The sequence below is a fragment of the Lentzea sp. NPDC005914 genome, from assembly GCF_040629405.1.
Taxonomy (GTDB): Bacteria; Actinomycetota; Actinomycetes; order Mycobacteriales; family Pseudonocardiaceae; genus Lentzea.
Genome location: NZ_JBEXVQ010000016.1, coordinates 76,594 through 134,264 on the forward strand (window position 1 = coordinate 76,594; position 57,671 = coordinate 134,264).

General features: G+C 68.7%; 50 protein-coding genes (2 of these 50 only partly in view). 34 read left to right on the forward strand and 16 right to left on the reverse strand.

The genetic code is table 11. From position 1 onward, the window contains the following. A protein-coding gene (locus tag ABZ345_RS23195; RefSeq protein ID WP_359852259.1) for a glycosyltransferase crosses the window boundary here: on the reverse strand, positions 1–336 show its start. 900 nt of this gene lie to the left of the window's left edge; the window shows 336 of its 1,236 coding nt (coding positions 1–336); the start codon lies at positions 334–336; the stop codon falls past the left edge of the window. Between the two features lie 101 nt (positions 337–437). Between ABZ345_RS23195 and ABZ345_RS23200 the strand changes: the two genes are divergently transcribed. Continuing rightward, complete coding sequence (locus ABZ345_RS23200; RefSeq protein WP_359852262.1) at positions 438–1,181, forward strand: PIG-L family deacetylase; 744 nt, start codon at positions 438–440, stop codon at positions 1,179–1,181. Positions 1,182–1,398: 217 nt separating this feature from the next. Here ABZ345_RS23200 and ABZ345_RS23205 read toward each other — a convergent pair whose 3' ends face one another. Both ABZ345_RS23205 and ABZ345_RS23210 read right to left on the reverse strand, forming a co-directional pair. Then, positions 1,399–2,007 carry an LPXTG cell wall anchor domain-containing protein gene (locus tag ABZ345_RS23205; protein WP_359852265.1) on the reverse strand — a complete coding sequence of 203 codons (609 nt, stop codon included), beginning with the start codon at positions 2,005–2,007 and terminating at the stop codon, positions 1,399–1,401. 133 nt (positions 2,008–2,140) lie between these two features. Next, entirely contained in the window at positions 2,141–4,999 is a 2,859-nt protein-coding gene (locus ABZ345_RS23210; protein WP_359852268.1) for an AAA domain-containing protein, read from the reverse strand. A 57-nt stretch (positions 5,000–5,056) separates the two neighbouring features. On the opposite strand from ABZ345_RS23210, the gene ABZ345_RS23215 reads away from it, so the two are divergent. Then, complete coding sequence (locus ABZ345_RS23215) at positions 5,057–5,743, forward strand: heparin lyase I family protein (protein ID WP_359852271.1); 687 nt, start codon at positions 5,057–5,059, stop codon at positions 5,741–5,743. A 69-nt stretch (positions 5,744–5,812) separates the two neighbouring features. Here the strand turns inward: ABZ345_RS23215 and ABZ345_RS23220 are convergent, their stop codons facing one another. After that, a complete protein-coding gene (locus ABZ345_RS23220) occupies positions 5,813–6,475 on the reverse strand; it encodes a Ku protein (RefSeq protein ID WP_359852274.1) in 663 nt (220 codons plus the stop codon). 94 nt (positions 6,476–6,569) lie between these two features. After that, positions 6,570–7,955 (reverse strand): SDR family NAD(P)-dependent oxidoreductase, encoded by a 1,386-nt coding sequence (locus ABZ345_RS23225; protein ID WP_359852277.1) that lies wholly within the window; start codon positions 7,953–7,955, stop codon positions 6,570–6,572. A gap of 97 nt (positions 7,956–8,052) precedes the next feature. Here ABZ345_RS23225 and ABZ345_RS23230 point away from each other — a divergent pair, with 97 nt between their 5' ends. The 4 genes from ABZ345_RS23230 to ABZ345_RS23245 are packed head-to-tail and all read left to right on the forward strand — an operon-like array spanning position 8,053 to position 10,673. Next, entirely contained in the window at positions 8,053–8,859 is an 807-nt protein-coding gene (locus ABZ345_RS23230) for a haloacid dehalogenase-like hydrolase (protein ID WP_359852280.1), read from the forward strand. Continuing rightward, positions 8,856–9,014 carry a hypothetical protein gene (locus tag ABZ345_RS23235; protein WP_359852283.1) on the forward strand — a complete coding sequence of 53 codons (159 nt, stop codon included), beginning with the start codon at positions 8,856–8,858 and terminating at the stop codon, positions 9,012–9,014. Before ABZ345_RS23230 ends, ABZ345_RS23235 begins: the two co-directional genes overlap by 4 nt. A 43-nt stretch (positions 9,015–9,057) precedes the next feature. Beyond that, the gene (locus ABZ345_RS23240; protein ID WP_359852285.1) at positions 9,058–10,260 is read left to right on the forward strand and encodes a hypothetical protein; all 1,203 of its coding nucleotides are present in this window, start codon (positions 9,058–9,060) and stop codon (positions 10,258–10,260) included. After that, complete coding sequence (locus tag ABZ345_RS23245) at positions 10,257–10,673, forward strand: SLATT domain-containing protein (protein ID WP_359852288.1); 417 nt, start codon at positions 10,257–10,259, stop codon at positions 10,671–10,673. The genes ABZ345_RS23240 and ABZ345_RS23245 overlap by 4 nt, the downstream gene beginning before the upstream one ends. 279 nt (positions 10,674–10,952) lie before the next feature. Here ABZ345_RS23245 and ABZ345_RS23250 read toward each other — a convergent pair whose 3' ends face one another. Beyond that, positions 10,953–11,636, reverse strand: a complete 684-nt coding sequence (locus tag ABZ345_RS23250) for a DUF2306 domain-containing protein (protein ID WP_359852290.1) — start codon at positions 11,634–11,636, stop codon at positions 10,953–10,955. 90 nt (positions 11,637–11,726) lie between these two features. On the opposite strand from ABZ345_RS23250, the gene ABZ345_RS23255 reads away from it, so the two are divergent. The 20 genes from ABZ345_RS23255 to ABZ345_RS23350 all read left to right on the forward strand — a co-directional run bounded on the left by ABZ345_RS23255 (position 11,727) and on the right by ABZ345_RS23350 (position 39,259). Further along, positions 11,727–11,942 carry an RNA-binding S4 domain-containing protein gene (locus ABZ345_RS23255; protein ID WP_359852293.1) on the forward strand — a complete coding sequence of 72 codons (216 nt, stop codon included), beginning with the start codon at positions 11,727–11,729 and terminating at the stop codon, positions 11,940–11,942. A 377-nt stretch (positions 11,943–12,319) separates the two neighbouring features. Then, positions 12,320–13,813 (forward strand): sugar transferase, encoded by a 1,494-nt coding sequence (locus ABZ345_RS23260; protein ID WP_359852296.1) that lies wholly within the window; start codon positions 12,320–12,322, stop codon positions 13,811–13,813. A gap of 14 nt (positions 13,814–13,827) precedes the next feature. After that, positions 13,828–14,850 carry a Gfo/Idh/MocA family oxidoreductase gene (locus ABZ345_RS23265; RefSeq protein WP_359852299.1) on the forward strand — a complete coding sequence of 341 codons (1,023 nt, stop codon included), beginning with the start codon at positions 13,828–13,830 and terminating at the stop codon, positions 14,848–14,850. Continuing rightward, positions 14,851–15,834 carry an NAD-dependent epimerase/dehydratase family protein gene (locus tag ABZ345_RS23270; RefSeq protein WP_359852302.1) on the forward strand — a complete coding sequence of 328 codons (984 nt, stop codon included), beginning with the start codon at positions 14,851–14,853 and terminating at the stop codon, positions 15,832–15,834. 355 nt (positions 15,835–16,189) lie between these two features. Next, positions 16,190–21,028 (forward strand): DUF4082 domain-containing protein, encoded by a 4,839-nt coding sequence (locus ABZ345_RS23275; RefSeq protein ID WP_359852304.1) that lies wholly within the window; start codon positions 16,190–16,192, stop codon positions 21,026–21,028. Positions 21,029–21,052: 24 nt separating this feature from the next. Further along, the gene (locus ABZ345_RS23280) at positions 21,053–22,246 is read left to right on the forward strand and encodes a glycosyltransferase (RefSeq protein ID WP_359852306.1); all 1,194 of its coding nucleotides are present in this window, start codon (positions 21,053–21,055) and stop codon (positions 22,244–22,246) included. Beyond that, the gene (locus tag ABZ345_RS23285) at positions 22,243–23,361 is read left to right on the forward strand and encodes a DegT/DnrJ/EryC1/StrS family aminotransferase (RefSeq protein WP_359852309.1); all 1,119 of its coding nucleotides are present in this window, start codon (positions 22,243–22,245) and stop codon (positions 23,359–23,361) included. Before ABZ345_RS23280 ends, ABZ345_RS23285 begins: the two co-directional genes overlap by 4 nt. Then, complete coding sequence (locus tag ABZ345_RS23290) at positions 23,358–24,008, forward strand: NeuD/PglB/VioB family sugar acetyltransferase (protein ID WP_359852312.1); 651 nt, start codon at positions 23,358–23,360, stop codon at positions 24,006–24,008. The genes ABZ345_RS23285 and ABZ345_RS23290 overlap by 4 nt, the downstream gene beginning before the upstream one ends. Beyond that, complete coding sequence (locus ABZ345_RS23295) at positions 24,005–25,213, forward strand: glycosyltransferase family 4 protein (RefSeq protein ID WP_359852315.1); 1,209 nt, start codon at positions 24,005–24,007, stop codon at positions 25,211–25,213. The genes ABZ345_RS23290 and ABZ345_RS23295 overlap by 4 nt, the downstream gene beginning before the upstream one ends. Further along, positions 25,210–26,337 (forward strand): DegT/DnrJ/EryC1/StrS family aminotransferase, encoded by a 1,128-nt coding sequence (locus tag ABZ345_RS23300; protein WP_359852318.1) that lies wholly within the window; start codon positions 25,210–25,212, stop codon positions 26,335–26,337. The genes ABZ345_RS23295 and ABZ345_RS23300 overlap by 4 nt, the downstream gene beginning before the upstream one ends. After that, positions 26,330–26,881, forward strand: coding sequence for an acyltransferase (locus tag ABZ345_RS23305; RefSeq protein ID WP_359852321.1), 552 nt, complete (start codon positions 26,330–26,332; stop codon positions 26,879–26,881). Before ABZ345_RS23300 ends, ABZ345_RS23305 begins: the two co-directional genes overlap by 8 nt. Further along, positions 26,878–27,993: an acyltransferase gene (locus tag ABZ345_RS23310; RefSeq protein WP_359852323.1), complete on the forward strand. Its 1,116-nt coding sequence runs from the start codon at positions 26,878–26,880 to the stop codon at positions 27,991–27,993. The genes ABZ345_RS23305 and ABZ345_RS23310 overlap by 4 nt, the downstream gene beginning before the upstream one ends. Beyond that, on the forward strand, positions 27,990–29,456 hold the full coding sequence (locus tag ABZ345_RS23315) for a lipopolysaccharide biosynthesis protein (RefSeq protein ID WP_359852326.1): 1,467 nt from the start codon (positions 27,990–27,992) through the stop codon (positions 29,454–29,456). The genes ABZ345_RS23310 and ABZ345_RS23315 overlap by 4 nt, the downstream gene beginning before the upstream one ends. Positions 29,457–29,803: 347 nt before the next feature. Next, the gene (locus ABZ345_RS23320) at positions 29,804–30,910 is read left to right on the forward strand and encodes a hypothetical protein (protein ID WP_359852328.1); all 1,107 of its coding nucleotides are present in this window, start codon (positions 29,804–29,806) and stop codon (positions 30,908–30,910) included. Positions 30,911–31,097: 187 nt separating this feature from the next. Continuing rightward, positions 31,098–33,143, forward strand: coding sequence for a glycosyltransferase (locus ABZ345_RS23325; RefSeq protein ID WP_359852330.1), 2,046 nt, complete (start codon positions 31,098–31,100; stop codon positions 33,141–33,143). Continuing rightward, entirely contained in the window at positions 33,143–34,996 is a 1,854-nt protein-coding gene (gene asnB / locus ABZ345_RS23330) for an asparagine synthase (glutamine-hydrolyzing) (RefSeq protein WP_359852333.1), read from the forward strand. Before ABZ345_RS23325 ends, asnB begins: the two co-directional genes overlap by 1 nt. Before the next feature lie 65 nt (positions 34,997–35,061). After that, positions 35,062–36,087, forward strand: a complete 1,026-nt coding sequence (locus tag ABZ345_RS23335; protein WP_359852335.1) for a hypothetical protein — start codon at positions 35,062–35,064, stop codon at positions 36,085–36,087. A gap of 3 nt (positions 36,088–36,090) precedes the next feature. After that, complete coding sequence (locus ABZ345_RS23340; RefSeq protein ID WP_359852338.1) at positions 36,091–37,419, forward strand: O-antigen ligase family protein; 1,329 nt, start codon at positions 36,091–36,093, stop codon at positions 37,417–37,419. Continuing rightward, positions 37,416–38,531 (forward strand): glycosyltransferase family 4 protein, encoded by a 1,116-nt coding sequence (locus ABZ345_RS23345; RefSeq protein ID WP_359852341.1) that lies wholly within the window; start codon positions 37,416–37,418, stop codon positions 38,529–38,531. The genes ABZ345_RS23340 and ABZ345_RS23345 overlap by 4 nt, the downstream gene beginning before the upstream one ends. Positions 38,532–38,584: 53 nt before the next feature. After that, the gene (locus ABZ345_RS23350; protein ID WP_359852343.1) at positions 38,585–39,259 is read left to right on the forward strand and encodes a polysaccharide deacetylase family protein; all 675 of its coding nucleotides are present in this window, start codon (positions 38,585–38,587) and stop codon (positions 39,257–39,259) included. Here ABZ345_RS23350 and ABZ345_RS23355 read toward each other — a convergent pair. Both ABZ345_RS23355 and ABZ345_RS23360 read right to left on the reverse strand, forming a co-directional pair. Next, positions 39,249–40,232 carry a hypothetical protein gene (locus ABZ345_RS23355; protein WP_359852346.1) on the reverse strand — a complete coding sequence of 328 codons (984 nt, stop codon included), beginning with the start codon at positions 40,230–40,232 and terminating at the stop codon, positions 39,249–39,251. The genes ABZ345_RS23350 and ABZ345_RS23355 overlap by 11 nt on opposite strands. Next, the gene (locus ABZ345_RS23360; RefSeq protein ID WP_359852348.1) at positions 40,229–41,449 is read right to left on the reverse strand and encodes an MFS transporter; all 1,221 of its coding nucleotides are present in this window, start codon (positions 41,447–41,449) and stop codon (positions 40,229–40,231) included. The genes ABZ345_RS23355 and ABZ345_RS23360 overlap by 4 nt, the downstream gene beginning before the upstream one ends. 193 nt (positions 41,450–41,642) lie before the next feature. Here ABZ345_RS23360 and ABZ345_RS23365 point away from each other — a divergent pair, with 193 nt between their 5' ends. Continuing rightward, positions 41,643–42,971, forward strand: coding sequence for a glycosyltransferase family 4 protein (locus tag ABZ345_RS23365; RefSeq protein ID WP_359852350.1), 1,329 nt, complete (start codon positions 41,643–41,645; stop codon positions 42,969–42,971). Continuing rightward, complete coding sequence (locus ABZ345_RS23370; RefSeq protein ID WP_359852353.1) at positions 42,971–44,266, forward strand: UDP-glucose/GDP-mannose dehydrogenase family protein; 1,296 nt, start codon at positions 42,971–42,973, stop codon at positions 44,264–44,266. Before ABZ345_RS23365 ends, ABZ345_RS23370 begins: the two co-directional genes overlap by 1 nt. 284 nt (positions 44,267–44,550) lie before the next feature. On the opposite strand, the gene ABZ345_RS23375 is transcribed toward ABZ345_RS23370, so the two are convergent. Next, positions 44,551–45,246, reverse strand: a complete 696-nt coding sequence (locus ABZ345_RS23375) for a PIG-L deacetylase family protein (RefSeq protein ID WP_359852356.1) — start codon at positions 45,244–45,246, stop codon at positions 44,551–44,553. Positions 45,247–45,280: 34 nt separating this feature from the next. On the opposite strand from ABZ345_RS23375, the gene ABZ345_RS23380 reads away from it, so the two are divergent. Next, positions 45,281–45,736: an SLATT domain-containing protein gene (locus tag ABZ345_RS23380; RefSeq protein WP_359852359.1), complete on the forward strand. Its 456-nt coding sequence runs from the start codon at positions 45,281–45,283 to the stop codon at positions 45,734–45,736. On the opposite strand, the gene ABZ345_RS23385 is transcribed toward ABZ345_RS23380, so the two are convergent. Both ABZ345_RS23385 and ABZ345_RS23390 read right to left on the reverse strand, forming a co-directional pair. Further along, positions 45,737–46,504, reverse strand: coding sequence for an enoyl-CoA hydratase/isomerase family protein (locus tag ABZ345_RS23385; protein ID WP_359852361.1), 768 nt, complete (start codon positions 46,502–46,504; stop codon positions 45,737–45,739). A 4-nt stretch (positions 46,505–46,508) separates the two neighbouring features. Further along, on the reverse strand, positions 46,509–47,462 hold the full coding sequence (locus tag ABZ345_RS23390) for a magnesium transporter CorA family protein (protein ID WP_359852364.1): 954 nt from the start codon (positions 47,460–47,462) through the stop codon (positions 46,509–46,511). A 69-nt stretch (positions 47,463–47,531) separates the two neighbouring features. Between ABZ345_RS23390 and ABZ345_RS23395 the strand changes: the two genes are divergently transcribed. Further along, the gene (locus ABZ345_RS23395; RefSeq protein ID WP_359852366.1) at positions 47,532–48,857 is read left to right on the forward strand and encodes a serine/threonine-protein kinase; all 1,326 of its coding nucleotides are present in this window, start codon (positions 47,532–47,534) and stop codon (positions 48,855–48,857) included. On the opposite strand, the gene ABZ345_RS23400 is transcribed toward ABZ345_RS23395, so the two are convergent. Both ABZ345_RS23400 and ABZ345_RS23405 read right to left on the reverse strand, forming a co-directional pair. Further along, on the reverse strand, positions 48,842–49,714 hold the full coding sequence (locus ABZ345_RS23400) for a hypothetical protein (RefSeq protein WP_359852368.1): 873 nt from the start codon (positions 49,712–49,714) through the stop codon (positions 48,842–48,844). The genes ABZ345_RS23395 and ABZ345_RS23400 overlap by 16 nt on opposite strands. Beyond that, positions 49,707–50,204, reverse strand: coding sequence for a sigma-70 family RNA polymerase sigma factor (locus ABZ345_RS23405; RefSeq protein ID WP_359852580.1), 498 nt, complete (start codon positions 50,202–50,204; stop codon positions 49,707–49,709). The genes ABZ345_RS23400 and ABZ345_RS23405 overlap by 8 nt, the downstream gene beginning before the upstream one ends. A 79-nt stretch (positions 50,205–50,283) precedes the next feature. Between ABZ345_RS23405 and ABZ345_RS23410 the strand changes: the two genes are divergently transcribed. From ABZ345_RS23410 to ABZ345_RS23420, 3 genes are all read left to right on the forward strand, one after another. Further along, on the forward strand, positions 50,284–50,772 hold the full coding sequence (locus ABZ345_RS23410) for a GNAT family N-acetyltransferase (protein WP_359852371.1): 489 nt from the start codon (positions 50,284–50,286) through the stop codon (positions 50,770–50,772). Positions 50,773–50,808: 36 nt separating this feature from the next. Then, the gene (locus tag ABZ345_RS23415; protein ID WP_359852374.1) at positions 50,809–52,098 is read left to right on the forward strand and encodes a YncE family protein; all 1,290 of its coding nucleotides are present in this window, start codon (positions 50,809–50,811) and stop codon (positions 52,096–52,098) included. A gap of 116 nt (positions 52,099–52,214) precedes the next feature. Further along, positions 52,215–54,749 carry a glycoside hydrolase family 97 catalytic domain-containing protein gene (locus ABZ345_RS23420; protein WP_359852376.1) on the forward strand — a complete coding sequence of 845 codons (2,535 nt, stop codon included), beginning with the start codon at positions 52,215–52,217 and terminating at the stop codon, positions 54,747–54,749. Here the strand turns inward: ABZ345_RS23420 and ABZ345_RS23425 are convergent. Further along, complete coding sequence (locus ABZ345_RS23425) at positions 54,746–54,934, reverse strand: MbtH family NRPS accessory protein (protein ID WP_359852379.1); 189 nt, start codon at positions 54,932–54,934, stop codon at positions 54,746–54,748. The two genes, ABZ345_RS23420 and ABZ345_RS23425, sit on opposite strands and share 4 nt — an antisense overlap. 111 nt (positions 54,935–55,045) lie before the next feature. Between ABZ345_RS23425 and idi the strand changes: the two genes are divergently transcribed. Then, positions 55,046–55,621: an isopentenyl-diphosphate Delta-isomerase gene (idi, locus tag ABZ345_RS23430; protein WP_359852583.1), complete on the forward strand. Its 576-nt coding sequence runs from the start codon at positions 55,046–55,048 to the stop codon at positions 55,619–55,621. On the opposite strand, the gene ABZ345_RS23435 is transcribed toward idi, so the two are convergent. Continuing rightward, positions 55,599–56,906 carry a cytochrome P450 gene (locus ABZ345_RS23435; protein ID WP_359852382.1) on the reverse strand — a complete coding sequence of 436 codons (1,308 nt, stop codon included), beginning with the start codon at positions 56,904–56,906 and terminating at the stop codon, positions 55,599–55,601. The genes idi and ABZ345_RS23435 overlap by 23 nt on opposite strands. A gap of 1 nt (position 56,907) precedes the next feature. After that, positions 56,908–57,671 carry the 3' portion of a hypothetical protein gene (locus ABZ345_RS23440; RefSeq protein WP_359852384.1) on the reverse strand. Its footprint extends 136 nt past the window's final position, so 764 of the gene's 900 nt are visible here — the last part of the coding sequence; its start codon lies beyond the right edge, outside the window; the stop codon is at positions 56,908–56,910.

A 57,671-nucleotide genomic window follows, 5' to 3' on the forward strand; every position in this document is an offset into this window, starting at 1 on the left:
CACGAGATGCGGCCGGAAGTCGGCGGCGACGGGGAGCAGGGCCTGCACCGCGCCGCGGATGTGCGGCCCCGCGGCGAACTCGACGATCATCTCGTCGGCGAACGGGTCGTAGTCCGGTGGGAGCGTGAGCACCTCTCCCTGCAACAGGTCCACGAGCTGGTCGCACACCTCGGGCACCACCGCGGCGGTCCGGACGGGTTCGCCGGTGAACCCGGCCAGCACGGACTCGGGGCCAGCCACCAGCACCTCGTGACCCAGCTCACCGAGCATCGTGACGAGGGGGAGGACCGCCCGTGCGTGGGCAGCGGAGAACGCGACCGTGCCCAGCACGCGCACGACAAACCTCCCCTGCGGCCCTAGGGACTCGTACCCCACGGTAGGGAGCGGCAAGCGCCTGAGGGAATGGCGAAGTTCCACCCGCGGGTAACGTCGCGAGCATGGCAACACTGGTGACGTTCCACGCGCATCCCGACGACGAGTGCATCCTCACGGGCGGCGTGATGCGCAAGGCGTTCGAGGAGGGACACCGCGTCGTGCTCGTCGTCGCGACCCGCGGCGAGGCCGGCGAGATCCCGGACTCCCTGGAGCCGGGCGAGGAGCTCTGGCAACGCCGTGTGTCGGAGACGTACGCGGCGGCCGACCTGCTGGGCGTGGCACGCGTGGAGTTCCTGGGATACCTGGACTCCGGGATGATGGGCGACGAGCTGAACTCGCGCCCCGGCTCGTTCTGGACGGCTGATGTCGAAGAAGCGGCTCAGAAACTCGCTGCCCTGCTGGCGGAAGAGGACGCTTCGGCGTTGACCATCTACGACAGCTATGGCGGATACGGCCACCCGGACCACATCCAGGTGCACCGGGTGGGCGCGCGGGCCGCCGAGATCGCCGGAACGCCCGTGTACCAGGCGAAGGTGAAGGAGACCGACTTCCGCGAGGCGTTCCGGCGCGCCGGCATGGAGGAGCCGCCGGTGATGGAGGACGCCGTGCCGGAGTCGGAGATCACCGCCGGGGTCGACGTCTCGAAGTACCTCGACGTGAAGCGGGCGGCGATGCGCGCGCACGCCTCGCAGATCACCGAGCAGTCGTTCTTCCTGGCGCTGGACGACGAGACCTTCGCCCTGCCGTTCGGCACCGAGTGGTTCGTCCACCACGGCGAGGGTCCCGCGACTCCTTTGGATCTGTAGCAACAAAAACGGGGGCGGCCCGTGAGACCGCCCCCGTTTAGTGCTTCAGCTAGTGGCGCGGCCCGGCCCGTTGGCGAGGTAATTCACGCTCAGCAGGGCGCCTCGCGGCACCGCCCCCACGCCCCCATACGTCCAGTATGAGGACGCGGGGGCGGCACCACGATGCACCCGTCTGACCGCGAATTCCCACGGCAACGTTCCGTGCCACACCACTAGTTCACGCGCTGCGGCGGCGGCGCAGGAACAGCAGGGTGCCGGCACCGGCGCCGACGAGACCCAGACCCGAGAGCAGCAGCCAGCCCGGGGACGCACCGGTCGCCGCGAGCGGCGGTTCCGGCGTGCTACCACCAGGGGCCGGCGGCGTCACGGAGGACGAGGGCGTCTCCGTGGTCGTCTCCACCGGCGGCTGCGGCTGCTGAGGAACCGGCGGCTGAGGCTGCTCCGGCTTCGGCGGCGTCTTGTCGCACACCACGGTGGTGTACGTGAAGTGCTTGTCGTAGTTCTTGTTCTTCGACTTGTCGGTGTCGTACGCCTTCACATCGACGGTGAAGGTGTGAGCGACCTTGCCGTCCAAGCCCTTCTTGTCCACGGTCCACGACGTGCCGAACTTCTCGGTGGGAACCAGGACCTGGTCACCGTCCATGATCACGACGGTGTTCTTCTTCTCGGGCGCGAACTGGGTGAGGTTCACGTGGAGGATGGCGTCCTTGCCGTCGCACTGCGCAAACCCGTCAGCGGTGTGCGCGCTTGCGGGGGTGGCCATCACCAGGGTGGCCAGTGCAGCGGTGCCAGTCACCACGAACGCGCCGAGAACTCTACTTGCCAACGGATCTTCTCCTGCTCTGGTTGGTGCGTGGCGGATCGAGCACATTCACTTTCTTGATCACCCGACTGGGTGAACCGCGCCACGTTAGCAACACAGAGCGCTCGAAAGGTCACCGTATGACAACGGTGAGATGTCACCACGGAAAGATCCTCATGTTTTCTGTTAGGGCGATCACTCCGGCCACCAGCCGCATCTGTTCGACGCCTCGGACGTCCGCATCCAGCAGGCGTGGCGAGCAGATCATCACGGCGAGCGTCTGGGCACGCGAGAGTGCCACGTTCAATCTGTTACGTGACAAAAGAAAGTCCAGGCCACGCGGCAGGTCCACGGTGGACGACGACGTCATGGACATGATGACCGCGGGTGCCTCCTGGCCCTGGAAGCGGTCCACTGTGCCCACCCGCGTTTCGTCGAAACCCGCATCTGCCAGGCGTCTCCGGATGATCCGGACCTGCAGGTTGTAGGGCGCGACGACCAGAACGTCCGCCGCGGTCAGCTCGCGCGTGCTGCCGTTGTCCGTCCAAGTACGACCGACGATCCGCCGCACGGTGTCGACCACGGCGTCGGCTTCCTCGGTCGACGACGTGATGTTGTGCCGGTGGTCGACCTCGCGCAGGTAGATGCCGGGCTCGATGCCCTCAATGGATCGGTTATGGGCAGTTTCGTGCGAATGGAGCAGTCCGGCGTAGGAAAGCTCGGACACCGGCTTGCAGACCGCCGGGTGCATGCGGCGCGTCTCGGCCAGGAAGTAGCCCAGATGGTCGGGGATGACGTCCGCGTCGCCGAGCAGGTGCCCGAGGGCGGACGCGTCCGATCCCGGCGGGTGCACGCCCTGCACGACCTGCGGCAGCTGCTGCGGATCTCCCAGCAGCACCAGGTTCTTCGCGGCGGTGGCCACTGCCACGGCATCGGCGAGGGCGAACTGGCCGGCCTCGTCGATGATCATCACGTCGAACGGCCGGGCCTTGATCACGGCGTTCGAGAACGTCCACGCGGTGCCGCCGACGAGGTGTCCTTCGGGGTGTTCCTCGCGCCACCGTGCCAGCGCGCCGTTGTCCTTCGGCTGGTCCCACGGCAGGCCTTCTTCGGGCTTTCCCTTGGGGCGCTTGGCCATCGGGATGCCGGGGTCAGCCGAGTGCAGCACGTTCTCCACGGCCTTGTGCGACGTGGACGTCACCGCGACCGTCTTGCCCTGGTCGATCAGGTGCTTGACGAGCTTGGTCGCGAGGTACGTCTTGCCGGCGCCGGGCGGTCCCTGCACGGCGAGCGTGCCGCCGTCGAGCTGGTCGACGGCCTTGATGACCGCCTGCACGACGTCCGGGTGCTGCGGCAACGGCCCCGGCGGCGTGCGCAGCAGCAGGTCGATGCCGGGGTTGCGGGGGAGCAGCGGCAGCAGGTGCACGGCCTGGTCCGCGAGTTCCGCGACCGCCTCGTCCTTCGGTGACGCGGGAACCGGACTGCCCGGCAGGACCGCGATCGGCAGTTCGGCGTGCTCCTGCGAGGTGCTTTCGGTGACGACGAGCTCGTACGGGTTGTCGTCCGACACCACGGCGTTGCGCGTGACGTTGCCGGGGTAGAGGAGCCTGACCTGCTCGTCCTTGCCGAACGGGTGCGGCCGCTCCGGGTCGATCCGCGCGTGCACCTGCCGTTTGAGGGTGCGGATCCGCCCGCTCGGCGGCACCCAGTCCTCGGCCTTGAGCGTGATCGGCACCGCGCAGTTGGAGTCGGTCTCCAGATCCGAGATGGGCGCGCTGGCCTGCCGGAAGAAGTCACCCCACGCGGGACTTGCCTCGCGCCGGTGGTAACCGACGGTGGCCGCGAACAACGTGTGGCCCTCCGCGATCAACGGCTCGGTCAGCGCCGCCATCCTGCGCGCCCGCTCCGCCGCCTTCTCCAGCGCGGCCTCGTCGCGTTCCTCGCGCACCGCGGTCTCGACGCCGTTCTCCCGCTTGATCTTCTCCAGCAGGTCTCGCACGCCTCGCGTCGGGACTTCGTCCTGCAGCAACGGTTTCAGGGCCTGCAGCGTGTACTCCCGCGTGGAGATCCGCAGCACTCGGCGGGTCAGCGCGCCCAGATCGACGCAGCGCCGCACCAGCTCGTCCACTTCGGACTCCCTGGTCGCGGTCCGTGCCGCTCGGACCGGCAGGTCGTGCGGCGTGAAGTGGTAGACCGCGCCCGTCGGCGTGCGGTCGACGAACTCCGCGAACGTGCCCTCCCAGCCGGGTGTGCGGAACGTGTCGCCGTCGACCTCGAGGAAGACGTCGTCCTCCTGCGGCTCGGGCAGGTGCTGCAACGCTTCCGGCGCGACGACCTCGTAACTGGTGACGCCGGTGCGTTCCTGCTGCACCTGCAACCGGGCCTGCGCGGTCAACGCGGTGAAGCTCGCGGGGGAGAGGGTGGCGGGCCGCTGCTCGGTGGCCGCGAGCGCGTCGATGGTCTCAATGCCGGCCGAAACCAGCTTCCGGCGCTGGTCGGACCGCAGTCCGGCGACGAGCGACAGGTCACGGGCCTCTTCGCGGCCCGAAGCGCAGTGGCGGGCGAAGCGGCAGCCGTTGCACGCTGCCCTGACGTCGCCCCACGATCGCTTCGGAGCAGGCCCGGGCTTTGCGAGCCGGGTCTTGAGCCTGGTCAGCAGCGGGGTGAAGTCGGCGACGCGGAACGTCGTGCGCTTGCCGTCGATGACGAGGTGCGCGCGCTCGGCCTCGATCGCCTCAGCGGCGGCGGTGAGGCTGAGGACGGCCTCTGGCGTGGCTTCCTCGGCGCAGGGCTCGTAGCCGTTCGAAGTGAGGACCAAGGTCGGCACCGTGCAGTGGAAGACGCCGTCGAAGAAGAGAGCGTTCTCGATCAGTTCGGCGCCAGAGCGCATCTCGGTGGCCGTGCGGGCGGCCTGCGCCTCGAGTTCGGTGGTGCCGCCGTCTCTTTCGTCGCGCGCCAGGTAGCTGCGGTGCTCGCACTCGAGCAGGTCGACGAGGTCCAACGGGCTGGCGAGCATGGACAGTGATGCTAATGTCCGAGCCAGCCGCCGCATGGCACCCGTGGAAGGCGTTTCATGCTCCCCCTGCTCATGGCGGCTTTGCTCGTGGCTCCCCCTCCCGGCGTGGACTTCCAGAACGAAGGCACGCTGAACGGCTGGGACTACCACTACACGCAGAAGGACGGCGTCATCCGTGACGTCACGAACGTGAAGTACAAGGGGTCTACGGCCATCGAGGCCAAGCAGACCTACATCGGCGAGACCGGCGGCTACCACTCGGAGACGATCGACCGCGGCGCCCAGTCGGTCGGCCAGGACCGCTACTACGGCCAGGCGATCATGCTTCCGGCGAACTGGCAGTACCACAACCAGAACGTGACGTTCCAGCAGTGGTCACCGGAGGATCCCGAGGGTCCGTGGCTGCTGATGTTCGTGCAGAACGACGAGATCCGCTACGGCGGCTCCGGCGGCATCTCCGGGACGGCGGGCAAGATCAAGCGCGGAGAGTGGACCCGGATCGTCACGCGGTTCAAGCTGGCGAAGGACACCGGCAAGTTCGAGGTGTGGATCAACGGCACCCGCGTCGTGTCGCGCACGCAGACAGTGCTGCCCAAGACGTCCAAGACCATGCGGTGGTCGTCTGGCATCTACTGCACGGCGTGGCGCGACGGAAAGCCCGCCGGTCAGTCCACGCTGTCGATCTACCACGACCACCACCGCGTCGCGACGAGCTACGCGTTGGCCGAGCCCGCGAACTGGTAGTCCTGGTGGCACGGGCGGACGACCCGCGTTATCCCCGATACGCGGGTCGGCCGCCCGCACCGCCAGGAGCTATGCGTTCGCTTCCACCAGCTGCAGCAAGGCTTCGTGGTGCGCGTTCGGGTAGTCGTGCGGCCGGAACGGGCGGGTCTGCGCCCGCACCAGCGCTGCCGCCGCGGCCAACTCGCCCGTGCGGACCTCGGTGTCGCGGTGCAGGAACGCGAAGTGCGGCTCGCGGACCTCGTCGGGCCACAGCAGGGTGTGCAGCACCAGCACGCCGTGCTGTGGCCGGATCGCGGCGAGCGTTTCCTTGCCGCGCAGGCCGAACTTCACGATCGCGGCGGTCTTGGTGCGCTCCAGAGTCTCCCTCAGGAGCACGTACGAGCGGACCGCGAGGTCGTCCGGTTCGACGTAGTAGCTGCGGTGCAACGCGATCGGGTCGAGATCGCTGACCGGCGCGAACTGCTGGACGTCGATGACGCCCTCTTCCGGCGCCGGCAGCTCGCGCGGGTCGATCTGCACGATGCGGCCGTCGTCGAGCTCGTAGCCGCGGCCTATGTCGTCCGGGGTGAGCCGGAGCGAGCACTCGCCGCACACCTGCTGGTGCCGGACGCGGCCGCTGTCCTCGCGGTGCACGAGGTGCACCCTGCCGCGGTGTTCCGTCGACGCGGACACCAGCCGCACCGTCATCGTCGTCATGCCGAACCGAAGTGCTCCCCGCCACACAGTTCTCATGACAAATGGGTACTCGAACACGTGGTCGAATAGACCTACCCGGTGACGAAAGGGCTCGTTCGGGTGCGTCCGACGGGTACCTCGGACGCGTGTGTCACCAAGCCGCAGGCGCGTAGTCCTTCAAAAAGCACCCGTAGAGGTCCTCGCCGGCCTCACCGCGCACGATCGGGTCGTACACCCGCGCGGCCCCGTCGACCAGGTCCAACGGCGCGTGGAACCCCTCGTCAGCGAGGCGCATCTTCAACGGGTGCGGCCGCTCGTCGGTGATCCAGCCGGTGTCGACGGCGGTCATCAGGATGCCGTCGGCCTGCAGCATCTCCTCGGCGCTGGTGCGCGTCAACATGTTCAACGCGGCCTTCGCCATGTTCGTGTGCGGGTGCCCGGAACCCTTGTACGCGCGGGAGAACTGACCCTCCATCGCGGACACGTTGACCACGTACTTGCGGCGGTACTGGGACTTCGCCATCGACGGGCGCAGCCGCGAGATGAGCAGGAACGGCGCCGTCGAGTTGCACAGCTGCACTTCGAGCAGTTCCACCGGGTCGACCTCGTCGACGTTCTGGATCCACGAGTTGACCGCCGCGGTGTCCGGCACCAGGCCGCCCGCGTCGATGTCCTTCGAGCCCGCCATCAACGCCAGCGTCGTCACCGAGTGCGCCTCGGGCACCGCGGTGCCGGGCAACGCCAGCTGGCCGTGGCCGCCGAACGAGATCAGCTCGGGCCGGGTCGCGTCCCCGGTCAGCGCCTCGTGCTCGGCGGCGGCGAGGGGCGTGTAGGCGCCGGGGGAGCGGCGCACGGTCTGCGCGGCGTTGTTGATGAGGATGTCGAGCGGGCCCCGCAGCGCCACCTCGTCCGCGAGCGCCAGCACCTGGGCCGGGTCGCGCAGGTCGATGCCCACGATCTTGAGCCGGTCGATCCACTCCGCCGAGTCGGGCATCTGCGCGAACCTGCGCGCCGCGTCCTTGGGGAACCGCGTGGTGATCGTGGTGTGCGCGCCGTCACGCAGCAGCCGCAGCGCGATGTACATGCCGATCTTGGCGCGCCCACCGGTCAGCAGCGCGTTGCGGCCGGTCAGGTCCGTGCGAGCGTCCCGCTTGCCGTGGTTGAACGCGGCACAGGACGGGCAGAGGTTGTGGTAGAAGGCGTCGACCTCGACGAACCGCTTGCGGCACGTGTAGCAGGACCGCGCGCGCAGCAACGTCCCGGCGGTCGCCCCGGTCGCGTTCGACACCAGGGGCAGGCCCTGCGTCTCGTCGTCGATGCGGTCCGGCGACCCGGTGGCGGTCAGCGCGGTGACGGCCCGGTCGTTGGCCGTGATGGCGGCCTTGCGCTCGGACTTGCGGAACTTCTTCGCGGCTTTGAAGATCTTCGCGGTGGCCCGGCGGACGCGCACCGCGTCGTCGTGCTCGGCGGGCAGGTCCTCGACCTGGGCAAGCACGCGCAGGCAGACTTCCAGCTCCGCGGGGTCGATCGAGGTCATGAGCAGGGATTTTACGGTGTGAGCCCGCACGGTCCGGCGGCCGGGCCTCCAGGTGCGGGCACGACGCCACCGCGAGCCTGCCAGGCTGGTGGCGCAGATGGGCCCCAGAGCGGCAGCAGACGAGCGGGAGCAGAGGCGTGAGCGCACCAGTCCGGTACCTGATGATCTGCGGCGCGGTGATCCGGTGACCGGGCCCGAACTGCTGGTGCTGTGGGACATCGACGGCACGCTGATCGCCGGTCGCGGCTTCGGCGGGCTGATGTACCGGGAGGCGTTCCGGACGGCGTTCGGCCGGGAGCTGAAGGGGCCCGTCGACCTCGGCGGGCGCACCGAGCTGGACGTCATCGCGGAGATCCTGCACCAGCACGACATCGAGCACACCGAGGAGACGTCCGCACTGCTGGCCGGCGCCCTCGCCAGCTCGTTCGAGAGCCGCCGGAAGGACTTCCCGGACCACAGCGATCTGTTGCCGGGGGCGTTGCGGGCACTTCAGCACTTCGCCGATGATCCGCGCGTGCACCAGGGCGTGCTGACGGCGAACCTCCGGAGCGTGGCGTTGATCAAACTGGAGGAGTTCGGGCTCGCGCATCTCGTGGACTGGGACGTGAGCGCGTTCGGGGACGACCACGCGGACCGCGCCGAGCTGGTGACGTTCGCGAGGAAACGCGCGCAGCACATCCGGGTCTTCACGCCTGACCAGGTGGTGCTCATCGGTGACACGCCTCACGACGTCCGCGCGGCCACCACCGCCGGTGTGCGGGTTGTGGCCGTGGCCACAGGACGCAGCAGCGCGGAAGACCTCCGCGAGGTCGGGGCCGGGACGGTCCTCGACGACCTGAGCGACCTCGACGAACTGGCCAGACAGGTGTGGAGGAACGGCGCCGGGGGAAACCGCGACGCATGAACCCCGAAGCACCCGACGCGGACGTGGCAGAGCAGCAGCGCGAGGTCGTGCCGCAGGACCCTGTCGAGACACCCGTCACGCCGATCGAGGCGGACCCGGCGGATGCCCTCGACCAGCAGCGCGAAGTTCCCCTGGACGACGAAGACCGGGTCTGAACGGCTCTGGTCTGGCTTCGATCACGGCGTTATGGTGCGCGGCATGCCCACTGCAGGCGGCCCGACAGTCAAACGGCTGTCCCAGCCGGACGCCGACATCAAACCCAAAGCTCTCGGCCTGCCCCGGGGGCGGACGGTGATCTCGGTCTTCGGCTCCACACAAGACATCGAGACGGATCTCGCCGCGAAGTTGTTGCCGGTGCTCAGATCCGTCGTGGTCACGGCGGCGCGCAACGGCGCGGTGTTCGTCACGGAAGGCACGGACAGAGGCGTAGTCCACTTGCTGGGCATGGCTTTGCAGGCGTGTGAGCAGCAGTGGCCCGTGGTGGTCGGTGTTGCGCCCAGCAGCAAGGTGCACGACCTCACCGAAACCTCCACCAACGGTCAGATCGCGCTGGAACCCAACCACAGCGTCGCCATCATCGTCCCCGGTTCGGAGTGGACGGACGCGACACCGGTGCTGTTCCGGACCATCGACGCCGTCCGGCACAAGAAGCCCGTGATCGCCCTCGTCGTCGGAGGCGACAACGAGCGAGAGGTCATCGACCACCTGAGCGCGGACAACCCGCTGCTGGTGCTCGCCGGGACCGGGGGCCTCGCGGACCGCATCGCGACCGGCGACCTCACGGGCGACCTCGCGGTGCTGGTGCGCAGCGGCAAGATCTTCATCGTCCACGTCGACGAGGGCGCGGGGAAGACGGTCACCGCGCTGGAACGGTTGCTGGGCAAGGAGAAGCCCGTCAAGCCGCCGAGGATCTGGCCCAAGGTCCGGTACAGGGCGCCGGAACCGCGGCCGCTCGTCGACCCCGGCTTCGTCGTGGCCTACCCGATGCTCGCCGACGCGATCCACGACGCGAACAAGGTCGTCGCGCCGGCGTTCCAGGAGCTCGACGCGGAAGCCGACGTCGAGCAGAACCGCTACCGGCTCATGGCCGTGCTGGCGATCGGCGGCGGCCTCACCACGACGGTGTTCGGCGCGCTGCAGACGTGGCTCAAGGACACGCCGTGGCCCGGTGTGCTCGTGGTCGCGGGCGGGGCGTTCGCGGCCGCCATCACGATCGTGGCGCGCAAGCGGGAGTCGCTCGACAAGTACCTCACCGCACGGTCCCGCGCGGAACGGCTCAGGGCGCTCTACTTCGCCCACCTCGCCGCCATCGCGCCGGCGACCGACGAAGAACGCCAGGACAAGGTGGCGGACCTGGAAGCCGCGGTCAGCGACCGCAAGCACGAGGTGGTCAGGACATGAGTGACAAGCAGCGGCAGGCCCAGTTCGTCGAGGCCTACCTGAGGCACCGCTTCCAGGATCGCCTCGACCACTTCGAACGCGGCCGCAAGCGGTACTCCAGCGCTCGTACGTGGATGGTCGCGATCGCCGCCGGCCTGTTCATCGCCGCGGCGGCGGCAGCGGCGGTGGGGATGGCGGACGGGCCGCGCAGGGCGTTGTGGGGCTTCGCGGCCACCACGTTCGCGGCTCTCGCCACGGCGTTCTCGCTCTACGAGGCGACGTTCGGCTTCCGGCGGCTGGCCAGGGAAAGCGCCACTACTTCTGTTGCGCTGCAACGGCTCGCGGTGGACGGGCCCACACCGGACGATGTGGACGATGAAAGGCTCGTCGCATTTGTGACCGAAGTGGAGTCGGTGCTGCGGTACGGCCGGTGAAGCCATTTCCTGGCGACAATCGATCAAGATTGCGCCAGGAAAACGCTTTCTCGGGTTTACACGCTCTGTGGGTGCTCGATTACTCAAAGCACTAGATCTGGCGTTTCGGTCACCCAGTTGTCATGATGACCTCATCCCCCGATGCGGAAGCAGGCACGACATGACTTGGGCGCGTCCCGCGATCGCCGAGCCCGAAACCGGCACCTTCGCCGAGGCAAAAGCTCTGGAAAAGGAGCACAGCACGATTCAGAACAGCAAGGCGGCGCGCACGGTGGCCTGTCACGCCACGAACGCGCTCGACTGCGCTGACCTGCTCGAAATGCTCGGGCTCAACGCTGCGGAGGGCAAGGCCCGGGTATAGCCCCGGGACTGGATCCACCACTCGGCCACCAGCAGGTTCACCACGAACGACAGCCAGTTCGCGGTGGCGAACGTCAGCAGCCCGTCCCCCGCGGGCACGAGTGCGCCGAGCAGCATGCCCCACAGCCGGCCGGTCACGGCGGCGCCGGTGAGTGCGAACCCGCGGATCATCCAGATGCGGTGTTCGGCGAACCTGCGCTGCCGTGCGGTCCGCAACCCCAGCACGGCACTGATGAACCACAGCGCCGACAACACCGTCAGTGGTCCCGACGTCGCCAGCCCGTACAGCGACAGCTGGGCGCACACCAGGCCCAGCAGGGACGACGGCAGCACCGCAGCGAAGTAGACGCGGCCCATCACCCGGTGCACCCGCGGGTGCCGTGCGCGCAGCCGCGGCCAGAACTGCGAGACACCCGCCAGGACGGCGACCGTTCCGGTGAAGATGTGCGCCACCAGAAGGCCGTAGTGCACCGATCCGTGCAACGCCGGCCTGGCCCGGCTCATGTCCAGCGTGACGTAGGCGCTCGCCGCGAAGATCGTTATCGCGAGGCAGACGAGTCCTGACACCGCCAACCAGGCGACGTATCCCCTCGAAGTTTTCATAACCGCAAGGCTGTCAACGACTTCACCCGGATGCGCTGGTGCACGCCCCCGAGCGAGCGGTGGGGTGCGCCCTACTGGGATGATGTGCTCATGCGGACGGTGGAGATCTCCGAAGAGCCGATCAGGCTAGGGCAGTTCCTCAAGCTGGCTCAGCTGGCCGAGGACGGCGCGCACGCCAAGGAGCTGATCGAGGACGGGGAAGTCCACGTCAACGGCCACGTGGAGCTGCGTCGCGGAGCACAGCTGCGCGAGGGTGACATCGTGGTCGTCGAGAGTGACGAGGTGCGCATTTCCGTTCGGCGGTAACGGATTGCTCCGTTCAGCGGTAAGAACATGCACATATGCAGACGATCGGACTAGGGTCTGAAGACCTGATCTGAACGAATCAGGCGAGCTATACGTAACCATTATGTCCCTTGTGGACACGTGGAATCGTCTTGCGTCGCCACGGTTTCGAGACGGTGAGACGCGCGTCACGTCCGATATTCGGGCGCCGGGAAACTTTTTTCCGGAGTCTGTAACGCGGATGCCACAACGGGCGAATCATCGGTTGCGAGCTTCTTCCGCCGAGCCTCGATGAAGGCGTTGTCGAAGGTCGTCTGAGATCGAAGATTCAAGGTCCTCGGGGTGACCTGCGTACGTGCACGTCCGGAATCGCCGCTGAGCCGGGGAGATCAGAAACGATGAGTGAGCAGGTCCGCGCTGCCCGTGACGTCGACGGGTTGCGCTCCACGCTCCTTCCGCTGCCGGAACACAGACAGACGCACCCACCTGTCGCCCGCTGGGAGAGCCGCTACCGCTACGCCGTGATCACCGCCGATGTGCTGACCATCGCCCTGGTCGTCATCGCCGTCGGTGCCGTCATGAGCATGCGACACGCCGCCTTCGGACCGCTTTCCCTTGCCCTGCTGGACATACTCACAGTAGTTGTCGTCGTCGGCTCGCTCGCGATCAACCGCGTGTGGACGCCGACCGTCCTCGGCCAGGGTGCCGAGGAGTTCCGAAGACTCGGCCGGGGTTTGTTCGGTGCCGTCGTGGCGCTCGGCCTCGGAGCGCTCGCCGTCGACATCCCCGGCGCCCGCCTGTGGGTCTTCGTCGTTGTCCCCGCGATCGCCCTGGTCGCGTTTCCCATGCGCTACGCCCTGCGCCGCCCGCTGCACCGCGGCCGCAAGGAAGGGCGCTTCCTGCTCTCCGTCCTCGCCGCCGGCAACCTGGACACGGTCGAGGACCTCATCCACCGCACCAAGCGCGTCGCCCACCTGGGCTGGCGCGTGGACGCCATCTGCACGATCGACGGCCGCGGCCGCTCGGGCACCGACGTCGACGGCGTGCCCGTCGTCGGCCAGCTGCGCGAGCTCGCCGAGCACGTCCGCCGCGGTGGCTACCGCATCGTCGCCGTCACACCCGACGCGTACTGGACGCCTCGCCGGCTGCAGCAGCTCGCCTGGGCCCTCGAGGGTTCCGGCGCGGAGATGGTCGTCTCGCCCGGTCTGATGGAGGTCGCGGGACCTCGTCTGCACATGAGCGCCGTGCTCGGAATGCCGTTGCTGCGAGTGAGTGAACCGGCACTGAGCGGCTTCCGCCGTCTGGTCAAGGACGTCGTCGACCGCGTGGGAGCGTTCGCGCTGCTGGTCTTGCTGGCACCGCTGATGTTCGCCGTCGCCGCGTTCGTGATGATCGACAGCCGCGGCCCCGTCTTCTACCGCCAGAAGCGCGTCGGCAAGGGCGGGCACCCGTTCACGATCATCAAGTTCCGCACCATGGTCACGAACGCCGACGCGTTGCGCACCAGGCTTTCCGCCGCCAACGAGGGCCACGGGCTGCTCTTCAAGATGAAGAGGGACCCGCGCATCACCAAGGTCGGCACGTTCCTGCGCCGGTACTCGATCGACGAGCTGCCGCAGCTGTTCAACGTTCTCGCGGGCACCATGTCGCTCGTCGGCCCGCGCCCGCCGCTGCCGGAGGAGACCGCGAAGTACTCCTCGGACGTGCGGCGCCGTCTGCTCGTGAAGCCCGGTTTGACCGGGTTGTGGCAGGTCAGCGGACGCAGCGACCTCTCGTGGGAGGAGTCGGTGCGGCTCGACCTGCGCTACGTCGAGGACTGGTCGCTCGCCCTCGACGCCGTGATCTTGTGGAAGACCTTCCGCGCCGTCTTCGGCGGCCACGGGGCCTACTGATGAGGAATCAAGACGTGATTGGCATTGCCGTCATCGGCGCGGGGTACTGGGGACCGAACCTGGTCCGCAACGCCCAGGCCACTCCGCAGCTGAAGCTGCGCCACCTGTGCGACCTCGACGTCGAGAAGGCCCGGCGCGTGCTCGGCGAGTACTCGACCGTGCGCGCCACGGCGTCGCTGGACGAGGTGCTCGCCGACCCCGAGGTGCACGCGGTGGCCATCGCGACACCCGCCGCCACCCACCTGCCCGTCGCACTGGCGGCGCTGGAGGCCGGCAAGCACGTCCTGGTCGAGAAGCCGCTCGCGGCCAACCTCGAGGACGGCCTCAAGCTCGTCGAGGCCGCGGAGTCCCGCGGTCTCACGCTGATGCTGGACCACACCTTCGCCTACACCCCGGCCGTGCAGCACCTGCGCGAGATCATCCGCGGCGGCGAGCTCGGCGAGATCCAGTACATCGACTCGGTGCGCATCAACCTCGGTCTGGTGCAGCCGGACGTCGACGTGCTGTGGGACTTGGCCCCGCACGACCTGTCGATCTTCGAGGCGATCCTGCCCGACGACGTGCGGCCGGTGGAGGTCGCGGCACACGGTTCGGACCCGATCGGCGCGGGCGTCGCCTGCGTCGGCCACCTCACGGTCCGGCTGTCCAACGGCGCGATCACGCACGTGCACGTGAACTGGTTGTCGCCGACGAAGATTCGCACAATGGTCATCGGCGGTTCGCAGCGCACGGTGGTGTGGGACGACAACAATCCGGCGCAGCGACTGTCCATTTACGACCGCGGCGTCGACCGTTCCGAAGAACAGCAGAAGATCTCCTACCGCACCGGTGACATGGTCGCTCCGGCGCTGGTGGAACGCGAGGCGCTGCGCACGATGATGGCCGAGTTCGCCGCGTCCATCACGGAGGAGCGTCCGCCGCTCACGGACGGCCGCGCGGGGTTGCGCGTGCTGGCCGTGCTGGAAGCCGCGTCGGAGTCGCTGCGCTCCGGCGGAGTTTTCGTTCCGGTCCAACAAGTCGAAGGCAGGGTTCAGTAGATGACGGCACAACCGATCAGTGGCCAGCGTGCGCTCGTCACGGGCGGCGCGGGCACAATCGGGTCGTCCGTGGTGGATCAGCTCGTGGAGGCGGGTGCCTCCGAGATCGTCGTACTGGACAACTTCGTGCGCGGCCGCAGGGAGAACCTGAAGAGCGCGCTGGAGTCCGGTGTCGTCAAGATCGTCGACGGCGACATCAACGACAAGGCGCTCGTGCGGGAGCTGACCGAGGGCCAGGACCTCGTCTTCCACCTCGCCGCCATCCGCATCACCCAGTGCGCCGAGGAACCGCGGCTCGCTCTGGAATGTCTGGTCGACGGCACGTTCACGGTCATCGAGGCCGCCGCGGCCGCCGGCGTGAAGAAGGTCATCGCGTCGTCGTCCGCGTCGATCTACGGGCTCGCGGAGTCGTTCCCCACCAACGAACGGCACCACCCGTACAACAACGACACCTTCTACGGCGCCGCGAAGGCGTTCAACGAAGGCATGCTGCGCAGCTTCAAGGCCATGCACGACCTGGACTACGTGGCACTGCGGTACTTCAACGTGTACGGCCCGCGGATGGACGTCCACGGCCTGTACACCGAGGTGCTGATCCGCTGGATGGAACGAATCGTTGACGGCAAGTCGCCGCTGATCTTCGGTGACGGGGCGCAGACGATGGACTTCGTGCACGTGCACGACATCGCCCGCGCGAACATCCTCGCCGCCAAGGCACCGGTCACGGACGCGGTGTACAACATCGCGTCGTCCCAGGAGACCTCGCTCAAGCAGCTCGCCCTCGCGTTGCTTGCCGCGATGGACTCCGACCTCCCGCTGGAGCACGGCCCCGAGCGCAAGGTCAACGGCGTCACGCGCCGTCTGGCCGACATCAGCGCCGCGGCGACCGACCTCGGCTGGAAGCCCGAGATCGAGATGGACGGCGGTCTGCGCGACCTCGTCAAGTGGTGGCGCGCGGAGAAGACGGCGGAGAAGTCTGCCTGACTGTCCGAAATGGCGGCCTGACTGTGCGAAGTCGGGCCGCCGCGTCCGTCTCATCCGGTCGCAATGCTTTAACCCACAGTGACAAGAACGACGGAAACCCTTGGGCCCGTTGAACTTTTGGCCTAATCGATACCCCAAAACGTGTAACGAGGACTGGTCTCACCTCGACGTCCCAATTGGAATGTCGTCGGCGCGCCCGCCTCTGGGGAGATGCAGCGCGTCGCTCGGACGACGACCACATGGCTGGGGTCGCAGGAGCGGCGCGAGAGGAAGAAGACGACACATGACCGCCCCAAGGGGTTCGAGTGCCAGATCCCATCCGGTGCTTGCGCGAGTTCTGGCGCTGATTGTTTTCATGGCCGCGACATTGGTCCCGGCAGTTGTGTTCGGACCTGTCGCGTCAGCGGCACCCTGTGACGCACCGGTCACCAACCCGGTGCTGTGCGAGAACTCCAAGACAGGCGACACCAGCTGGGACGCCACCGGTGGCGGCGACCCGAGCATCGAGGGCTTCGCCACCCAGATGTCGGTGAACCTCGGTCAGACCATCAAGTTCAAGGTCAAGACCTCGGCCCCGTACCGCATCGACCTGTTGCGGCTGGGCTACTACGGCGGCGCGGGCGCCCGGAAGGTCGACTCGATCACGCCGACGCCGCGCAACCAGCCCGCCAACTGCGGCGGCGACGCGAACACCGGTCTGGTCGACTGCGGCAACTGGCTCGAGTCGGCGTCCTGGACGGTGCCGACGAACCTGGTGTCCGGTGTGTACGTCGCGAACCTGCAGCGGCTCGACCAGGACATCAACAACCACATCGTGTTCGTGGTGCGTGACGACGCCCGCAGCTCGAAGATGGTGTTCCAGACCTCCGACACCACGTGGCAGGCCTACAACACGTGGGGTGGCAAGAGCTTCTACGGCAGCCGCGCCCAGAAGCTGAGCTACAACAGGCCGTTCTCGACGCGCACCGACGTGCCGGACGGCCGCGACTTCATCTTCGGTTCCGAGTACCCGATGATCCGCTTCATGGAGCGCAACGGGTACGACGTCAGCTACATCTCCGGCATCGACTCCGACCGCTCGGCCTCGTTGCTGCTCAACCACAAGATCTTCCTGTCGGTCGGGCACGACGAGTACTGGTCGTCGCAGCAGCGCGCCAACGTCGAGGCCGCCCGTGACGCCGGCGTGAACCTGGCGTTCTTCTCCGGCAACGAGGTCTTCTGGAAGACCCGCTGGGAGAACAGCGTCGACGGCACCAACACCCCGTACCGGACGTTGGTGACGTACAAGGAAACCCACGACAACATGAAGTCCGACCCGAACGCGGCGTGGACCGGCACGTGGCGCGACCCGCGCTTCAGCCCGCCCGCCGACGGCGGCCGGCCGGAGAACTCGCTGACCGGTCAGCTGTGGACGGTCAACTGCTGCAGCTACGCGATCCAGGTTCCCGCCGACGACGGCAAGATGCGCTTCTGGCGCAACACGTCCGTGGCGAACCAGTCGGCCGGGCAGGTTGCGACCCTCGCACCCAACACGCTCGGCTACGAGTGGGACGAGGACGTCGACAACGGCTTCCGGCCGAAGAACATGATCCGGCTGTCCAAGACCACCCAGACGGTCGACGCCAAGATCCAGGACTACGGCACGAACGTGGCCCAGGGCGACGCGACGCACCGCATGACGCTGTACAAGGCGGCCAGCGGCGCGCTCGTGTTCGGCGCCGGCACCGTCCAGTGGTCGTGGGGTCTCGACAGCCAGCACGACGGCGCCGAGGTCGCCACCGACCAGCGCATCCAGCAGGCGACCGTGAACCTGTTCGGGGACATGGGAGTCCAGCCGGGCAGCCTGGAAGCCGGGCTCATCCCCGGTGGCGTCTCCACGGACGGCACCGCGCCCAACACCGTCATCACCTCACCCGCCGCGGGCGGCACCGTCCACAGTGGTGACACGATCACCGTCACCGGTACCGCGTCCGACACCGGCGGTCGCGTCGGCGGCGTCGAGGTCTCGCTCGACGGCGGCACGACGTGGCACGTCGCGGACGGCAGGGAGAGCTGGTCCTACACCGGTTCCATCCCGCGCACCGGCGCGCTGACGATCCAGGCGCGGGCGACCGACGACAGCCTCAACACCGACGCGAGCCCCGCGTCGGTGGGCGTCAACAGCAACTGCCCGTGCACGATCTTCCCGGACCTGTCGACCCCGAAGACGCAGGCGAACAACGACGCCAACGCCATCAACGTCGGCACCCGCTTCACCAGCGACACGCACGGCTGGGTCACCGCGGTCCGCTTCTGGAAGGGCGCGGGCAACACCGGCACGCACACCGGTGGTCTCTGGTCGGCGAACGGCCAGCTGCTGGCCCAGGCGACGTTCCTGAACGAGACCGCGGGCGGCTGGCAGATGGCCTCGCTCAACCCCGCGGTCGAGGTGCAGGCGAACACCCAGTACGTGGTGTCGTACAACGCACCCGTCGGCAGGTACTCGTCCGATTCGGACTTCTTCCGCAACAAGTCCTTCGACGCCTCGCCGCTGCACGCGCCCGCGACGACGGAGGCCGCCCCGAACGGCATGTTCGCCTACGGTTCCTTCGGGTTCCCGACGAACACCTACCAGGGCGGGCACTACTGGGTCGACGCCGTCTTCGACACCGTCGCCCCGCCGGACACCATCGCGCCCACCGCGACGCCGGTGTCACCGCTGAACGGCAGCTCGAGCGTCTCGCCGTCGACGACCGCCAGCGTGCAGTTCAACGAGGCGGTGCAGGTCGCGACGATCAACATGACGATGAAGAACGCCGCGAACCAGGCGGTGACCGGCAGCGTGGCCTACGACGCCGCGAACAAGATCGCGACGTTCACGCCGACCGCCGCGCTGGCCGGCAACACCACCTACACCACCTCGGTCACGGGAGCGAAGGACACCGCCGGCAACACCATGGCGGGCACCACGTCCTGGAGCTTCACCACGCAGAAGCCGGCCAACCCCGGTGTCTGCCCGTGCAGCGTGTGGGACGAGAGTGCGACGCCGCAGACCGTCACGGTCAACGACGCCGGCGCGGTCGAGCTCGGCATGAGGTTCCGCTCCGACGTGAGCGGCAACGTCACCGGCGTCCGGTTCTACAAGGGACCGCAGAACACCGGCGCGCACACCGGCCGCCTGTGGTCGAACACCGGCACGCTGCTCGCGACCGTCACGTTCGGCACCGAGACCACCGCGGGTTGGCAGCAGGCGCTGTTCAGCACTGCGGTGCACATCAACGCCAACACGACGTACGTGGTCTCGTACCAGACCTCCGGCTACTACTCCGCCACGTCCGGTGGCTTGAACGCACAGGTGGCGAACGCCCCGCTGCGCGCGCTGGCCAACGGCACCGACGGAGCGACCGGTGTCTACCGCTACGGCACGGGTGGCGTGTTCCCGACCAACGGTGGTGGCGCGAACTACTGGGTCGACACGGTGTTCCAGCCGGATCCCGACCTGACCCCGCCGACCGTGACCGCCACGTACCCCGGCAACGACTCGCGCAGCGTCCCGAGGACCACCCAGATCTCGGCGACGTTCAACGAGGCGATCAACCCCGCCACGGTGCAGTGGACGGTCACCGGTGGTGTCACCGGAACCGCGACCTACGACTCGACGACCCGCACGGCGAAGTTCCAGCCGACGAACCAGCTGAACGCGGCGACCACCTACACGGTCACCGTCAAGGCGAGCGACACCGCGGGCAACGCGATGCCGCTGACGAACAGCTGGTTCTTCACCACGTCCGGTGTCGGAGCCTGCCCGTGCACGCTGTTCAACGACAGCGTGGTCCCGGCGAGCCCGTCGGTGTCCGACACCAACGCGGTCGAGCTGGGCATGCGGATCACGCCGGACACCAACGGCTGGATCACCGGCGTCCGCTTCTACAAGGGCACCGGCAACACCGGCACGCACACCGGCAGCCTGTGGTCCACCACCGGCACGCGTCTCGCCACCGGCACGTTCAGCGGTGAGACGGCGACCGGGTGGCAGAAGCTGACCTTCGCCAACCCGGTGCAGGTCTCCGCGAACACCACCTACATCGTGTCGTACTACGCGCCGAACGGGCGGTACGCGGGTGACGTCAACTACTTCGGTGCCGACGTCGACAACGCGCCGCTGCACTCCCCGGCGAACGGGTCGTTGAAGAACGGTCTGTTCAAGTACGGCGCCGGCGGTGGTTTCCCGGTCGACTCGTACCAGGCGGGCAACTACTACGTGGATGCCGTCTTCACCAACGTGGCGCCTCCGGACACCACCGCTCCGACCGTCGTCTCGACCGCGCCCGCCAACGGCGTGACGAGCGTTCCGACCACCACTTCGGTGTCGGTCACGTTCGACGAGGCGATCGACCCGGCGACGCCGTCGGTGAACCTGGTGCCGACCGGTGGCGTGGGTGCCTCGGTCGCGGGCAGCAGCACGTACGACCCGGCAACTCGCACTTGGACGTTCACTCCTGCTTCGCCGCTGGCCAACGCCACGACGTACCAGGCGACCGTCTCGGGTGCCAAGGACGTGGCGGGCAACCAGATGACCGGCTCGGTCAGCTGGACGTTCACCACGGCCCTGCCGGACTCCAGCGGCTGCCCGTGCACGCTGTTCGCGGACTCGGCGACGCCGGTCATCAACAACGCCAACGACAACGGCCAGGTCGAGCTCGGCGTCAGATTCACCGTCGACCAGCCCGGTGTGGTCACGGGTGTCCGCTTCTACAAGGGCACCGGCAACAGCGGTACGCACGTCGGTCACCTGTGGACCTCGACCGGCACGCTGCTCGGCACGGTGACGTTCTCCAACGAGACCGTCGGCGGCTGGCAGCAGGCGAACTTCGCCACGCCGATCACGGTCGCCGCGAACACGCAGTACGTCGTCTCCTACTACGCGCCGAACGGGCACTACTCGGTGACGCGCGGCCAGTTCGAGTTCAACGGCGTGGACCGCGGCCCGATGCACGCGCCGAAGACGCTGGCGGGTGCTCCCAACGGGACGTACGTGTACGGCAACGGTGGTGGCTTCCCGACGAGTGGCAACGACGCGAACTACTGGGTCGACGCCGTGTACTCGCCGTCAAGCGGAACGCCGTCGGCTGCCTCGGTGCGGCCGGTGTCGTTCGGCAGGACGGTCACGCACGTGGCACGGGAAGCGGGCGGCCGGATGCTCGCCGTCTGGTAAGCGAAACGGAGGATGAGGTAGGTCGTGACTCCTTTGCTGGTCATGATGTCGGGAAAGCCGTGGGACGGAGTCCGTGGCGCTGACCGGCAGCAGGCAGAACAACTGACCAGGTACGCCGATGTGCTGTGGGTGGATCCGCCGATCTCGCCGGTGACACCCGCCCGGTACCGGCCAGGTGTCGGCAGAGGAGTCCGGCCTCGCCTCTCGGTCACACCCGAGGGCATCACTCGCCTCACCCCTGTGGCGTTGCCGGGGCTGTCCCGCCCCGGCATCCGTGCCACGACGTGGCCGTTGGTGCGAGCCCAGATCCGCTGGGCGTTGCGCCGGTTGAAGCGCTCACCGCACGCCGTCGTGTCGTTCTCGTTCGACGACGTGCTGGGCATGTGGGACCCGTCGGTCCGGACCGTGCTGTACGGCACGGACGACTGGGTCGCCGGCGGTGAGCTGATGGGCTTGGACCCGGGCTGGTTGCTCGGCGAGGAGAGCAGGGCTCTTCGTCAGGCACAGCAAGTGTTCGCGGTGACGCCGGAGCTGGTCCGCAGGTGGACCGGCCTCGGCGCACCCGCCCAGTTCCTGCCCAACGGGGTTCACGTGGACGCCTACTCCACTGTGGACTCCGCGCCTGTTCCGGACGCGGTGGCTTCGTTGGAAGGGCCGGTCGCCGGTCTCGTCGGACGCATCACCGCTCGGATCGACATTTCTCTGTTGGAAGCTGTCGCCGACACGGGGATGTCGTTGCTCATGGTCGGGCCGCGTGATCCGTCGTGGGAGCCGGAACGCTGGTCTGCTCTCGTCATCCGTCCCCGTGTGGTGCACGTGGACGAGGTGCCGTTCACCGAACTTCCCGGTTACTACCGGAAAATCGACGTCGGGCTCACGCCGTACCTGGACTCCTCCTTCAACCGGGCCTCGTTCCCGTTGAAGACGCTGGAGTACCTGGCGGCCGGACGTCCTGTCGTGTCGACGGATCTTCCTGCTTCGCGGTGGCTCGCTTCCGAGGCCGCCGACATGGTCACCATCGCGGCTCCGGGGGAGTTCGCCGCGGCCGTCGCTCATGCGGCCAGTACTGAACGCACTGCTGCGGCGGTTGCGTCCCGGCAGGAGTTCGCTGCCGAACATTCTTGGCGTCGCCGCAGCGACGCGTTCGCGGAGGCCATCGGCCTCTCGGAGAGGGGAGCTTCCGTGTCCGCCGAGAACTCTGTTGGGGGAGAGCGATGATCCCGGTGATGCGACCGCTGATGGGCGAGGAGGAAGCCCTCGCGGCTGCCGAGGCCGTGCGGTCCGGATGGGTCGCGCAGGGGCCACGGGTCAGTGCGTTCGAGGAGGCTTTCGCTTCGAGGGTCGGTGCCGCGCACGGTGTCGCGGTGTCGTCCTGCACCACGGCTCTGCACCTCGCGTTGCACCTGCTGGACATCGGTCCTGGCGACGAGGTCGTCGTGCCGTCGTTGTCGTTCATCGCGACCGCCAATGCCGTGCGGTACTGCGGTGCCACGCCGGTGTTCGCGGACGTCTCGGCCGAGACCGGGAACCTGACCGCGGAGACAGTTGCCGCTGTCGTGACTTCTCGGACGCGTGCCGTTGTGCTGGTGCACCAGGGCGGTGTGCCCGCTGACGTGAAGTCGTTCGAGGGCCTGGGACTTCCGATCGTCGAGGACGCTGCCTGTGCTGCCGGGTCGACGTATCACGGTTCGCCCGTGGGTCTCGGTGCCTCGCTTGCCGCGTGGTCGTTCCACCCGCGCAAGCTGCTGACCACCGGTGAGGGCGGCATGCTCACCGTGGACGACGAGGCTGTTGCTGTGCGCGCGCGGCGGTTGCGCGAGCACGGCATGAGCGTCAGCGCGGCCGATCGTCACGCCGGCGGTGGCGTTGTGCTGGAGGAGTACCTGGAGACGGCGTTCAACTACCGGATGACCGACATCCAGGCCGCTGTCGGGCTGGTGCAGCTGGGACGGCTGGACACGATCATCGCTCGCCGTCGTGAGCTGGCGGCTCGGTACCACTCGTTGCTCGCCCGGATTCCTGGCCTGCGCACGGTGTCCGACCCCGCTTACGGCACCACGAACTACCAGTCGTTCTGGGTCGAGCTGCCCGAGGACTGCCCGGTGGAGCGCAACGAGGTGCTGAACCGGTTGGCGGCCAAGGGTGTCTCGGCGCGGCGGGGGATCATGGCGTCGCACCTGGAGCCCGCGTACGCCGGGCACCCGCACGTGCCGCTGCCGGTGACCGAGCGGCTGACCTCGCGGACGCTGATCCTGCCGTTGTTCCACGAGCTGACCGCGGATGAGCAGGACCAGGTGGCCGACGCGCTGGAGCTCGCGTGTGATGCGCGGTGACGCCGTTGCTGCTGATCGGCGCCGGCGGCCTCGCGCGTGAGGTCATCGCCGCGATCGCGGCGGTGAACTCGGTGCGGCCCACGTTCGAAGTGCTGGGGCTGCTCGACGACGCGCCGGACAAGCACGGCAGCGTCGTGGACGGGGTCGAGGTGCTCGGGCCGCTCGACCTGGCTCGTTCGCACCCCGACGCGCAGGTGCTGATCTGCACGGCGAGCTCGTCGAGGCAGGACAGCAGGATGCGGATCTCGCGGCGGCTCGGGTTCGACGACTCGCGCTACGCGACTTTGGTGCACCCGCAGGCTTCGGTCGCGGCCGGTACCGAGCTCGGTGCGGGCACGATCTTGCTGGCCTGTGCCGTGATCACCGCGCCTCAGCAGGTCGGGCGGTTCGTGGTCGCGATGCCGCACGTGTTGCTGACGCACGACGACGTCGTGGCTGACGGTGTGACACTCGCTGGTCGTGCGGCGCTCGCGGGCACCGTGCGCGTGGGGGAGAGCGCCTACATCGGCCAGGGCGCTCTGGTTCGTGAGGGGCTGACGATCGGCGCCGGTGCGTTGGTGGGCATGGGAGCGGTGGTGCTCAACGATGTTCCTGCCGGGGAGACCTGGGTCGGTGTGCCCGCGCGGCCGCTGGAGGTGACGGTGTGAAGGTTCTCGTGTTCGCCCACCGCCTCGAACTCGGCGGCACCCAGACCAACGCGATCGAGCTCGCGGCCCGGATCCGTGACACCCACGGCCACGAGGTGGTTCTCTTCGCCGCCCCCGGCCCGGCCGTCGCTTTGGCCGAGCAACGCGGCCTGCGCCTGATCGAGGCCCCCGACGCTTCCCGGCATCCGTCCTTCACGGTGGCGCGGGCGTTGCGGGCGGCGGTGAAGGCCGAGAAGCCCGACCTGATCCACGTGTGGGACTGGCCGCAGTGCTTCGACGCGTACTTCGTCGAGCACCTCGTGCACGGAATCCCGTTGTTCACCACGATGATGGGCATGGTCGTGCCGGGATTCCTGCCGCGGCACCTGCCCACCACGTTCGGCACGAAGCAGCTGGCCGAGGACGCCGCGCGGATCCGGTCCGGCGAGGTCGACCTGCTCGAACCGCCCGTGGACGTGGACTTCAACGCACCCGGTGTGGTGGATCCGCTGCCGTTCAAGCAGAAGTACGGGCTGCTCGACGAGCGGGTCAACCTCGTCACGGTGTCGCGGCTGACCGAATGGCTCAAGCTCGAGAGCCTGCTGCGCAGCATCGAGGCCGTCGACCTGCTGGCCAAGGAGCGGCCGGTCCGGCTGGTGATCGTGGGCGAGGGCACCGCGGCGGCGAAGGTCGCGGAGCGCGCTCGCGAGGTGAACGACCGGCACGGCGCCGACGTGATCGTGCTCACCGGCGGGCTCGTCGATCCGCGCCCCGCGTACGAGGCGGCGGACGTGATGCTCGGCATGGGCGGGTCGGCGCTGCGCACGCTGGCGTTCGCGAAGCCGATCGTGGTGCTGGGGGAGAAGGGCTTCTCGCTGCCGTTCACCCCCGAGACGGTCGGGTACTTCCGCCAGCACGGCTACTACGGCCTCGGCGACGGCACCGAACCCGTCACCCTTCTGGCCGACCAGATCCGGCCGATGCTCGACGACGCTTCGTTGCGCGCCGAGTTGGGTGCGTTCGGTCGTGAGGTCGTCGTGGAGCACTACGGGCTCGACCCGGCGGCGCGGGGTCTCGAACGTCTCTACCAGCGGACCGTAGCGGAATCGGTCTCGCGAACGACGTCCGTGAAGGAAGGTGTGCGGACGGCGGCGATGCTGGCCGCGCGCGGACTCCCGGAGCCGGTGAAGAACGGCCTGCGGGCTGTCAGACGGAAGCTGTCATGAGCGAGAGGGCAATCCCTGTGAACATCCCGCTGGTCGATCTCGGCCTGCAGCGCGACCGCATCGCCGCCGAGGTCGAGGAGGGGTTCGCTCGCGTTCTGGCGAAGACCGCCTTCATCGGCGGCCCGGACGTGACGGCGTTCGAGGAGGAGTTCGCGGCGTTCACCGGGACCGCGTACTGCGTCGGCGTCGCGAACGGCACCGACGCCATCGAGCTGGCTCTGCGCGCCGCGGGCATCCGTGACGGCGATCACGTCGCGTTGCCCGCCAACACCTTCGTCGCCACGGCCGAGGCCGCCGTCCGCGCCGGCGCCGTGCCGGTGCCGGTCGACGTCGACCCCGCGCACCTGCTGATGGACGCCGACGAGTTCGCGCACATCGCCCCTCGCTGCCGGGCCGTCCTGCCCGTGCACCTGTTCGGTCAGCTCGCGCCGATGAACGCCATCCGCGCGGTCGCCCAGCAGCACGACGTCCTGGTCATCGAGGACGCCGCGCAGTGCCAGGGCGCCACCCAGAACGGCACCGGCATGGGCGGCTTCGGCGTCGCGGCGGCCACGAGCTTCTACCCCGGCAAGAACCTGGGCGCGTTCGGTGACGCGGGTGCCGTCGTCACGCAGGACGAGGAGATCGCGCGCAAGCTGCGGCTGCTCGCGAACCACGGCAGCGACAAGAAGTACTCGCACCCGGAGCTGGGCTTCAACTCGCGCCTCGACACGCTGCAGGCCGTGGTGCTGCGCGCCAAGCTCAAGCAGCTCGGCGCGTGGAACAAGGAGCGCGCGGCCGCCGCCGATCTCTACGCCGAGCTGCTCGCGGACGTGTCCGAGGTCCGGCTGCCCGGTGTCGCCGACGGCAACGAGCACGTGTGGCACCTGTACGTCGTGCGCGTCCGCAACCGCGACATGGTGTTGAAGCACCTCAACGACAACGGTGTGGGTGCGGGCATCCACTACCCGACGCCGGTGCACCACACCGGCGCGTTCGCCAAGTACGGCCGGCCCGAGGGCTACCCGGTGGCCGAGCAGGCGGGGGGCGAGATCCTGTCGTTGCCGCTGTTCCCCGGGATCACGCGGGAACAGCAGGAGCGCGTCGTCGCCGTTCTCAAGGAAGCGGTGGCGGCTCATGGCTAGCGTGCATCCCCTCGGCCTCAACGAGTCCGACACAGTCGGCGAAGGCACCCGCATCTGGGCGTGGGCCCACGTGCTGCCCGGCGCCGTCGTCGGCAAGGACTGCAACATCTGCGACCACGCGTTCGTCGAAGGCGGCGTCGTGCTCGGCGACCGCGTCACGGTCAAGAACGCCGTGCTGCTGTTCGACGGCGTGAACGTCGGCGACGACGTGTTCCTCGGCCCCAACGTCGTCTTCACCAACGACCTCAGGCCCCGCGCGCACATCAAGAAGGGCCCCGAGGCCCTCCTGCCGACCCGCGTCGAGAACGGCGTCACGCTCGGCGCCGGCACCACCGTCGTGTGCGGCACCAAGATCGGCGCGCACGCGTTCGCCGCGGCGGGCGCGGTGATCACCAGGGACGTTCCGGCGCACGCGTTCGTCGCGGGCAACCCGGCCAAGGTCCGGGGCTGGGTCTGCGAGTGCGGTGAACGGCTGCCGGAGGACCTGAGCTGCGAGTGCGGCAAGGCGTACCAGAAGGCGGGCGACGGGCTGGTCGCACGGTGACCGCCACGGTCAGCGCGCCCGCACGCACCCGTCTGTCCTTCTTGGACGGTGTGCGCGCGCTGGCCGCCGTGTACGTGGTGCTGCACCACATCTGGTTCACCGTCTACCCGACCTACCCGGTCAACACCGGGCCGCTCGTGCTCGGCTGGCTCGTCTACGGCCACCTCGCCGTGGCCGTCTTCATCGTCGTCAGCGGCTTCTCGCTCACGGTCGCGCCGGCAAGACGCGAGTACGAGCTCGGGGGAGTGCTCCGGTTCATCCGCAGACGCGCCTGGCGGATCCTGCCGCCGTACTGGGCCGCGCTCGGGCTCAGCGTGCTGGTCTTCGGCCTGATCACCCCGGAACTGACCGGCAGGGCGATCACGCTCAAGGGCGTCCTCGCGCACTTCTTCCTCGTGCAGGACGTGGTCGACAGCCCGAAGCCCAACGGCGCGTTCTGGTCGATCGCCATCGAGTGGCAGATCTACTTCCTCTTCCCGCTGGTGCTGTGGTTCCGCCGCAAGCTCGGTCCGGTGTGGATGGTCGCCATCTTCACGACCGGCGTGATCGCGTCCCAGCTCGTCGGTGAGAACGTCGACCCGCTCCACGGCCTGCTCAACTTCACCCCGCAGTTCCTCGCGCTGTTCGTGTTCGGCGTGGCCGCGGCGGACGTCGTCAGGTCCGGTGAGGTCCCGCGCTGGATCGGCTGGGCCGGTGCGGCGTGCTACGCGGCGTTCGTGATCACCGCGGTGGCCATGGGCTCGGTCTGGGTCGACCACGCCTACTTCTGGATCGACCTGCTGCTCGGCGCGGGCACGGCGGCCGTCCTCGCGGCACTCGCGGGCGGCCACTTCGAGCCGTTGAAAGACCTGCTGGCGCACAAGATCTTCAGCGGCGTGGGGCTCTTCTCCTACAGCGTGTACCTGGTGCACCTGCCGTTGCTGTGGCTCACCGACCACTTCGTCGTGGAGCACCTCGTCAGCGACACGTTCGCCCGGTTCGGCCTGCTGCTCGTGCTCGGCCTCGCGGTCGTGCTCGGCGGCTCGTACCTCTTCCACCGCGCCTTCGAGCGGCCGTTCCTGGAGAACCGGTCGTGGGCAGTGCTCAAGACCTCGATAAGAGGGCAGAAGTGAGCCCAGAAAAAGGCGTCGAAGAGGAGAACCTCGGCACCCTCGTCAAGAAGGGGGTGCGCTGGAGCTTCGCCAGCACGCTGCTCTCGCGGCTGGCGAACCTGATCTCCGGCATCATCCTGGCGCGCGTGCTGACGCCGAACGACTACGGCCTGTTCGCCGTCGCCACGGTCGCGCTGGTGTTCCTCATCAACTTCAACGACCTCGGCCTCGAACAGGTCCTCGTCCGCTGGCCCGGTGACGTCTCGAGGATCGCGCCGACCGCGGTCACCGTCATCTTCGGATCCAGCTGCGCGCTGTTCGCGGTCTTCTTCACGGGCGCCGGTGTGTTCAGCCGGTCACTGGGCGCACCGGAAGCGACAAGTCTGGTTCAGGTCCTGTCGTTCGCGATCCTGATCAACGGCGCGCTGGCGGTGCCGTCGGCGATGCTCACCAGATCCTTCCGCCAGGACCTGCGCACCTACGCCGACCTGACCGGGTTCGTCGTCACGACCGGCCTCACGCTCGTGCTCGCGCTGACCGGGTTCGGCGTGTGGAGCCTGGTGTGGGGGCGGCTGGCGGGCAACCTGATCAACGGCCTGCTGCACCTCTTCTTCACCCCGGTCCGCTACAAGCCGGCGTTCGACCCGAAGGTCGCCGGGGAACTGCTGAAAGACGGCCTGCCGCTGGCCGGGGCCACGATCCTGGCCGTCGCCATGGTCCAGGTCGACAACATCGTCATCGGCAGGCTCCTCGGACCGGAGACGCTCGGTCTGTACGTGCTGGCGTTCAACCTGTCGAGCTGGCCGGTCACGCTGCTGTCCATCCCGGTGGCGCGCGTGAGCGTGCCCGCGTTCGCCCGCCTCCAGCACGACCTGGCGTCCCTGCGGATCGCCTTCGCGCGGTCGATGGGCCTGCTGATGGCGGCGGCCGTGCCGATCTGCGGCCTGCTCGCGCTCATGGCCGGACCGGCGATCCGCGTGCTCTACGGGGACAAGTGGTCGGCGGCGTCGACCGCGCTGATGTTCCTCGCGGTCCTCGGCCTCGCCAGGGTCGCCCTGCAACTGTGCTTCGACGTGCTCATCGCCGTGGGCAACGCCCGGCAGACGCTCGCGCTTCAGGCGCTGTGGGTCGCCGTGCTCGTGCCCGCCCTGGCTCTCGGTGCCCACAGCGCCGGCGTCAGGGGTGTCGGCATCGCGCACATGGTCGTGGCGGTCGGGGTGATGCTGCCTGCCTTCCTGTTCGCGCTCAGAGGCCTGGGAGTGCGCCCGCTCACCCTCGCTCAGGCGGTGACGAGACCGGCACTCGGCGTGTTCGCGCTCGTGCTCGTCCCGCTCGTCGTGACCCGCGTTCTGGATCACGACCTCGCCATCCTGTTGATCGGTGGCATCGGCGGACTGCTGCTCTACCTGCCGGTTGTCGCCCCGATGCGCCACTCGTTGGGGGACTTGAAGAACCTCGAACCGGCGAGTTCCGGACCTTCGTGATCCCACGACGTGGCACGACTCACCCTGTGCACGTGCAAATGTTTGTTGATGTACTACTGACGGGGAATTCGCTGAGAGAGCGTTCGCGGCGGCCCAGATCATTTTCTGTGCTGACCTGCGGTCATTCTTGAAATAGATCAACCCGTTCAGGTGATGGCTATTTCGGTTTGGTAGCGGTGAAATGGCCCAACTAGGCTGAACGGCCTAATGCACGGCCTTCTGGCCTGGGTTACCGTCCCCCTGCCCAAAACGGTAACCGCCAGATAACGAGATCGTTCTCGTGATGTCCCGGCCGCGGGAGATCCACGATCGAAGTCGGCGGCCCGAACTGAAAGGTGGCATCCCCCGTGCTCCACCGCACCGCCACAGAACGTGGCAGCGCGAGACAGAACGAACGCCGTGCTCCCCTTCGGCAACGGTCCTCCCGCATCGCGTCCTTCGCCGCACTCGCCGTCGCCCTCGTCGCCTGTTCCCCCGCGGGCGCGAAGTCGGGCGACGCACAGCCGGCCACCACCACGACGTCCGCCACGTCGAGCAGCGCCGCTCCTTCCTCGAGCGAGGCGCCGTCCTCCAGCTCCGTCGCACCCACGACGACGACCCCGAAGCCCGCACCGCCCGGCACCCCGAAGCCGCCGGCGCAGCCGGGTATGACGGGCTGGCCCGCCGCCGGGAACACCGGCGTCAAGAACGGTTCCCTGCGTCCGCTCAAGGGCGACCAGCTCATCGACGTGCGCTGGCTCAAGGACCACGGCGCGCGCGGCTCCGGCAACGCGGGCGACCCGTTCGTCTTCGAGAACTACGAAGTCGACGGCATGGTCCACATCAACGTGCCGGACGCCACCCAGGTGCTCGTCCAGCAGAGCCGGATCTATGGCGGCGACAACCACGCGATGTGGATCGAGAACGGCACCGTCACGGTGCAGGACAGCACGATCTCGCCGCGCACCGGCGGCCTGTCGGGCAACGGCATCTTCGCCTACGACCGCGGCACGTTCCTGCGCAACAACATCTCGGGCTTCAACATCCCGATCATCATCCAGGGCCAGGGCCCGTACCTGATCCAGGACAACTTCCTGCACGACATCTGGTTCAAGGCCGGCGACCACACGGATGTCATCAACATCAACCCGAACGGCTCCAACGGTGTGATCAAGCACAACTACATCGACGGCATCCGCTCGGACGGCCAGTACACGCACAACGGCATCGGCATCTACAACGACGCCACGCCGGGCGCGGGCACCGCGGTCAGCAAGAACTGGACGATCGACGGGAACTACATCACCCGCTCGAACCACCTGATCTTCGCCGCCGCGTCGCCGCCGTTCGTGATCAAGAACAACGTGCTCACCACCCAATTCCAGTACGCCCCGTTCCACAACGCACTCGGGGGCGCTACGGACGGTGGCGGGAACGTGGACCAGAACGGCAAACCGGTCAAGATCGAGGGCTGACGTGAAATAGCGCGTCACTCGCAATGACACTGAGGGCTACCTCGGCGACACCTTGTGTTGCCGGAGTAGTCCTCAGGCGTTTCTCAGGTCCACGGAACGTAACGGCGGGACAGGCCTCCTCGATCTAGAGGTCGTAGACATCGCGGCCGGATTCCCGGTCGCAGTTCGCCTCCGGAGGACCCAGCTCGTGGATTCACTTCCCGCAAGACCTCTGGCCGTGGTCGTCGTCACCTACAACAGTGCGAGCGTCATCGGCGGATGCCTCGAGGCCCTGCCGGTCGCGCTGAGCGGGGTGCCGGACTGGCAGGCCGTGGTCGTGGACAACGCGTCCGCGGACAACACCGTGGAACTGGCTGAGGCCACGGGCGCGAAAGTCGTGCGGCGGCTGGGCAACGACGGTTTCGCGGCGGGGGTGAACGCGGGCATCGCCGCGGCGCCCGGCTGCGACGTGCTGGTGCTCAACGCGGACATCCGACTGGAGCCCGGCGCGGTCGCGGCGCTGAGAGCCGCGGTGCGACCCGGTGTCGGGATCGTCGCGCCGAAGCTCGTTGGTGAGAACGGTGTCGTGCACCACTCGGTCCGCCGCGAGCCGACGCCGTTGCGCGTGCTCGGTCAGGCGGTGCTGGGCGGCACGACAGCGGGGAAGTACCCGGCGCTGGGCGAGATCGTGGTGCGGCCCGGGGACACCGCCGACTGGGTCACCGGCGCCGCGTGGCTCGTCACCGCGGAGTGCGTCGACGCGATCGGCACGCTCGACGAGCGGTACCTGCTGTACTCCGAGGAGACGGAGTACATGCTCCGCGCGCGGGACAAGGGTTTCGCGGTCCGCTACGAGCCCGAGGCCGTCGCCGTCCATCTCGGCGGCGAGTCCGAGACCTCGGCCCGGCTGTGGGCGCTGCTGCAGGCGAACCGGGTCCGGTTGCACCGCGAGCGTCACGGCCGGCCGCAGTCCGTGCTGATGTGGTTCGCGGTGGCGTTGAACGAACTTCTCAGGATCCACCGGCCGCGGCACCGGGCCGCCTTACGAGGCTTGATCGGCATGCGGGAGTGGCCGGAACCGTTGGACACGAACAAGAACAACGCTGCTTACCTGTGCTTCTCCGCTCAGGACTGGTGGTACCACAACCGGGCGCACTCCGACTTCCAGCTGCTGCGCCGGGTCGCGAAGCACCGGAAGGTGTTGCTGGTCAACAGCATCGGCCTGCGCATGCCGCTGCCCGGCCGCAGCACCCAGTTCCTGCGCCGGATCTTCAGGAAGCTGAAGAGCGTCGCGATGCTGGTGCGCCGCCCGATCCCGGACACACCGGGATTCCACGTGATGACACCACTTCCGCTGCCGTTCTACGGAAAACCGTGGCTGCGCAAGCTCAACTCGGTGCTGGTGCGGGCCCAGGTCCGCGCGGTCTGCCTCGCGCTGGGCATGCGGGCACCGGTCGTCGTCGCGACCATCCCCACGTCGTGGGACGTGATCAAGCCGGTGCCGCGCGCTTCCCTGGTCTACAACCGTTCTGACCGCCACTCGGCGTTCCCCGAGTCGGACCAGGTGACGATCAAGGCGCTGGAGGACGAGCTCCTGGAGCACTCCGACCACGTCCTCTACGTCAGCCGCGCGCTGCAGGAGGAGGACGAGCCCCAGACCGGCGCCCGTGGCCACTTCCTCGACCACGGCGTCGATCTGGACCACTTCCGCCGCCGCGACCAGCTCCCGGCGGACATCGCGTCGATCCAGGGCCCGGTGATCGGGTTCTTCGGCAGCCTCGACGACTACCTCGTGGACTTCGACCTGCTGGAGCGGGTCGCGAAGGAGATCCCCGAGGCGCACCTGGTGCTGATCGGTGACGCCACCTGCTCGATGGAGCGGTACGAGAAGTACTCGAACGTCACGTGGCTGGACTTCCGGCCGTACGAGCAGATTCCCGCGTACGGCACGGCTTTCGACGTCGCGCTCATGCCGTGGCTCGACAACGACTGGATCAAGCACGCGAACCCGATCAAGCTCAAGGAGTACCTCGCGCTCGGACTGCCGATCGTGAGCACCGACTTCCCCGAGGTCCAGCACTACACCGACCGCGTCCGGGTCGCGGCAGGCGCGGACGACTTCATCGAGCAGATCCGGCTGACGCTGAAGGACGGCGGCATCGGCACTCCCGAGCAGCGCCGCCGTTCGGTGCTGTCGGCCTCCTGGGACGCCCGTGCCCGTGACCTGATGCGTCTCGCCGAGGGAGAAGCCTGATGTGCGGCATCGCCGGAGTCCGGCGTTTCGACGGCGACCCGGTGGACCCGGCGCTGCTGCGGGCCATGGCGGCCACGCTGCACCACCGCGGCCCCGACGACGCCGGCGTGTGGGCCGACGGTTCCACGGGATTCGCGCACACGCGGCTCTCGATCATCGACCTCGCCGCGTCGACGCAGCCGATGGCCACGCCGGACGAGCGGCGGCACATCGCGTTCAACGGCGAGATCCTCAACTACCGCGAACTGCGTGAGGAGCTCACCTACCCGTTCCGCACCGGCGGTGACACCGAGACGCTGCTCGCGCTGTACGAGCGCGACGGCGTCGACGGCGTGCGGAAGCTGCGCGGCCAGTTCGCCTACGCGATCGACGACGCGGAGTCCGGTGACCTGCACCTGGTCCGCGACCGGATGGGCATCCTGCCGCTGTACTACTACTCCGACTCGAAGGTCTTCGCCTTCGCGTCCGAGATCAAGGCGCTGATCCCGCTGATCGGCGACCGGGGCGTGGACCACGCCTCGCTGCACGACTACCTCGCCCACCGGTCGGTGCCCGCGCCGTACACGCTGGTCGACGGCGTGCGGAAGGTGCTGCCCGGCCACCGGCTCACGGTCTCGCGGACCGGCGAGATCACCGAGACGCCGTACTGGGAACTGCCTGCTCAGGGCCTCGTGCGCGACTGCACGCCCGAAGAAGCGGTCGCTCTCGTCACCGAGGCACTGGAACGGTCGGTGCGGGATGCACTGGTCGCGGACGTGCCCGTCGGCGCGTACCTGTCCGGTGGCGTCGACTCCAGCCTGATCACCGCTCTCGTCGCCAAGGCGCGGGGTGGCGGCGAGCTGCACACGTTCTCCGCCGGCTTCGGTGACCCGCGGGTGGACGAGCTGCACTGGGCCGAGAAGGTCGCGGCCGAGGTCGGCAGCGAGCACCACAGCGTCATCGTCACCGCCGACGACTTCCGGGAGAACTGGGGCAGGCTGAGCCTGCACCGGGACGCCCCGCTGTCCGAACCGGCCGACGTCGCGGTGTTCAAGCTCGCCGAGCTGGCCCGCCGCGAGGTGAAGGTCGTGCTGTCCGGTGAGGGCAGCGACGAGCTGTTCGGCGGCTACCCCAAGTACAAGTTCGCCGGCGCGACCCGCTGGGCCGGAATCGCTCCGGCCTGGCTGCGGCACGCGGCGTTGTCGAGGCTGGAGAACTCGCTGCCCGCCAAGGCCGCCCGCTTCGGCGTGGCGCTGCGGGCGATGGCCGAGCCCAGCGCGGCCGCCCGGATGCGCGGCTGGTTCGCCCCGTTCACGACCGCCGAGTCGCGGGCGTTGCTCGGCGGCCCGGCGACCCGCGCCATCACCCCTGCTTACAGCCGCGGCCGTGGCGACGCGCTGAGGCGGATGCTCTACGCCGACTCGCACGCGTGGCTGGCCGACAACCTGCTCGAACGCGGCGACCGGATGTCGATGGCGGCGTCGCTGGAGCTGCGGCCGCCGTTCCTCGACCACCGGGTCGCCGAGCTCGCCTTCACGCTGCCCAGTTCGGTGAAGGTGCGGCGCGGCACGACCAAGTGGGTCGTCAAGGAGGTCGCGCGCGAGCACCTGCCCGCCGACGTCGTGGACCGCCCGAAGTCCGGCTTCAAGGTGCCGCTGGACGCCTGGTTCCGCGACGGGCTGCGCGACATGGCCCACGACCTGCTCACCGGGCCGTCCTCGTTCGTCGGGGGTGTACTGGACCCGGCGGGCGTGCGAAAACTGCTGTCCGAGCACGACTCGGGCGGCCGCAACGAACAACCGCGCTTGTGGACCCTGCTCTCGCTCGAGGTCTGGCACCGCGAGCAGGCGAGGACCTCGGAGGTGGCGGAATGAGCGAGGGAACGAAACGTTCGCGTAGGCTCGTGCTCACTGGGGCACGGGAAAAACCTGGGGCGGACGTGGATTTCGTTAGCGCGCTGAAGGTGCTGCGCAGGCGATGGGTGACGGTGCTGGTCGGGTTCGGCCTCATGACGGTCGCCGGTGTCGGGATCATGATCGCCGTTCCGCCGACGTACCAGGTCAAGGCATCCGACGTGCTGCTCGTGCCCGCTCAGGTCGGCTCGTCGCAGGCGGGCCAGGCCAACCCGTACCTCGGGTTCGGCGGCTCGCTCGGCATCGTCGCGCAGATCACCGCGCGCAAGATGAACGACTTCACCACGATCGAGCAGATGAAGCAGGCCGGCGCGACGGGGGAGTACCTCGTCGACATCGTGCCCGGCGAGGCGCCGATGCTGTCGGTGACCGCCACGTCCAAGAGCGAGGCGGAGGCGCTGCGCACCGCGCAGATCGTCGAGAAGGCGATGACGGACAACCTGCGGCAGTCGCAGGTCGACCTGAAGGCGCCGGCGCAGTTCCTCATCACGACCAACCCGATCACGCTGCCGTCCCACGCGGAGATCCAGCGCGGCAGCCAGCTGCGGGCTTTGGCCGGCATGCTCGTGGTCGGGCTCGCGGGGACCGTGCTGGCGGCGTTCGTGATCGAGAGCGTGAAGACGCGCCGCAAGCAGCGCTCGCTCGTCGAGGAGTCGCTGGTCGGCAGCGCGGACCTGCCGCCGGTCGTGGACAACCCGAAGCCGCCGGTCCCCACGCCGGCTCGTCCGGCCACGCCCGCGCGCCCGCCGACGTCGGGACCACCGCCGCCCGTGGTGCACAAGACGGGGTCCGAGGAGACGCACCGGTTCCGGCCGGTGCAGGTGCCCGCCGCCCAGAACGGTGCTGCCCAGATCGGCGCCGCCCAGACCGGTGTGGCCAAGACCGGTGTGGCCAAGACCGGTGTGGCCAAGACCGGTGTCGCCCAGAACGGTGTGGCCAAGACCGCCACCGCCCAGAACGGTGCGGCCCAGAAGAGTGTCGGCAAGAACGGCGACGTGCAGTGGCCGAGCGAGGAGGGCTCGTCGCCCGCTCCGCAGACCGGGCGCGAGTGACCGGTGCTGGACTTCCTCCGCCGACCCGAGCCCGGTGACGCGCGAGGCCTGCTGACCGTCTACGCGGTACTGCTGTTCTGCCTGCCCGCGCAGATGATCATCGGCCCCCTCGGCGCCAGCGGCACCCCCGCGGGTGTCGTCGGGATGGGCATGCTCCTGTTCTGGCTGATGGTCCGGATGCTTCCCGGCAACGGGGTGCAGACCGGGCTGCAGCCGATCAGGCTCGTGGTGCTGGCGTTCGCCGGGTCGATCATGCTGTCCTACGCGTGGGGCGTGCTGAACCCGTTGCCCGCCGACCAGCTTTCGGGCGCGGACCGGGCGATCCTCACGCTGATGTCGTGGTGCGGCATCGCGTTCGTGGCCACGGACCTGTTGCGCACGCGCAAGAGCGTCGAGTTGCTGTTGCGCACGCTGGTGATCCTCACGGGCATCATCGCCGCGATGGGATTGCTGCAGTTCGCGACCGGCTTCAACATCGCCGAGCTGTACCACATCCCCGGATTGAAGATCAACTATGTCATCGGGTCGGTGACGGACCGGTCCAACTTCCGCCGCGTCTCCGCCACCGCCTCGCACGCCATCGAGTACGGCGTGGTGCTCGCGATGATGTTCCCGCTCGCGTTGCACCAGGCGTTCTACGTCAAGACGCACCGCTGGCTGTGGCTCGGGCTCGTCTCGCTGATCGGCCTGGCCAGCCCGATGTCGGTGTCGCGGTCGGCGACGCTGGGCCTGTTCGTCGCGTTCATCGTGCTGTTCGCCGGGTGGTCCGGTCTGCGCCGCGCGGTCGCCCTGCTGGTCGCGCCGGTCGCGATCGTGGTGCTGCGCCTGCTGATCCCCGGTCTCGTCGGCACGATCACCGGCCTGTTCACCGGCTGGCAGGACGACCCGAGCATCCAGGGCCGCACCGACGACTACGTGGTGGTCGGCGAGTTCATCGACAAGTCGCCGTACCTCGGGCGCGGGTTCGGGACGTTCCTGCCGAAGGCGTTCATCACGCTGGACAACCAGTACCTCGGCCAGATCGTGGAGACCGGGTTCATCGGGCTCGTCGCGCTGATCACGCTGTTCCTCGTCGGGATCTTCTCCGCGCGCGGGGTGAGGGCGCGGGCGACGGACGACGAGATGCGGCACCTCGGTCAGGCGCTGTGCGCGTCGATCGCGGTGGCCGCGCTGTCGTTCGCGACGTTCGACGGGCTCGGCTTCCCGATGATCAGCGGGTTGACGTTCCTGTTGCTCGGCATCATCGGCGCGCTGTGGCGGTTGTCGCGGCGGGCTCTCGACGAACCGGCCAAGCCCGTGGTGGGGCCTGAGCGGCAGAAGGTGGCGCTGTGAAACTGGGATTCGCCTGCAGCTGGGATCCGGTGCCGGAGCCGACGTGGTCCTACACGCCGTGGAACCTCCGCGAGGCCTTGCGGTCCCGGGCGGACGTCGTCGACCTCGGCGTGACGCACTCTTCGTTGGTGCGGCTGGGGTTGAAGGCCGCGCACGCCCGCCGTGTGAACGGGCAGTGGGTGTCGATGTGGCGGCACTCGCGCGGGGCTCGTTCCTACGAGGAGTCGGTGCTGCGCAAGGCGTGCCGGTCGTTGGCGCCTGACGCCGTGCTGCAGATCCAGGACCTCGCGGTGCTGGACCGGCCGTACTTCCTGTTGCAGGACCTGAGCTACGACGTGCTGCTGGAACTGCTGGCGCGCGAGGGTTCGCTGACGCACTTCCCGTCGTTGTCGCCGGATTCGGTGCGGTGGTCGGCCGACCGTCAGCGGCGGGTGTACTCGTCGGCGGCCGGGGTGTTCGCGATGTCGCGCTGGTTCGCCGAGCACCTGGTGTCGGTCACGGGCCTGCGTTCTTCCCGCGTGCACGTGGTGAACCCCGGCATCTCGGCTCTGTCGGGCGCGGTGCCCGACTCGGTGTTCGCGCGGCGGATCTCGTCGCGGCGCAAGCTCCTCATGGTGGGCAAGGACTTCCACACCAAGGGCGGCGACCAGGTGGTGCGGGCGTTGTCGGTGCTGCGGCACGACGTGGACCCGTCGATCACGCTGACGGTCGTGGGCCCGACGGAGTGGCCGCTTCCCGGTGAGGTGCCCGACGGGGTCTCGTTCCTCGGACGGCTGCCGGTGTCCGAGCTGGCGGACCTGTACGACGCACATGACCTCTTCGTGCTGCCGTCGCGGTTCGAGGGCTTCGGGATCGCGTTCGCCGAGGCGTTGTCGCGGGGGTTGCCGTGCGTGGGCAGGGACGCGTTCGCGATGCCCGAGATCATCTCGGCGGGACGCACGGGGGAGCTCGTGCGGTCGGAGGATCCCGAGGACCTGGCGAAGGTGATCGCGTCGGTGCTCGCGGACGACTCGATCTACCAGAACACCTGGGAAGCGCGTGAAGAGGCAGCTAGGCACTACTCGTGGGACCGCGCGGCCGAGGACGTGGTGCGGATCGCTGGACAGGGGTGAAAGTGGCGCTTTCCGCTGCGACGCGGCGTTTTCTCCGCAGGTCCGCTGACACCGTGTTGTCCCCGGTCGGCTCGATCCGCGGCGGCAAGACCGATTCCCGCCTGGTCGCCCTGACCTACGACGACGGTCCCGACCCCGTCGGTACCCCGGCCGTCCTGGAAGCGCTGGCATCACTCGGTCTGAAAGCGACGTTCTTCCAGCTCGCCTACCGGGCCGAGCGCCATCCCGAACTGGTGCGCGCGGTGCTCGACGAGGGCCACGAGATCGCGTTGCACGGCGTCGACCACACCCGCCTCACGTCCTTGCCGCGAGGCGAAGTGCGTGGCCTGCTGGAGAACGGCCGGGAGCGACTGTCCAAGGTGGCCGGTCGTGACGTGCGGATGTTCCGCCCGCCCTACGGCGCCCAGTCGCCCGCCACGTACGCCGCCACCCGCCGCGCGGGCCTGATGCCCGTGGTGTGGGGACCGACGGTCCGGGACTGGGTGGACGGGGAAGCTCCCGAGGTCGCCGCGCGCGGACTAGACGGTCTGCACCCCGGCTCGATCATGCTGATGCACGACGGTTTCGAGGTGCCGCCCGGCGACACGACGCCGGAGCCCACGTTCGACCGGGGCGACGTCACCCGTGAACTGGTAGCCGAACTGCGAGCCCGCGACTACGAGCCGGTGTCGGTCAGCGAGCTGATCACGCACGCCAAGCCGTGGCGCTCCGCCTGGTTCAGGAACTAGAGGACATCGGCACCGGCGACGACGCCTCCGTCGCCACCAGCGCGGGCTTGCCGGAGCCGTCCGCCGGCACCTGGAAGACCGAGCTCTTCCCCGTGGAACCGGAAATCGCGCCGTACGCGAGGGTGTTGTCGTCGAGCCACGCGGCCTGGTCGTCGATGCCGCTCGTGTCCGGCAGCACCCGCTCCTGCCCGGTGGCGAGGTCGAGCACGGCCAGCTCCCAGCGACCCACCCACCGCGTGGTCTTCTTGTACGCGACGTGCTTGCCGTCAGGGGAGAGCGACGGGCACTCGGGTCCGATTCGGACGGTCTCCAGGGTGCGCGCCGATAGATCGCCCTTGACCAGCCACCGCCGGCCCGCGCCGAGGAACGTCGCGTAGAACGTGCGGTCGTCGGACCCGACCGTCAGGCCCCAGTAGTTGGCGTCGGCCGCGTGGTACGGCTTGCCCTCCACAGTGGAGCTGAACACCTCCAGGGACTCCACGACCGTGTCCGTGCGCAGGTCGTAGTAGCCGGTGCGGGTCGAGAACCCGCCGGGCGCGACGTAGGAGTCACCGGACACGAACACGGTCCACGACACGACCTTGCCGGAAGCCGAGACACGGGCACGAGAAGGCACACCGGGCAGCGGGATCGTCTTCACGACCTTGCCGGAAGAGTCCATCACCGCGGCCTCGAACGTCGGCCCGACACCCGCGAGCCGCAGGCACACCGTGGTGCCGCCGGCGGTGTAGACCCGCTGGCAGCGCATGCCCGTCGCGTTGCGCGGTCCGTCCGCTGTGGACAGTTCGGCGGTCGCCACCGCGTCGTTGCCGCCCCTCTGGTCGATGAGGGTCAGCAGACGCCCGGAATGGGCCTGCACCTGTGCGACCGGCCGTGCGGCGATGCGGTAGACGTAGCCGCCGGTCGCGAGCACGACCAGCACCACCAGGACCACCCCGATCACCACGCGGTGCCCGGCGAACCAGGACTTCACGCGGCAGCTCTCCTTCTGACCACCAGGACCACGAGCAACGAGACGGCGAGCCCGCCGCCGGCGACGACGACCGCGGCGAGCACGGACGCGTACTGCAGCAGGAAACCGAAAGCGATGGAGGACACCAGCTTGGCCAGGGCCTGACCGGTCTGCACGACGGCCAGGCCGGAGCCGCGCAGGTCCTCGGGGATCATCGAGCCCGCCCACGCCGACAGCACGCCGTCGGTGGCGGCGTAGAAAGCGCCGTGCAGCACCAGGGCGATCACCGCGACGGCGTAGCCACCGCTGGGGGCCAGCAACAACACGTACACGCCGAGCAGCACCACGTGGCCGGCGAAGAAGATCTTCCAGCGGCCGACGCGGTCCGAGAGCCTGCCCAGCGGCGTCGCGAGGAGCAGGAACGTCAGCGCGGTGCCCAGCGGCAGCAACGGCAGCGCGCCCAGCGGGATGCCGGTGGTCTTCTGCACCAGCACGAACACGAACGCGTCGGACATCGTGGCCAGGCCGAGGATCGCGGCCACGATCGTCACGCGGGCGAACGGCTTGTCCTTCAGCAGGGCCAGGCCCGCCTTGATGTCCGGTGCCTTCTTCGCCGAGGCCGGTGCGGTCGGCCGTTCGCGCACGAAGAACACCAGAGTGATCACACCGAGGACCGCGAACGCGAAGCTGACGATGAAGATCGGGTCGGGCTGTGTCCCCAGGTTCGCGATCAGCAGGAACGTCACCAGCGGGCCCAGCATCGCGCCGATGGTGTCCATCGTGCGGTGCACGCCGAACGCGGTACCGAGCTGGTGTGAGGGAACACTCAGCGAGATCAGGGCATCACGCGGTGCGGTGCGCAGTCCTTTGCCCGCACGGTCGGCGGCGAGCAGTCCGCCGATGCCGAAGGCCGACGCGCCGACCAACGGGAACGCCAGTTTCGTGACCGCGGACATGGCATATCCCACACCCGCGACGGCCTTGGGACGGCGCAGCCGGTCCGCGACGTGGCCGCCCACGAGGCGCAGAACCGCTGTGGCGCCGGTGTACAGGCCGTCGAGCAGTCCGAACTGCACGTAGCCGACGTGAAGTGTGAACAGGAGGTAGACCGGCAGGAACGCGGTGACCATCTCGGCGGAGACGTCCGTGAGCAGCGAAACAGCGCCGACAGCGACAACCGCGCGTGGCACGCCACCCAGCTTGTTGCCGTGCTCCGCCCGTGCTGACGCCACGTACACCCAAACACCGCCTTCTTCCAGGAGTGCCTGGACGCCTGAGTTCTCCGACTGCTACATCGGCGGACCGGGGGTGTTGTTACACCGTCTGGGCGCACGCGGGCGCCCGCGTTGCGGTCCTTTGGACGCGACGCGTAACTCTTCGGGCGTCGATGACGACCTACGAGGCGTCGGCCCCCGTTGGAAGTAGGGACCTTTGAGTGCTCCGCATGTGCTGATCATCGTGCAGAACCTGCCAGTGCCGCTGGACAGGCGCGTCTGGCTGGAGTGCCGCGCGTTGACCGCCGCAGGCTACGAGGTGTCGGTGATCTGCCCGAAAGGTCCGGGAGATCCCGCCTATCAGCTCCTCGACGGAGTGCACCTGTACAAGTACGCACCGCCACCGCAGGCCGAAGGTGCGCTGGGGTACGCGTGGGAGTTCCTGTACTGCTGGGTGCGCACGGCGTTGCTGAGCGTGAAAGTCCGTGCCCGCAGGCGATTCCACGTGATGCAGGCGTGCAACCCGCCGGACACCTACTGGGCGCTGGCGCTGCTGTGGCGGCTCGGTGGCGTGAAGTTCCTCTTCGACCACCACGACCTCAACCCCGAGGTGTTCCTCTCGCGCTTCGGTGAACCCCAGGGCGTGGCGGGCAAGCTGCAGTACCGGATCCTGAAGTGGCTGGAGCGCCGCACGTTCCGCACGGCGGACCGGGTGACGTCGACCAACACCTCGTACCAGAAGATCGCGTGGACGCGCGGTTCCGTGCCGCCCGAGCACACCAGCGTCGTGCGTTCCGGCCCGGACACCACCGTCATGCGACCTGTCGAGGGTGTGGACGAGCTGCGACGCGGCGGCAAACACCTGGTGGCCTATCTGGGAATCATGGGCCCGCAGGACGGCGTCGACGGCGTGCTCGAAGTCGCACGGAGAGTTGTTTTCGACCGCGGCCGCACCGACGTCAGGTTCGCGCTGCTGGGCTTCGGCGACTGCCTGGAAGACCTGAAGAAGCAGGCCACGGCCTGGGGCCTCGACCCGTACGTGGAGTTCACCGGACGCGTTGGGCCCGAACAGATCACGCGTTATCTGTCCACGTCGTCGGCGGGCCTCGGTCCTGATCCGTTGTCGCCTTTGAACGACGTGTCCACTATGAACAAGACCATGGAGTACATGGCCTACGCTCTGCCGGTCGTCTCGTACCGGCTGACGGAGACCGTGGTGTCCGCCGGCGACTGCGCCGTCTACGTCGAGCCGGGGGACGTCGAGGCGTTCACCACGTCGCTGCTCGACCTGCTCGACGACGCGGAACGCCGTGGCCGCCTCGGCTTTGAGGGCAGACGTCGCTGCGAGGCCGAGCTCGACTGGCGCCCGCAGGCCGAGAACTACGTCGCGGTGTTCGACGGGCTCACCGGCTTCGCCTCACGGGGCCCGTTCCCCGACGGCAGGCCCGCGCTGACCCCGGGCACCGACCAGTGGGGCAACAAGATGATCGACGTGAGCGACGACGCCGTGCTTCGTGCGTTCGCCGTCAACCGAACGGGAGAATGATGTTCGTCAGAAGGATCGCGGTCGTCGGCACCGGGTACGTCGGCCTGACCACCGGCGCGTGCCTCGCGTCGCTGGGTCACCGCGTGGTGTGCGCGGACGTCGACCAGGCCAAGGTGGAACGGCTCTCGCGCGGTGAGGTCGACATCCTCGAACCGAAGCTCGCGGACCTGGTGAGCGAGGGCATCGCGTCCGGCCGGTTGTCCTTCGTGCTCGGCGCGTCCGCCGCGGTGGCCGACGCCGAGGTCGTGTTCCTGTGCGTGCCCACGCCGATGGGTGTCGGCGGCGTCGCGGACCTGCAGGCCGTCGAGTCCGTTGTGGACGAGACGCGCGACCTGCTGCCGTCCGGCTGCGTGATCGTGAACAAGTCCACTGTGCCCGTGGGGACCTCGATCCGCACCGCCGAGCTGCTGCGCCGCGACGACGTGGCAGTCGTCTCGAACCCCGAGTTCCTGCGCGAGGGTTCCGCGGTCCACGACTTCCTCAACCCCGACCGGATCGTCGTCGGCTGCGACCAGCAGGACGCGGCCGAGCGCGTGGCCGCCCTGTACGCACGCCTGGGCGCGCCGACGGTGCTGACCGACGCCGCCTCGGCGGAGCTGGTCAAGTACGCGGCGAACTGCTTCCTGGCGATGAAGCTCTCGTACGTCAACGCGGTGGCGGAGCTGTGCGAGCGGCTCGGCGCGAACATCACCGACGTCACCGAGGGCATGGGCTACGACAAGCGCATCGGGCAGGCGTTCCTGTCGCCCGGCCCGGGCTGGGGCGGCTCGTGCCTGCCCAAGGACACCCACGCGATGCTCCAGGCCGCGGACGCCGCCGACTTCGAGTTCCGGCTGCTGCGCGCCACGATCGACACCAACGAGCGCCAGCGCACGCGGATGGTCGAGAAGGTCCGTCTCGCGGTCACCGGCAAGCGCGGTGGCTCGCTGTCGCACGTGCGGCTCGGGATCCTGGGCCTGACGTTCAAGGCGGGCACGGACGACCTGCGCGACTCGCCGGCACTGGCCGTGGCGGCGCTGCTGAAGCAGGCCGGTGCGGACCTCGTGGGCTACGACCCCGCGCTGGCCGGTGGCACGGACCTCGGTCCGGTGTCCGTTGTGGACGATCCGTACATGGCGGCCAAGGACGTCGACGCGCTCGTCGTGCTGACCGAGTGGCCGGACTTCCGGTCGCTCGACTGGGGACGCCTGGCCGAGACCGTGCGGCAGCCGGTCGTCGTGGACACGCGGAACATCCTGGACCCGGACGTCATTCGCCGAGCAGGTTTCACCTGCACCGGACTCGGCCGTCGCTAGTCCATTTGAGACAGTCCTTTTAGCTCAATGGTGTAAGTGGGCGCGCGAGATTCGTGTGCTAGCGCTTTGATTCCCGGCAACACCCGGTGGGACACGCTCGCCGGGTCTTGTCGGGGAGGTTCCCACCGATGGACGCGTTGACGAGCATGGTGATGGGCGTCGTGAACCAGGCCAGCGGCCTGCTGGCTCAGGCCAGTGGTCTCGTGCAGGGCCTGCTGTCCGGGCTCGGGATCTGAGACCCGCGAGCTGATGGGACCGCCTCGCGCGGTCTCATCAGCAGGGCCTCACCATCTGGGCAGGTCCGGCCCGCTGGTGATGATCCCGGCGAACAGATCGGTCTCCGGCAGCGGCGCGTCCGTGATGTCGATCTCGCGGAAGTACTGCTCCTGCACGGAGAACGCCCCGTGCACCTGCTGGCTCGCGTGACACCGCAACGCTTTGCGCTTCACGTCGGCGACCTCGCTGATGTCGATCGTGGTGGAGCCCTTGCGAGCGGTGAGGTAGAGCTTGGCCGGGATGCCGGTGCGGCGGACGGCGAGCCCGGCCACCCGGCAGACGTGCATGTGGTCGCGGTGCGAGCTGTAGTGCGTGAGGACGACCTGGGGCTGGTAGTGCTCGATCAGCGCGGCGAGCCGGCCGGCGGCCGTCTCCACCGGGATCGTGCAGAACCCACCGGCCGGCACCTCACCGGTGTGGCCGGAGTCGTGATATCCCAGCAGTTCCAGGTCCGAGACGCCCAGCACGTCGCACGCCGCCTGGAGCTCCGCGCGCCGGTGCGACGCCACGGCCTGCGGGTGGTGGCCGACCTCGCCGGGCACCGCACCGCTCGGAGCGTCGTCGAACTCGCCGTTGGTGCACGTCACCACCACGGTTCTGGCGCCGTGCCGGGCGTAGTAGGCGAGCGCGCCTCCAGTCGACGTCGACTCGTCGCCGGGGTGGGCGTGGACGGCCAGCAAGGTTCTCGGTCCGGCGAACTGCACGCGCGGAAGGTACCCGCTAACTAATCTCTCGCGCGTGACCGACTTGCCGTCCGGCCTCAAGCCGCTCGAACTCGCCCACCACCTCCGCGACCAGATCGAGCGCGGCCACACCTACGCCCGAGCCCGCAAGCACCGGTTCCGCTGGAAGTCGGTGACTGTCCGGCTGACCACTTTGGTCCTGTCTGCGGCGTCGACGATCATCCTCGGTCTGCAGAACCTCGATCCCTGGACGGGAACCGCGTTCTCGCTCGTCGCCGTCGTGACCGTGGTCAGCGCGCTGGAGCCGTTCTTCGCGTGGCGATCGCTTTGGGTGCTGATGGAAGAGGCGAGCTACAAGTTCCACCGGCTGCAGGACGACCTCGGCTACTACATCGCCTCCACCCCGCCCGAGGAGGTCGACCCCGAGCGGGTGCGGGAGATGTTCCAGCGGTACCAGGAGATCTGGGACGGGTTGAGCGACCGGTGGCTGAAGTTCCGGGAGAACTCCTGATCAGCGGCCCAGGAACGTGGCTTTGCCCGGCCCGTCGTTGAGGAAGCTGTGCACGGCGCGTGGCAGGTCCTGGGTCTCGAACAGCGCGGACGCGATCGTCGTGACGTGAGCGTCCGCCTCCGGGACACCGCCGTGCTCGAAGTGTGCGAGCACCTGCTTCGTCGCGGCGTGCGCCTGCGTCGGGCCGACGGCGAGGCTCAGCGCGAACTGCTCGGCGGCCAGCGCGAAGCCCTCGTCCGGCAGCACGCGGTTCACGACGTTCCACCGCTCCATCGTCTGAGCGTCGTAGAGGTCGCCGGTCATCACGAACTCCTTCGCGCGCCCGACACCGGCGCGGGCGGCCAGGCGTTGCGTGCCGCCCATCGTCGGCGTGAGGCCCACGACCTTCTCGACCAGGCCGAACTTGGCGCTCTCGGCAGCGAGGATCAGGTCGCACGCCACCGCCAGCTCGAAAGCCCAGGTCAGGCACAGCGCGTGCGCGGCGAAGACGGTCGGGATCGGCAGCGCGGCGAGCCGCTGGGGAAGCAGGAGCATGCGGTCGAACAGCGCCTGCGCGTCCTCGCGGTACTCCTGGGCCGCGAACAGCGACACGTCGACACCGCCGCTGACGACCCGGCCGGTCGCGTTGATCAGCAACGCCCGCGCGTCGCCCATCTCGTCGAGGGCGTCGTGGAACTCGGCGTCCAGGTCCAGGGCGTAGAGGTTGAGCGGCGGGGCGTCGATCGTGATGATCGCGAGCTCGTTCTGCCTGGTCAGGTGGATCTTCATCGTTTTACAGCCAATCGCGGCGCTTGAACATCACGTACAGGAGGTAGGAGAGGGCGAAGATACCCAGCGTGGAGACCCAGAAGCCCCACTTCTGCTCGAAACCGGGGTACGGCACGTTCATGCCGTAGTAGCCCGAGATCGCGGTCGGCACGGCGATGATCGCGGCCCAGCTGGTGACCTTCTTCATGATCGAGTTCAGCCGGTTGCCCTGCACCGCGACCTCGGCCTCGCGCAGGTTCGTGACCAGCTCGCGCATCGACTCGGTCAGCTCGGCGGTGAACAGCGTGTGGTCCTTGACGTCCAGGTAGTACGGCATCATCGTGTCGTCGACGATGGACTGCTCCCGGTGCATCAACGAGCCCAGGACCTCGCGCATCGGCAGCGCGACCCGGCGCAGCTGCACCAGCGCGCGTCTGAGCTTGATCGCCTTGTGGCCGATGTGCGGTTTCTCCTGGTAGATCTTGTCTTCCAGGTCCTCGATCTCCTCGTCCAGCTTCTGGGCGGCCGCGTACTGGCTGTCGACGATGTCGTCGAGCAGGCCGTGCAGCAGGAACCCGACACCGCTCGTCGCGAGGGCCGGCGCGCTGTCCCACCGGCGCTCGACGTTCGCGAGGTCGTACGACTCGTTCTCGCGGACGGTCACCACGGCCTGCTTCGTGACGAAGATGCCGATCTCCGTGGCCTTGATCTCATCGTCGTACTCGGTCGCGTACACCGTCAGGAACAGGTGGCTGGGGTAGCGGTCGACCTTGGGGCGCTGGCGTTCACCGAAGGCGTCCTCGATCGCGAGCTCGTGCAGGCCCAGCTCGTCGCGCAGCAGACCTGTCTCGCTGTCCGACGGCGCGCACAGGTCGAACCACACCACGGCGGTGGGATCCTCGAGGTGGCGTGCGACGTCGGTGACCGGGAAGCCGTGGTCCACGAGCTCGCCGTTGCGGTACAGGCGGGTCCGGCTCATGGGTGACAAGCCTACGTAGATCTACTCAGATGTGAGGATTGACGCCCAACTCCCGCTACCCTCGATCCGGTGAAGGTGGACCAACCTCAACGCATAGGCGACTACCTGCTGCTCGGCAGGCTTGGTCGTGGTGCCATGGGAACGGTCTACCTGGGGCAAGGCAGCGACGGGCGCCAGGTCGCCGTGAAGGTGGCCCGCGCGGAGCTCGCCGACGACCCGCGCTTCCGCGAGCGCTTCCGCCGCGAGGTGCAGATGGCCCGCGCGGTCGGGTCGGCCGGCACCGCCGCCGTGGTCGACGCCGACACCCGCGCGCCCCGCCCGTGGATGGCCACGGAGTACGTGCCCGGCCCCACCTTGCAGGAGGCCATCGAACGGCACGGCCCGCTGCCCGAGCACCACCTGCGCCGCCTGGCAGAGGGCCTGGCCGAGGCACTGACCGCGATCCACCGTGCCGGGCTGGTGCACCGCGACCTGAAGCCGTCCAACGTGCTGCTGGGCGCCGACGGACCGCGGGTGATCGACTTCGGCATCTCGCGCGCCATGGAGCACACCGCGCTGACCGAGACCGGCATGGTCTTCGGCACGCCGGGCTTCCTGTCGCCGGAACAGATCACGGGCGGGGAGGTGGCGTCGCCGTCCGACGTCTTCGCCCTGGGCGCCGTCCTGGTCTACGCGGCGACCGGCAAGGGCCCGTTCGGCGAGGGCCCGACCGCGACACTGCTGTACCGGGCGGCCCACGGCGAGCCCGACCTGGAGGGCGTGCCGACGCCGCTGCGTCCGTTGGTGCAGAAGTGCATGCACCGCGACCCCGCGCGCCGCCCCGAACCGGCCGAGGTGACGCGCCTGCTCGCCGCCGTCGTCTCCCCGAAACCGCCGACCGCCAAGCTGCCCGCCCCGATGACGCCCGCGGCCGCGACGTTCGCGACGTCGCGCATCGTGCCGTTCGCGTGGGGCCTGACGAACATGGCCGCCGCGCTGCTGGCGGCCGCGATCGCCGACCCGGCCGCTCACGCCAACGGCGCCACCCAGCTGCTGGCCCTGGCCGCCTTCTGCGTGCTGGTGGTGCGCGCGGTGCGGTTCTTCAGCGCCGCCGCCCGCCGCAAGGTCGTCATCGAGATCAGCCGCGAAGGGATCGCCACCACGCGCAACGGCAAGTTCCACCAGTACTGGTGGTACGAGCTGGCCCGCGTCCGTGTCGTGCCGCACAAGAAACGGCCGTGGGTCGTCGTCTGGCTGAAGGATCCGGCGCCGCGCCGCTTCTTCGGGGCGCATCACGGTGGTGTGCGGGTGTTCCCGATCGCTCACGAGCGCACTCGGCGGCGGCGCGAGCGTGACGTGGCCGAGCTGCGCGCCGCCCTGGCGTGGTACCTGCCGCGGTCCTACGACAGCCGCTGATCGGTCCACTCGTAGGTCACCGTGACCTCCAGGTACGTCGTGCCGTCCGGCAGCAGGCTTCCCTCCGGCTTGAGCTCCACCGAGCCGGTCACCTGCCCGGTCGCGGGATCGATCGTGAACGACGTCCTGCCGCCGTCGGTCGACACCTTCCCGTTGTCCCAGTGGATCTCGGGGGAGGCGGCGAGCTCGCGGTAGGTCGCGGCCTTCTCCTCGTTGGTGGTGTACGGCGACAACAACCTGGACGAAGCGTTCTCCAGCTTCCGCTTGGGGATGTCCGTCAGCGGCAACGCGAGGCTGATCTCCTTGCACGGCGTGGTCGCGCAGAACGTGCCCCACAGCACCGGGCCGTAGGCCGGGGAGGCGACCGAGTTCAGCCACGACTTGCTGCCCGCGATCGGCCGGAAGCCGCCGGTCGGCTTGCTGGAGGTCGAGATCAACCCGCCCTTCGCCGTGGGCAGCCACACGTCGATCTGGTACTCGACCTGCGCGGCGGCCCACTCCTCGCTGTCCGGCATCCCGATGCTCAGCGCCTGCCAGACCATGTATCGGATGTGCCGGTACTTCGCGGGCGGGTTCTCGGCGAGCTCCAGCAGCGTCGCCGCTTCGCCCAGCGACGTGGCCGGGGCGGTCGGCATCGTGGCGGGCGCGTCCTGCTCGTGACGAACAGGCCTCAGCACCACCACGAGCCCGGTGATCATCACGACCGCGACGGCGGCGGCCGCGATGCCCACCCAGCGCGGCGCACGGCGTTTCGGCGTCTCGGTGAACAGCTGCGCGCGCAACCGGGCCAGCCGCACGTCGTCAGCGGGCCGCACCGCGTACAGCTCGGAGAGGTCGTCGTCCAGCAGGTCACGCATGGCGGAGCTCCAGTTCCTTCAGCTTGGCGCGCAGGCGGTGCAGGCGGGACCGCGCGGTGCCGGGGTTCAGGCCGAGCGCCTCGGCCGCCTCCTGGACGGACAGGCCGGCCAGCGAGACGAGCAGCAGCAGGTCGCGGTCGGCCGCGGACATCCGAGCCAGCTCCGCGGCGATCAGGCGCAGGTGCGAGCGGGCGTCGATGCGGGCGACCACCGTGTGCTCCAGCGTCTCGGCGACACCGAGGTCGATGCCGTAGCGTTCGGCGGTGCGCAACAGCCGGACCTCGCGTTTGGCGTGGCCGCGCAACAGGTTCGTCGCGATGCCGTAGAGCCAGCCGACGACGCTCCCGCGTGCGGCGTCGTAGTTCTGCTTGCCGCGCATGGCCGCCAGGAATGTTTCGCTGACCAGGTCGTCAGCCACGTCGACACCCACCCGCCGCGCCAGATATCGGTGCAGCGGCTGAGCGTGCTCGTCGAACAGCTCCGCGAACATCACGCCCCCAGTTGGCTTTCCGCGCCTCCAGTGTTGCAGTGACCTGAATCACAGTGGACGAGGTCCTGAAGATGGGGCCATGACCAACTGGATCGTGACGCCCGAGACGTGGGCGGCGACCTCGGAACTCAACCACGACTACTACGTGGACATCATCGGCCGTTACTGGGGGAGGGGCGACGTCGCCGAAGAAGTCGCGCAGTACCAGCGCGACGAGGAGGACAGCGACGTGCCGGTGTTCCTCGTGGTGTCGAAGGACGGCGAGCAGGCCGGCTGCCTGGGCATGCGGTTCCTCGGCGACGGGATCGGCGAGCTGACGCGGATGTTCGTGCGCAAGCGGTTCCGCGGCCAGGGCGCGGCGTCGGCGCTCCTGAAAGCGATAGAGGCGGAAGCCCTGAAACTCGGTGTCATCGCGCTGCGACTCGACGTGCGCGACGACCTCGTCGAGGCCAGAAACCTTTACGCCAAGCACGGTTTCGCGGAGATCGAGAACTACAACGACGCAAAGTATGCCGGGCATTGGTTCGAAAAGAGGCTAACGTCCGCCCATTCGGCCGCGATGTCCTGAAAAGGTCGGGATGACGCGCGCCAGGAGGCATTGAACATGCGGTTGCGTCCACTGGTGACGGCTGCTGCCGTCACCGCGGCACTGGTGGTGACCCCGGCCTCGGCGGCTCCCGCCGGCCGGGTGCTCGGATACGTCGCCAACAACGACGGCGGGGTGTCGGTCATCGACACGGCCACGAACGCGGTGTCCGAGACGATCGTCGACAGCGGCGGAAACTCGCCGTACATGGCCGCGGTCGCGTTCGACGGAACTCGCGGCTACGTGACGAACTCCGTGCAGAACACGCTCACGGTCATCGACACACCGACCAACACGGTCGACAGGTCCATCGCCGTCGGGGACCACCCGGCGGGCGTCGCGGTCGCTCCGGGCGGCGGCTTCGTCTACGTGACGAACTACTTCGGCAGCTCGGTCTCCGTGGTCGACACGGCCACGTGGACGGTCACCGCCACCGTCGCGGTCACCGAACGCCCCGACGGTGTGTCCGTCGCCCCGGACGGCAAGTCCGTCTACGTGACGCACGACCGCGCGGGTGCGGGCCTGCTCTCCGTGATCGACACGACGGCCAACGCGGTCGTCGCCACGATCCCGACGGGCAGCAACTCGACCGCGCTCGCCGTGTCCCCAGACGGTTCGCGCGCGTACGTGGTGAACAGGACCTCGAACAACATCTCCGTCGTCGACACGGCGTCGCGCACGGTCGTCGCCACCATCGGCGTCGGCGACTTCCCGCACGGCATCGCGCTGAACGGGTCCCGCGCGTACGTGACGAACAGCGTGTCGAACTCGGTGTCGGTCGTCGACCTGACGGCGAACGCCGAGATCCTCCCGCGGATCCCGGTCGGTGAGCGGCCGATCAGCGTGTCGCTGCTGCCGGACGGCTCCGCCGCTTACGTCACGAACTTCGACAGCGACACCGTGTCGATCATCAGCACGGCGTCCAACACGGTCACCGGCACCATCGGAGTCGGTGACAAGCCGGTGGGCATCGCGATCCACTTCGTGCCGCCCGCCGCGGCCAAGCTGGTCGCGGGCAGTGCCCAGCTGCAGCTCCGGCTTCTCGGCTTCACGGTCCGCTCGCTCGACGCGACGCTGACCGAGACGCACACCGGGGCACCGGTCGCCGGTGCGACGATCGTGTTCCGCACGGTCAAGGGCAACCCGCTGTGCACCGCCACGACCAACGCGTCCGGCAAGGCGACCTGTGACGCGAACGTGTCGCTGCTGGTCGGGTTGAACACGCTGCTGCAGGGCTTCACGGCGTCGTTCGCGGGCGACAACGAGCACACCGGTGGCTCGTCGCACGGCTCGATCTATCTGCTCTAGTCATCGGAGTTCTCACGGTTGTTACATCCATTGACTCGGACGAAATGCCTGGCATAGCGTCCGAGTCATTGGATGTCTTCCGGTGACCGCCGCCCCGGATCACGAGGGGAGTGTCCGTGGCGGTGAGAACGCTGGCCGTGGCCGTTCTGGCTGCGGGGCTGGTCGTGGTGCCGCCTGCGCAGGCCGGTGAACGCGGTCCGCAGGCGGTCGTCAGCACGTCGAACGGCAGTGTCACCCTGGCGGTGACGTACGGGTCCAAGACGGTCGTGCAGCCGTCGCCGGTCGGGATCACGACCGAGCGCGCCGACCTGTCGCAAGGCCTCACGCTCGCGGGGAAGTCGAAGCGGGCGATCTTCGAGCGCTACCACACGACGTCCGGCAAGAAGCTGGACCGCATCGTGCGCGCCACCGAGACGACCTACCGGTTCAAGGCCGGCGTGAACGACCTCAACCTCGTGGTGCGCGAGTCCCCTGACGGCGTCGCCTACCGCTACGAGCTGCCGCAGGACACCGGCGCGGTCACGGGTGAGGCTTCGGTGTTCGTCCTGCCCGCGGACTCGACGGCGTGGCTCGCGAAGTTCCGCCGCGACTACGAGAACCCGTTCCTGCAGTACACGACCGGCACCGCGGAGCAGGCCGAGTACATGCACCCGGCGCTGTTCGACGTCGCCGGCACGTACGTGCTGATCACCGAGTCCGATGTGGACGGACGCTACTCCGGCGGCCACCTGATGCACGTCGGCGGCGGCAGGTTCCAGATGAAGCTGTGGGACGAGAAGGTCGCGGTGAACGGCGCCCTGAAGACCCCGTGGCGCACGATGATCGTCGGAAGCCTGGCCACCGTCACCGAGTCGACCCTCGTGGACGACCTCGCGCCCGCGTCGAAGATCCGCGACACCAGCTGGATCAAGCCGGGTCCGGCCATCTGGACGTGGCTCGCCGGTGGCCGCGGCGTGCAGCAGGACCTGGCCAAGCAGAAGGAGTTCGTCGACTACGCGGCCGCGCGCGGCTGGCCGTACGTCACGGTCGACGCCGGCTGGTACGACGACCCGAACTGGCGGCAGACCAGCTTCATCCCCGAGCTCGTCCAGTACGCGAAGGCGCGCAGGGTCGGCATCCACACGTGGGTGCGGTTCAGCAGCGTCGACACCCCGGAGAAGCGCGCGGACTACCTGCCGTGGCTGCAGAAGTGGGGCGTGCAGGGCCTGAAGATCGACTTCATGGACTCCGACGGCCAGGAGCGCTACCGCTGGTACGACGAGATCCTGCCCGAGACCGCGAAGATGCACTTCCTGATCAACTTCCACGGTGCCACGCTGCCGCACGGCATCCACCGCACCTGGCCGCACGTGATGACGACCGAGGCCGTGCACGGCGCGGAGAAGTCCAGCGGCCTCACCACGAGCCACCTCACCGCGTTGCCGTTCACCCGCAACGTGGTGGGCGGCATGGACTACACGCCCGGTGGCTTCCACCGCACCCGTCCGAACACCGACGGCGGTGAGCTCGCGCTGACCGTGCTCTACGAGTCAGGTGTCCAGAACCTCGCCGGACGCCCGGACTCCTACGACGCCAGGCCGCTGGCGAAGTGGTTCCTGGAGCAGGCACCGACCGCGTGGGACGAGACGAAGCTCCTGTCCGGCCGTCCCACCGAAAGCGTCGTGATGGCACGGCGCAGCGACGACCGGTGGTTCGTCGGTGGGGCGATCGCGGGGGAGGCCCGCACGCTGGACCTCCCGGCACTCGGCAAGGGCCGCTGGCTGGTCGAGGTCGTGCGGGACGGCGCGGGCGGGCTGGTCAAGGAAACCCAGGTCACCGACCAGAAGCTGACCATCCCGGTTCCGAAGGACGGCGGGTTCGTCGCGCTGGTCTGCCGTCCGGACCACGACACCTGCGCGCGGCCCACCTACGGGCTCCCGCCCACGACCGTGGTGACGACGCCCGAACTGGTGTCGGTGCAGCCCGGTCAGGCGTTCGAGATGAGCAGCACCTTCACCAACACCTCCGCCCAGCCGCTGTACGACGTGTCGTTCGCGCCGCGCGTGCCGTCCGGGTGGAGCGCTTCCGCCGCTGTGCGGGCTTTCCGGGTCGCGCCGGGGGAGTCGATCAGTGGAAAGTGGACGGTGAAGGTCGGCGCCGATCCTGTCGTGGGCCTGACGGACGTGCCGGCGGTGGCCCAGTTCCAGCCCTACCGGTTCAGCACCAGCGTCGAGGCGGAGAAGGCGACGCGCACGCACGTCTGGAAACCGTTGCCCGCCGGGCAGTCCTACGTCGCGGGCAACGACCGTTCCGTCGAGGGCAGGACGCTGACGACGGGGGGCGTGCGGTTCGGCAAGGGCATCGGCACCACGCCCGCGGACAAGGTCGTCGAACTGGGCGCGTGCACGAGGTTCGACGCCACCGTCGGCGTGGACGACGAGGTCGACGGCCGGGTGGACCGTGCGGCAGGTGCCGGAGGATCCGTCACCTTCGTGGTGGTGGGCGACGGTCGCGTGCTCTACGAGAGCCCGCTGCGGAAGTCCATCGATCCGGCGCTGCCGATCAGCGTGGACGTCAGCGGGGTGAGGTCGTTGACGTTGCGGGTGACTGATGGCGGCGATGGCACCAGTCTCGACAACGCCGTGTGGGGCGACGCGCGGGTCACCTGTTAGGCGGCCAGGGGCAGGTCGTCGCGGACCGCGTGCACGAAGTCCTCGCAGGACTGCCTGCACGCGACGCCGTGGACGACCTGCCACCCGGCGGGCACCTGCAGCACCGCGGGCCAGATCGAGTACTGGCCCGTTGGGCTGACCAGCACCAGGAACATGGTGTGAGCCTGAACGAACGGGGGAGTCATGACCCCAGGGTGACGCGGGCCACCTATGGTCCGGCTATCTCCGCGCTCAAGCTCACCATCTCGGCCGGCTTGGGGATCGGGACGCTCATGTGATTACGTGGCGTCGTGACTGTGGAACAGGTGGTCCTCCTGGCCGAGGACGGTTCGGCCATCGGCGTCGAGGACAAGGCGGTCGTGCACCACGCGGACACACCGCTGCACCTGGCGTTCTCCAGCTATGTCTTCGACTCGGTGGGCAACACCGTGCTCACCCGCCGGGCGTTGCACAAGAAGACCTTCCCCGGCGTGTGGACCAACACCTGCTGCGGTCACCCGCTTCCGGACGAGGACATGGCTCAGGCCGTGTTGCGCCGACTGAGTGACGAGCTCGGCCTGAAGTGTTCGGACCCCGAGCTGCTGCTGCCGGGATTCCGCTACCGCGCCGAGATGGACGGCGTCGTCGAGAACGAGATGTGCCCGGTGTTCCGGGTGTTCTCCGACGACGAGCCCAGCCCCAACCCGGACGAGGTCGACTCGACCGAACGCGTGCCGTGGCAGGAGTTCGCGTCCAGCGTTCTGGACGGCACGCGCGAGATCTCGCCGTGGTCGCGGTTGCAGGTCGCCGAACTGGTGAAGCTCGGACCGGATCCGCTGACGTGGCCGGTCGCGAGCCGGGACGGGCTGCCTAGCGCGGTTCGACTCGCATGACGCACTCCTTGAGCCGGTAGGTCAGGTCGCACCTGGCGACCGGCTCACCCACCTGCCGCAGCTGCCACCGCGCCGTCACCGCCGCCAGCACAGTCATGATCTCCGTCTGCCCGAACGCGTCCCCGATGCACTTGCGGAACCCGGTGCTGAACGGGATGTAGGCGTGCCGCGGCGACTCACCCGCGCGTTCGGGCAGCCAGCGGTCCGGGTCGAACTCGTACGGCCGCGGGAACGACCGCGGGTCGTGATGCAGCACGTGCGGGCTGAAGAACACGTCCGACCCGGCCGGGATCAGTTCGCCGGCGACCTCGACCTCGCGCGTGGTCCGCCTGCTCACCATCCACGCGGGCGGATAGCGGCGTAATGCCTCGGCGATCACCCGCTTCAGGTACTCGAGGCGCGGCAGGTCGGCGTAGGTCACGGTCCGCCCGGCCAGCACCTCGTCGACCTCGGCCTGCAGGCGCTTCTCCACGTCCGGGTGGCTCGCGAGCACGTGGAAGATCCACACGATGGTCTCCGCGGTCGTCGCGACGCCGCCGATCATGATCGTGATGATCTCGTCGTACAGCTCCTCGTCGGACATCGGCGCGCCTTGCTCGTCGCGCGCCGCGAGCAGCATCGACATCAGGTCGCCGCGGTCGCCGGGATCCGCGCGGTACTCGGCGATGGTGCGGCGCACCAGGTCTCCCAGCTGTGCTTTCGCCGCGTCGTAGCGCCGGTTCACCGGCAACGGCACGCGGTGCGCCCAGTCGAACGGCAGCAGGATGCGCCGCCCGAGGCCACCGACCAGCTCCGGCACCGCGGTGGAGAGCACCGCGGACACGTCGGCGCCGGACGTGATCAGCGTGCGGCTCAGCATGTCCGCGCTCACCGCGTGCATCTCGTCGGACAGCGAGATCTCCGTCCGGGGCAGCCAGGATGCCGCGCGCTCGACCGCCCGTGCCGCCATGACCTCGGTGTAACCGGCGATGCGGGTGTGGTGGAACGCGGGCTGCATCATCTTGCGGTGCTTGCGATGCTCCTCGCCGTCGGCGGTGGCGAGGCCGTTGCCGACGACGACGCGGGACCTGTCCATGACGGCCCCGCCCTTGCCGAACGCGGTGCGTTGCGTGATCTGGACTTCGCGCACGGCGTCCGGGGAGGTGAGCAGGTAGGTCTGGAGCGGGCCGATCCGGAACTTCACCACGTCACCCAGCTCGCGCAGCTCGGTGAGGAACTCGAGCGGGCGGCGCAGGAGGTCGAGCGCGTGGCCCGCGAGCGGCAGGCCTCCGGGAGCGGTGATCACGTCAGTCCTCCGGTCGGTATGGGACGGTCGGGGTGGCCCAGACACTGGTCTTCTCGCCCGTGTACCGGCTGGAGCAGGACGTCCACTCGATCAGCCCGGCCACGAAGTCGTTGAGGCCTCTGATGAACTGGCGGATGTCCCGGCGTTTGCCAAGCTCTGATGCGAGCACCGCGTCTGCCGCGCGGTCCGTGCGGGCGTTGGCGTCCTTGAAGAACACGCACGCCTGGGTGATCGCCTCCTCGTAGGTGCAGCCGGTCTCGGCGGCGATCACGGCGACGAGGTTCTCCTGGTCCCCGTCGCGCAGCTCCTTCGGGAACGACAGGACGTCCTGGCAGGCGATCACCCGCTCGACGTCGCACCTGACCAGCTCGATCATGAGGGGATCGGCCAGGGAATCACCGAGGTCGACACCGAGACTGATTTCGACCAGCACGTGATCAATGAGCTGCCCGATCGTGAGTCGGCGCGAAATGAGATAGGTGCCGACGTCCTGGGGAATGTCACCTTGGATTAATTTTCGTTCGTGCTCGGCACATCCTTCGCGATATGCCGAAATGGCGGCGGCCAACCGCGACATCTGTCGCGGTTCGGTGTGCGACGCGAGTCCCGTCCAAATCTCGGCGATCAGCGCATTCCAGTGATCTGCCCAGTCGTCATCCCGTTCCGTCATCGTCGCGCAGATGCCCGCGAACTCCCGCAGCGTCCTCTTGTCGCAGGCAGGAAACGCCACGGAGGCCAGGTAGGCGTAATCTTTGGCCACAAATG

What these genes read in the sequence shown, in the direction of transcription:
- ABZ345_RS23300 (WP_359852318.1), top strand. Translation starts at nt 25,210, where the DNA reads ATGAGCGAGAGGGCAATCCCTGTGAACATCCCGCTGGTCGATCTCGGC.
- ABZ345_RS23370 (WP_359852353.1), top strand. Translation starts at nt 42,971, where the DNA reads ATGTTCGTCAGAAGGATCGCGGTCGTCGGCACCGGGTACGTCGGCCTG.
- ABZ345_RS23305 (WP_359852321.1), top strand. Translation starts at nt 26,330, where the DNA reads ATGGCTAGCGTGCATCCCCTCGGCCTCAACGAGTCCGACACAGTCGGC.
- ABZ345_RS23210 (WP_359852268.1), bottom strand. Translation starts at nt 4,999, where the DNA reads ATGCTCGCCAGCCCGTTGGACCTCGTCGACCTGCTCGAGTGCGAGCAC.
- ABZ345_RS23390 (WP_359852364.1), bottom strand. Translation starts at nt 47,462, where the DNA reads ATGAGCCGGACCCGCCTGTACCGCAACGGCGAGCTCGTGGACCACGGC.
- ABZ345_RS23230 (WP_359852280.1), top strand. Translation starts at nt 8,053, where the DNA reads ATGGGCCCCAGAGCGGCAGCAGACGAGCGGGAGCAGAGGCGTGAGCGC.
- ABZ345_RS23220 (WP_359852274.1), bottom strand. Translation starts at nt 6,475, where the DNA reads ATGAGAACTGTGTGGCGGGGAGCACTTCGGTTCGGCATGACGACGATG.
- ABZ345_RS23255 (WP_359852293.1), top strand. Translation starts at nt 11,727, where the DNA reads ATGCGGACGGTGGAGATCTCCGAAGAGCCGATCAGGCTAGGGCAGTTC.
- ABZ345_RS23250 (WP_359852290.1), bottom strand. Translation starts at nt 11,636, where the DNA reads ATGAAAACTTCGAGGGGATACGTCGCCTGGTTGGCGGTGTCAGGACTC.
- ABZ345_RS23385 (WP_359852361.1), bottom strand. Translation starts at nt 46,504, where the DNA reads ATGAAGATCCACCTGACCAGGCAGAACGAGCTCGCGATCATCACGATC.
- ABZ345_RS23245 (WP_359852288.1), top strand. Translation starts at nt 10,257, where the DNA reads ATGAGTGACAAGCAGCGGCAGGCCCAGTTCGTCGAGGCCTACCTGAGG.
- ABZ345_RS23235 (WP_359852283.1), top strand. Translation starts at nt 8,856, where the DNA reads ATGAACCCCGAAGCACCCGACGCGGACGTGGCAGAGCAGCAGCGCGAG.
- ABZ345_RS23415 (WP_359852374.1), top strand. Translation starts at nt 50,809, where the DNA reads ATGCGGTTGCGTCCACTGGTGACGGCTGCTGCCGTCACCGCGGCACTG.
- ABZ345_RS23400 (WP_359852368.1), bottom strand. Translation starts at nt 49,714, where the DNA reads ATGCGTGACCTGCTGGACGACGACCTCTCCGAGCTGTACGCGGTGCGG.
- ABZ345_RS23425 (WP_359852379.1), bottom strand. Translation starts at nt 54,934, where the DNA reads ATGACTCCCCCGTTCGTTCAGGCTCACACCATGTTCCTGGTGCTGGTC.
- ABZ345_RS23275 (WP_359852304.1), top strand. Translation starts at nt 16,190, where the DNA reads ATGGCCGCGACATTGGTCCCGGCAGTTGTGTTCGGACCTGTCGCGTCA.
- ABZ345_RS23410 (WP_359852371.1), top strand. Translation starts at nt 50,284, where the DNA reads ATGACCAACTGGATCGTGACGCCCGAGACGTGGGCGGCGACCTCGGAA.
- ABZ345_RS23215 (WP_359852271.1), top strand. Translation starts at nt 5,057, where the DNA reads ATGCTCCCCCTGCTCATGGCGGCTTTGCTCGTGGCTCCCCCTCCCGGC.
- ABZ345_RS23285 (WP_359852309.1), top strand. Translation starts at nt 22,243, where the DNA reads ATGATCCCGGTGATGCGACCGCTGATGGGCGAGGAGGAAGCCCTCGCG.
- ABZ345_RS23200 (WP_359852262.1), top strand. Translation starts at nt 438, where the DNA reads ATGGCAACACTGGTGACGTTCCACGCGCATCCCGACGACGAGTGCATC.
- ABZ345_RS23270 (WP_359852302.1), top strand. Translation starts at nt 14,851, where the DNA reads ATGACGGCACAACCGATCAGTGGCCAGCGTGCGCTCGTCACGGGCGGC.
- ABZ345_RS23260 (WP_359852296.1), top strand. Translation starts at nt 12,320, where the DNA reads ATGAGTGAGCAGGTCCGCGCTGCCCGTGACGTCGACGGGTTGCGCTCC.
- asnB (WP_359852333.1), top strand. Translation starts at nt 33,143, where the DNA reads ATGTGCGGCATCGCCGGAGTCCGGCGTTTCGACGGCGACCCGGTGGAC.
- ABZ345_RS23405 (WP_359852580.1), bottom strand. Translation starts at nt 50,204, where the DNA reads ATGTTCGCGGAGCTGTTCGACGAGCACGCTCAGCCGCTGCACCGATAT.
- ABZ345_RS23225 (WP_359852277.1), bottom strand. Translation starts at nt 7,955, where the DNA reads ATGACCTCGATCGACCCCGCGGAGCTGGAAGTCTGCCTGCGCGTGCTT.
- ABZ345_RS23240 (WP_359852285.1), top strand. Translation starts at nt 9,058, where the DNA reads ATGCCCACTGCAGGCGGCCCGACAGTCAAACGGCTGTCCCAGCCGGAC.